Source organism: Coleofasciculus sp., assembly GCF_046565525.1.
Classification (GTDB): domain Bacteria; phylum Cyanobacteriota; class Cyanobacteriia; order Cyanobacteriales; family Coleofasciculaceae; genus Coleofasciculus.
The window spans coordinates 1-44,216 of the sequence record NZ_JBKHUP010000070.1 but is presented as its reverse complement, the minus strand read 5'-3'; the positions used below and the strand labels follow the sequence as shown (position 1 = coordinate 44,216).

The following is a 44,216-nucleotide window of genomic DNA, read 5'->3' as shown; positions in this document are numbered from 1 at the left end:
CTCAAGATTAACCCTGAGCGAAGTCGAAGGGTTGATTGCCTTCGTTCCTCCGGCAATCCGCTATCCCTCCCCACCCTCCTGAGCCTGCGAAGGATCTGCTGAGGGTGGGGACTCCCGCGATACGTTGATATTGATTCAAGCCAATACACGCTCGGCAATACTACTGGGTTGGAAAAACAAAGCCCCTACGCCAGGAGCTTCCTCTGCTGAGTCAGGAAAGTTAAGATGGATGGATTGAAGCCTAAAAGTGGGGTTCACTAGCGTTTCCAGCAGCTAACCAATGACTTCCATTTCGTCACAAAAAGCCCAGTCGGTTCACTATCCAGAGCAAACAGTTAAACGCGCTGAACAAGCTTTGCGCTGTTTGCCCTTTCAGTTAACCTTGTACAAGGTGATGCGTTCGATCAGTGTTTCCCTACTCGCGATCGCAACCCAAAAAGGGATAGAACAGGGTTATACTAAGCGTTCCTTATCCGAGTTGGCAGCCGAACGTGATTTAATGTGGTTGATTCAAGTCGGTGTGTTGCGGCGAGAAGTTGATGGGCAAGGTATTACCGACAGTTTTCGTCTCACGCCCTTGGGTCGTCAACTGGTGGAAAAATGGGCAAGCCAAGGCGAGTCATTGCCCCCGCCATCCCTTTGGGATCGCATCACTCACGCCTGGAACCGTTGGTGGCGATTGCCGATTTAAATCTATGGTCGCACGCAGGGTTGCTTCTATTTGTCCTGATTACCCTATAACTCCCAAGCCGCTTTATGAAATCGCTGATGGTGGTGGGGACAACGTCCCACGCAGGAAAATCGTTTATTGTTACCGCCTTGTGCCGTATTCTTTCTCGGCGCGGTTGGCGTGTGTCTCCGTTTAAGGGACAAAATATGGCGCTCAATGCCTATGTCACCCCCAATGGAGGAGAAATTGGACATGCTCAAGCCGTCCAAGCCTGGGCGGCTAATGTGACGCCCTGTGTCGAAATGAACCCGATTTTACTCAAACCTCAAGGGGATATGACCTCTCAAGTTATCCTCATGGGTCAAGTGGTGGGTAAAGTCAGCGCGGCGGATTATTACGAACAATACTTTGATCGCGGTTGGCAGGCGATTGAAGAGTCCCTACGGCGTTTGAGTCATGAGTTTGATTTTCTGGTATGTGAGGGTGCAGGGAGTCCGGCGGAGATTAATCTTAAGCACCGCGATTTAACCAATATGCGGGTAGCGAAACATTTAAATGCACCAACCTTACTCGTGGTAGATATCGATCGCGGCGGCGCATTTGCTCATATTGTTGGGACTCTGGAACTGTTGGACGCAGATGAGCGAGCCTTGATTAAGGGCGTGGTAATTAATAAATTTAGAGGACAGCGCTCGCTTTTGGAATCAGGGATTACTTGGCTTGAAGAACGCACTGGAATTCCCGTGGTTGGGGTTATTCCCTGGATGGATGAGATATTTCCCGCTGAAGACTCTTTGGCGCTACTGGAGCGCGACAATCACAGAAAGCTCGATAGTGAATTAACGATCTCGGTGATTCGCTTCCCCCGGATCTCTAACTTTACCGACTTTGACGCCCTAGAAGCTGAACCGACGGTCACGGTAAAATATATAACACCGCATCAATCCCTCGGCTACCCCGACGCCCTGATTTTGCCAGGGACAAAAACTACAATTAAAGACTTACTCCTGTTGCACAAAACAGGCATGATTGAAGAAATTCAAAACTATGCCGCTGCGGGGGGTACAGTTTTAGGCATTTGTGGTGGTTTTCAAATGCTGGGTCAAAGCTTACTTGATCCGGATGGCATTGAGGATGAACCAGGACAGTATCAGGGATTAGGATTATTACCCATTAAAACAATAATTACTGCCCGAAAAGTAACTCGTCAACGCTTGGTTAGCTCCAACTATCCTCAAGTTGGTTTACCTGTAGAAGGGTATGAAATTCATCAAGGACGTTCTCGGCTGATTGACTCGGAAACCACCGATAATCAGTCTGCCTATCAACCCCTGTTTGATGACCCAGGTTTAGGATTAGTCGATGTGACTCAATCGATTTGGGGGACTTACCTCCATGGTTTATTTGATAATGGTCCTTGGCGACGGGCTTGGTTGAATCAACTGCGACATCAACGCGGACTTTCGTCTTTGCCAACGGGTATTCCGGACTACCGAGATCAGCGAGAAGTGGTTTTAAATTCCTTAGCCGATAGCGTAGAGGCTCATTTGGATTTAAGTACTATTTTACCTGCCCTGAGTTAATAACTAGAACCTGTTCATGAGTGTTACCATTCGATTCTTACCCGATAATGTCACCATTAATGCAGAAGTTGGAGAACCCCTACTGCAAGTAGCTCAACGCGCGGGTGTTTTCATTCCCACAGGATGCCTCATGGGTTCGTGTCATGCTTGTGAGGTTGAGATTAACGAGGGAGAAACGATTTGCGCCTGCATCTCTGCTGTACCACCGGGTTCCGAACAGCTTACGATTAATCTCTACAGTGATCCAACTTGGTAAAATCATAAGAGATGCCTGAACCATCTCAGTTGCTAATTTACTCCACTATGTCATCGACTCCATCCTCTACTCCGAGCCCCGCGATTCCGGTTGAGAAAATCCGTTATAACGATCACGGACTTGTCCCTGCCATTGTCCAGGATTATCTGGATGGTACAGTATTGATGATGGCGTGGATGAATCGGGAATCGTTGCAGAAAACCTTGGAAACTGGGGAAACCTGGTTCTGGAGTCGCTCGCGTCAGGAATTATGGCACAAAGGCGCGACATCAGGTCATTTGCAGCATCTGCGATCGCTGCGTTATGACTGTGATAGTGATACCCTGCTGATTGGTGTAGAACAGGTGGGGGATATTGCCTGTCATACTGGAGAACGCAGTTGTTTCCATCAGGTGGATGGGATAAAGGCTGCACCGCCAGCCGATACCCTGTCTCAGGTGTTTGAAGTGATTTGCCATCGCCGGGATAATCCCACAGCCGAATCCTATACCTGTAAGCTATTTAAGGGTGGGGATAATAAGATTCTCAAAAAGATTGGCGAAGAAGCCGCCGAGGTAGTGATGGCGTGCAAGGATGATGAGTTGGATGCGATCGCGTCTGAGGTGGCTGATTTGTTTTATCACACCCTAGTCGCATTAGCCCATCACCAGGTTGATGTGCGAGACGTTTATCGCAAGTTACAAGACAGAAGGGGTTGAGATCTTCCCCCACTTTCAGACTTCAGAAGGAGTTACTTAAGTACGCCAGGGATAACCATAGAGATAGGCGTATTGAGAAGATAACGCTTCTAAAAGTTTCAAGAGGAAAAAACGATGTTTCAAAGCGTGGGAATGATGGTGGGGTTGTACCACACACCTCCGTGGCTGGCTAAAGTTCCAGCAGCTCCAACCGTGTCTCCAGTCACTCATGCTCCAGAACCTGCGGCTTTGGTCTTTTCAGGACCGCAGTTTTTTATCGCCTTGATTGCTGGAGTACTCATGGCGTTTGCCTTCCAATTTTTGTTAACCAATTTTACCCTTGCCGCAGGCATTTCAGCCGGGGATAATCCATTAGATGCAGATGAGTCTGAAAGCTGGGGAAGCAAGATTAGCGAAGTTGAATCTAAGGTAGGGGTATGGGCTTTAGTCACCGTTAACATTGCCTTATTCATCGCCTGTTTCCTAGCGGTGAAACTGACCCTAATTACCAGCTTGACTCTGGGAGCCATTACAGGCGTTGTGATCTGGTCTGCATACTTCTTGCTGCTACTGTGGGTTAGTTCTACGGCAATGGGTTCTGTTGTGGGTTCCGTTGCCAATACAGCGGGTTCAGGCTTGCAAGGAGTCATGACTATAGCCACTACAGCTCTGGGTGGAAGGGCGGCAAACGCTCAGATTGTCAATACAGTTGAGGAATCTGTAGCTGCTGTTCGCCGCGAATTGAGTTCGGCGGTTGACCCTACCCGTGTCCAGGAGACAGTACAAGACTATGTGGCAGATCTGGCAATACCCAAGCTCAATCTCAAACAAATTCGCAATGATTTGGAAAATTTGCTCAGCGGTTCGGAGTTAAGATCTATCGCTGAGAGTGACATTCTGCAAAACGTGAACCGTCAGACGTTTGTCGATTTAGTCAGCAGTCGTACAGACTTATCCAAACAAGACATTAATGGGATTGCAGACCAACTAGAAGCCGCTTGGCAGCAAGTATTGGGTAAACAACAACAAACTGATCCACAGGCAAAACTGCTCAACTTCCTCCAGGAAGCCAGTCCAGAAGAGCTAACCTCAGGTCAGCTTGGCGATAAGCTCGGACAACTCGTGGGAGTGGGAGCGGGTAAATCCAATGGCGGTAATGGCAATGGTGGCTTCGGGGAGCAAGCCTTGCAACTGGGTGTCAGCGCTCTAATGAGTAGAGTACTGTCGCGGACGGATTTGTCTGACATAGATGTGGAAAAAATTTCGGATCAGTTGCAACAGTTCAAAGATAAAGCGACAGAGCAAGCTAAAAATCTTTCCTCTCAGGTTACCGAGCGATTACCGGGACAACCCTTTAATACGATTAAGGCAGATGTAGAAAACTACCTGCTCGATTCCAAACCTTGGCACTTGAACCGAGAGACGATTAAGCAGGAATTTAAAGACGTTATCTATGACCCAGAAGCAGCTCCCAAGGCAGTTCGGCAGCAATTAGAGCAACTGAATCGAGACGATTTCGTGAACCTGCTGGAATCACGGGATAATTTCAAATCCGAGAAAATAGCGGATATTGCCGATCAGTTGGAAGGTATCCGCCAGGAGGTTCTGGAAACCGTTCAAGGTGCTGAGTCTGAAGAACAGTCTCAAGACATCCGCACTCGGGTGGAAAATTATCTACGCAATACCAACAAAGAAGAACTGAATCCTGAAGGGATTGAGCATGATTTCCAAGCACTTCTGGATGACCCACAGGCGGGTATTGACGCACTAAGGCAACGGTTATCTCAGTTTGACCGCGATACTTTAGTGCAACTGCTCTCTCAACGGGACGACTTGAGTCAAGAGGAAGTCGAGCAACGGGTTAGTCAACTTGAGAGTACGCGCGATCGCGTCTTGTCACAAGCTCAGGAACTGCAAGACCAAGGGAAATCTAAAGCCGATGAGCTGCGCGGTAAGGTAGAAGAGTATCTACGCAATACCAACAAAGAAGAACTGAATCCCGACGCGATTGAGCAAGAGTTGCAAACTCTATTGGATGACCCACAGGCGGGACTATCCGCACTCCGACAACGGTTATCTGAATTTGACCGCGATACGCTGGTGCAATTGCTCAATCAGCGCGAAGATCTCAGCCAGGAGGAGATTAATCAGGTCATTGACCAGTTCCTCAATGTACGGGATACTATCCTAAATGCACCGCGAGAATTAGCGGGTAGTGCGAAGGAGCAGTACGAGCAAATCAAAAATAAGATTGCTGAGTATCTGCGGAACACGAATCTGGAGGAACTTGACCCTGAAGGGATTAAGCAGGATTTAGCGAAAATACTGGATGACCCGAAACAGGGAGCTTTATCTGTGCGCGAACGCCTCTCTGAGGTTGATCGAGAAACCTTGGTCAAACTCCTCAGTCAACGGGAAGACTTAAGTGAGGAGGACGTTAATCGGATTATTGACCAAGTACAAGATGGGATTCAAAGCCTGGTGAAAGCACCGCGACGCTTGGCAAGTCGTGCGAAAGGTAAGGTACAGGATGTACAATCCAATTTTGAAGAGTATCTGCGGAATACGGATAAGGAAGAACTTAATCCTGAAGCCATCAAGCGCGAGCTAAAACAGTTGTTTAACGATCCATCAGAAGGCTGGAAGAGTGTGAGCGATAGGCTCTCCCACTTCGATCGTTCAACGCTTGTGGCGCTGCTGTCCCAACGAGAGGATATTTCCTCCGAGGATGTGAACCGGATTGCGGATAATATTGATTCGGTTCGTAATCAGTTTGTCGAACAAGCACAAGCGGTTCAGCACAAACTGCAATCGACAATTGACAGCATTTTTGGTCGCATTCGGCATTACCTCAACTCCCTGGAGCTTCCCGAACTCAACTATGAGGGGATTAAGCGAGACATGCGTAAATTGTTTGATGATCCAGAAGCCGGGTTTGATGCGCTGCGCTCACGATTAGGTCAGTTTGACCGAGACACTCTGGTGGCTCTGTTGAGTTCCCGCGAGGACATCTCCCAAGCCGATGCTAATCGGCTGATCGAGCAAATTGAAGGGGTGCGCGATCGGGTACTCAGCCGCGCTGAACGCCTCCAAGAGGAAGCTCAAAAACGGGTTAAACAACTCAAACACAAGGCTAACCAACAAGTGAAAGAAACCCGAAAAGCTGCAGCAACAGCGGCTTGGTGGTTATTTGGTACGGCGCTTACTTCCGTCGGGGTTGCGGCTTTCGCTGGTGTGTTAGCTGTAGGCGGTTTAGGGATATTTGGTTAATATAGCAATCGCCATAGCGGTTAGGACGCATCTTATGGTAGAGACTCCTCCGGCGGAACGTCTCTACAACAGGAAAGGAAAGTCCTAATCGATGTGTCTACTGCTATAGTTCGACAACTTCACCTATTAACAGAGGCTCTAGGGGAGGCAAAAGGGATATCCTTTCCCCTTTTGCCTCCCATCTTCTGCCTTGTTCACTGAATCATTTTGTAAACTACCCCACCTGATTAGCTGCGCCTAAAGGCTTGCTTGCTCCAGATGGGGCTTTTGGTAGCCCTGGTTCTATCCCACAAGACAATAGTTCCGAGCCTCTAGGCTTCATCTAAAAACCGAGTTCTTACTTGACTATAAGGTCGCCCTTGTTTCTCATAACTCTCAGTTAAGGTGATTGCCTTTTCAACTACCTCATCTCCGGCTAACTTTTGGGCAAATGGATCAACAAACAAAGCATCATCCCGCTTTGATTCACAAGCCCGAACTGCTGCCATTGCCCTGGCTGTATAACTAACCGTTACTTCTTGAGAATTTGCCATTTTTAAGCTACTCTATTTATAGTGTCTTGCCTTCTTCACTGCAAGTGCTTGAAATTCATAGTTTCAGCATAGGGCATCAGGGGTGCGATCGCTCCCCCCTTTCTGACTTCCGCTAGAATACTGAGGGGTAACAGTAGCGAATGTCGATGTTAACCCAGCAATGGCAACAGGGAATACACAATTTAAATGCGTTTTAGCTTATCTCAATAAAAATTAAGTATGACCCAGCAGCAAACCCAGCGCCCCTTACGTCGGGGTCGAATATTTCCTCAACATACAATACCGCCGCAAGAACTGGCAAGACGTAAAGCGGAACGAAACGCACGGTATCAACGCTGTTTCCCGGTTTTTGAACGAGTTCGAGATGAGTTAATGAGTGATTACTATAACTGGTTTATACTGATTGAGCCAAATAGTGGAGACTATTTCATTGACGCTGATGAAGATAAGGCGGTGGAAAAGGCACGTCAAAAGCATCCGACTGGCTGGCTAATGACATTCCGAATTAATGAGACTGGAGCCTGTGGCATGATATGATTTCTGGCAGATTTGGCAGTATGGGTGAGCTTTTTTTTGAGATTGATTTGATTACAGCCGAGGGCGAAGCGTTTCAAGTTGATGCGTTGTTGGATACGGGATTTACGACAGGTTGGTTAGCCGTTAATAGTCAAGATATTGATGGATTGGGGTGGCTGGTGATTGAACGAAATCGAGCCATGCGAACAGCACAAGGACAAGATGTGTTTGATTTGTATGAGGGAACGGTGAGTATTGATGGGGTTGAGTACAGGATTCCTGTTCATGTGGGCGAAGAAATTCCTGATCATCTTCGCCTCCAGAGACGCCACCCGTTCATTCAGGGGAATCTCCTCACTACACCCCATATAAGACGCCAACGCATTAATCACCACCTCCGTCTTCGACAACCCCGTGCGTTCGATGTAGTCAGTCAGAAGTTGGTTGAGATGAGTAGGAATGCGGATACCGAGTTGGACTGAGTTCATCGGGAAAACCGGAAAAAGATATTTTAATCTAGCCAATGCCTAGCGGAATTTGACAAGGGTGTCGTATCAAATCTTAAACGTTTCACCCTAACCCCTTCCCAATCAAAGCATCCCACCCCCTTTATAGCGCTACGCGCTAGGCAATAGGCAATAGTGAAGAAAAACACTGACTCATCAAGGGATTGAGCGATTTAAATTTTTCTTTTTTTGTCCTAACCTTAGAGTATCGTGCTATATAATCTAGTCCGCGCAGGCGGACGAAAGTTTGTGTAGCTGCGACTTCCAGTCGCCATTGCATCAAAAACGGATTCGGCTTACAGGTTGACAATCACCCCCTACAATAAAAGAACGCGCAGGCGTCGCCAACTCCCCCGATAAATCACCTATTTATCTCAAATCTACGCTATGCTCCAGGTTATTGGTGTTACCAAAGCGATTACAAACTTAAACCAGGCGCATCATACCTTTCAATTGCAGCCAATAACCGACCCCACCTTCTTCCCGGAATGGCTAGAACCCTTACCAGAACTCAGCCTGAGGGGAATTGAAACGTGCGATCGCCGACGAACCCGCTGACGCCTCTCAAACAATTAAGGATAGTCAACTTTAGGAATCTTACAGCGGCGCTTGAAAGGTAAAGTAATTTTGATGGTTATCAACAGGTTTACCTTTTTGACCCTAAGTATAAACTCGATAGTGAAACACAGGATAATTTAGGCAATCAAGGAAAGCCGAAAACAGCAGATATCCAAAAAATGCATACCTATCATGACGCCATCCAAGATAGAACGGGTAATCAAGTTGTGCAATATGCGGCGATTCTTTACCCTGGTTCCTACAAGTCATATTCCGGAGGAGAAATTGAAGCGCTTCCAGCCTATCCTGGAAATGAGGCTAAACTACAGCAGCACCTGTATCCTGTGTTAGAGAACGCCCTCACGGTTGTGTAATCGCCTAAATTCATGAGTCTGGATGTAATTGTTATCGGTAGCGGGATTGGCGGATTGACGGCGGGTGCTTTACTCGCCCGTTATGGCAAGCGGGTGCTAGTTTGTGAAAGCCATGCTATTCCTGGCGGTGCGGCGCATAGTTTCCACAGACAGGGGTTTGAGTTTGATTCGGGTCCTTCATTTTATTGTGGCTTGAGTCACCAACGCCCCAGTCTTAACCCCTTACGGCAAGTTTTGGATGTGCTGGGCGAGTCGTTAGAAACGGTTCCCTATGACCCCCTAGGACATTACCATTTTCCCGAAGCGACGTTACCCGTGTACAGTGACGCCCAACGGTATCGAGAAGCCGTGGCGGAGATTACACCTCAAGGCGCGAAAGAATTAGCAGAGTTTGAAAAACGCCTGCTTTCTCTCTATGAGGGGTTGCGAGAGATTCCCACAATTGCTTTGCGATCGGATTGGCAAGTGATTCCAGTGTTAGTGGGACGTTATTTACCCTCGCTATTAAAATTACTGCCTCACCTGGGACTTGTCCAGAATTCTGTGGGCAAAATCATGGATGAAACCGTGGGTGATCCCTGGGTGCGGCGGCTGATTGATGTGGAATGCTTTCTGTTATCGGGATTAAAGGCACAGGGAACGATCGCGCCTGAGGTAGCCTTTATGTTAGGGGAACGTTCCCGTGCGGGTGTGGAGTATCCCCTGGGTGGAAGTCGGGCGATTGTGGAGGCGTTGGTGCGTGGGTTAGAACGCTGGGGGGGTGAGTTGCGCCTAAATGCCCATGTTGACCAAATTTTAGTCCAAGGGGGGAAAGTTGTTGGGGTACAGTTGCAACGGGGAGAGGTGGTAAACGCCCCGGTGGTGATTTCTAATGCCACAATTTGGGATACCTACAGTCAGTTATTGCGCCCAGAAGACTTACCGACGGCGTACCGGAAACAGTCCCTAGAAACCCCAGCCGTAGCGAGTTTCATGCACCTGCATTTAGGGATTCGGGCGGAGGGGTTAGAGGGGTTGACAGGACATCATGTTGTGGTTCACGATGCTAATCGGGATATTACCGAACCGGGTAATACTTGCATGATTTCCATTCCCTCGGTATGGGATGCTAATCTTGCCCCTATGGGTCATCATGTGATTCATGCCTATACCTTAGAACCCTACCAGGGTTGGCAGCGTGATGATAAATATAAAGAGAAGAAAAAGGCGCGATCGCAATCTTTATTCCGGGCGTTAGAACGGGTGATTCCGGATATTCGAGAACGGATTACCTTAGAACTGATTGGTACACCCTTAACTCATTCTGATTATTTACGTCGCTATCAAGGCACCTATGGTCCTGCGATCGCAGCAGGTAAAGCCATGTTTCCCAGTTGTCACACGCCGATTCCCGGATTGTATCGGGTGGGGGATAGTACAATGCCAGGAATAGGGGTTCCAGCGGTGGCGGGTTCGGGTATTCTTTGCGCCAATACCTTAGTGACACCCTCGCAAACTGCCGAGTTATTGGCATATCTGGGTAACAAAGGGTAATCGCGCGATCGTCCTCTCATCTCTCCTCCCTTTCATTCCCAGATCTGAGAAGGGAATGCCCCCCAACTGACGTGCGTTCAATAGATTAACCGTTCCGGAAATAGAATAATGTAGATCTAAGTAGAACCGGGGTTTCCAGCTCAATTTTCCCTATTTATAATCGGGGAAACTCTGGTGTTTATCTCCCTCTGGATTTGCACCAGAATGGCGACATTCAGGAGGAAGAATAACGTTACCCTTAGCCAGTTCCCGTCATCGGTATTTTAAGTTAACGGGTTCGACAGGTTGGGAGGAAATCGTAGGAGTTATTACCCGGAATTTACCCGAGTTAGACTGGCTACCGAAACCGGGTGAACCTTTATTACAATTGCAGGAAGGGCATTTAACCGGGTTATTGGACTATTTAAAGGATGACCGCGACTCTCAACTGTTGCGGATGGCGTATCAGGTGACGGTGTAATTGAGGTTGGCGAGGCTCAGAGCGTCATTCACCCACGCTCACAGCGTCATTGGCGAGGCTCAGAGTGTCATTTACCCACGCTCAAAGCGTCATTGGCGAGGCTCAGAGTGTTCTTCACCCACGCTCAAAGCGTCATTGGCGAGGCTTAGAGTGTCATTCACCCACGCTCAAAGCGTCATTGGCGAGGCTTAGAGCGTTCTTCACCCACGCTCAGAGTTTCGTTGGCGAGGCTCAGAGCGTCATTGGCGAGTCTCCGAGTCTCGCGGGTGAGATTTTGAGGCTAATCGTGTTGGGTAAAGGTGTGAATTAGCATTGTAGGGGCGCATGGCGTGCGCCCATCAAACCGTCAAATCTATGCCGCAATTTTAGCTGTGCCACGCCGCCATCGTGGATTAGGCGGGAATAAAACTATGGCACATAACCGGAAATGGAACAATCCGCCGTAACCCACCAAAGCCTTTATGAAGGATAAGTTACCCTTCGCCAACACATCTCAAAACTGGGCGCAAGCCTTGCGCCCCTACAGAATTATTAACTATGGACGAACAACGAATTCAAGGCTATTTAAATCTAATTCAAACACTGCTAAATTGTCCCAATGGCAAGGAAGTAGAGATATTACACCGTCACTCTAATTTAGTAGATGAGGGGTTAGTGAGGGTGATGGAATTGGTAGCGGAGGACATAGAATTACAGCATCGGATTTTTGCCCCAGAATCGGCAACTTTTTCCAACCGATCAACCCCTTGCCCATCCTTACTTCTGGGGCGCTTGGATCTGTCAGGGGGAGACGAAAGCGGTGAGGTTGAGAGGGTTAAATCCGTAGACTAGGGGGAAGCATGTAGAGACGCGCCATGGCGCGTCTCTATTCTTGGCGAGGAGTTGATAGGCTCGCATCACTTAGGACAAATTCCCAACTACGAACGTGAATTAAATTGCTGACAATATTTCAAAAAACGCCCAGGAATCTCTGTTTTTTCTCCCCAATGCAAATGAATATAGGATGCATGTATCTGATACATTTTCCACCCCTCAATACTCACTTTCCCCTTCGGCTCATATCCTTGGATTTCAAATAAAGGAGGCTTAGGAGTTGCGGTTAACTGGGAACGATGAAATTCATGTCCCCAAACTTTTTCACCGGTTAATACTAAGGGTGTATTTTGTAATGCTGTTGCTTGACGATATCCCAGGGTTAAACGTTTACCCATTACCGCCTTTGTGGGTAATATCCCTACCATCGACCAACATTTTTCCTCAAAATCTATAACCTCTTGGCATAAATACATCAAACCGCCGCATTCAGCATAGGTGGGCATTCCTTGAACAATAGCATTCCATACCGCCTGACGCGCCTCGATATTATCCGCCAATTCCTGAGCAAATACTTCGGGGAAGCCGCCGCCAAAATAAAGTCCCTGCACACCTTCGGGTAACGTGGTATCCCCTAGGGGACTCCAGGGAATTAATTGGGCTCCCAATTTTTGCAATAAATCCAGATTATCTTGATAGTAGAAACTAAAGGCGCGATCGCGAGCGATGGCAATTCGGGTAATGGGTTGAGAGACACCAGGGGTTAAGGGTTGATGGTTGACCGTTGAATCATGACGATCTGCCCTCAACAGCGGCAATAAATGCTCCCAATTAAAGCAAGTTTCACCAATATCAGCCAGTTGGTCAATTAACTGAAAAAGAAAAGTCAGTTCATCAGTGGGAACTAAACCCAGATGGCGATCGGGAATCGTCAGACTATCCTGACGCCGGAGTACACCGAGTATGGGTAATTGTAGAGGTTCTAGGGCATCTTGAAGTAATTCTAAATGGCGATCGCTCCCCACTCGATTCAACACCACCCCAGCCACTTGGATGCTCTGATCAAAAGAACGATACCCCTGTGCGATCGCGGCGACGGAGCGAGATAAGCGACTACAATCTAAAACCAACAGCACAGGAACATGTAACAGTCGGGCAATATGCGCTGTACTGGCAACATCATCGCGTCCTGATGCCCCATCAAACAACCCCATCACCCCTTCAATCACAGCATAGTCTACGCCGTCCAGATGACGGTTAAAACAGGCTTGAACATAAGATTCGGACGTTAACACCGGATCTAAATTGCGACAGGGGCGCCCCGTCACCCGTTGATGAAACATCGGGTCAATGTAATCCGGACCCACTTTAAAGGATTGTACTCGACGATACCGCCGCGATAAACACGAAAGTAGGGCAAGCGTCACCGTTGTTTTGCCCACCCCACTTCGTTCACCAGCAATGATTAAAGCCATAGAAATGTGGGAACATTTGGGGCATTCCCCGTGAATGTGTAGGGGCACTTTTGACTACTATCGTTTCTTCCCTGACAAGGGATGCAACTAAACCCGCCCCGATTCCCCCATTTACCCACACCCATACCTAATCCCTAACTCCCAGCTTTCAGGATCTGCCCAGCCACCGCCAGAGTTTCTTCATACAGCAAATCGCGACCCCAACGTTGCAACTGCTGACTCAACAACTGCTCCGTTTTTTGGTCAAACATCGGAGTAACCTGCTGAATACGGCACGATTGCGCCCCGCCATGTGCCTCCATCCGCATACAACCGGTGGTTTCTGAACATAACACCGTGCAGCAGTCAGCGTCCATATTCGTTGAACCCAAACGTAGACTAATCAAATCTCCCGCCACTTCTCCCACATCAACCGTGGGAATCCCGGCTAATTCAGCTTCTACAGTGCGATGTTCGGGAGTGGTGAATTTAACCCGTCGAATATCATATTCCCCACCCTCTTTCTGATAAGAAACCGGACGCCACTGGAGTCGAGACGCCAACCACCCCAGAAACATTAAAGCCTGAGCGGGATTGCCTTGCTCGTAATCGATGGTAACTTGGTCAACCTCTTTGAGGGCAGAGCGACGCTCTGGCGGATCAAATGCCTCAGCCGTCAACTCTTGCCACGAGGCTAACCGCCGCCAGTTGAGGTCAGCCATGGGTATCTCTTGGGTGATGAATTCCTGTAGTCGCGATAACCCACTTTCTGGTTTTTGGAAGGCACTCGAATCAACGATCACGCTATTGCTAACCCCAGCCAGTCGTTTGAATAACCCATAATCCGGATCGGGTGTTCCCTTCCACCAAACAAACTTAGGTAGATCATCAATCATCAGTTCACAGATCATACCCCCGAGACGCTCTAAAGCTGCCGTTGTGCCACTCAAGGTAATGTATTCGCAGCAAACCAGGGTACTTTTACTGTGCTTTTGAATGGGACAAGAGGCAGAGACTTGAACATTCACCCCTTCATCTTCACCGACAATGGGGCATAGGGCGATAATCCGACAAGGATTCGCTGCCGCGATCGCATCCGCAATTCCTGATGCTTCTATATCAGCCGAATAGGGTCGCCGTTTGGTTTCCCCATTTCCATTTGCCTGTTGCTGATGTAGTTCATTATGCTCTTCGCGCAGTTTTGTCTTGGTTTTTTCATCCGCCTTGCCAGTTCTAGGCAGTCCATAAGCTTTCTGTGCGGCTTTGAGCGCGGCAAACATGCGCGGTCCGATAATTCCGTCAATCGGACCTGAATAATATCCCAATGCGCTTAAAAGTAGTTGAGTTTCTTCGGGTTCGTAAACCACCAACGTAAAGGTGGTTGCCCGTACAGCAGTGGGAACATCGCTGTTCCCATCGGTTGTACTGTAACTTTGCCAGATATCCCGAAGTTCTTCCTCAATTTCATGTAAGGAAATCTCTTTGGGCGATTGTAGAGAAAGAATTGGAGGAGATTGTACCATCGTTATTTATCCTTCGTTATTTTTCAAACAAGAGGGAACAGAAAACGGGGAGAAGGGAATACATAACTTTAGACGGGGCGGGTTTAGTCACATCAGGGCGAAACATAATAATATGATCATTCAATCTTCCCCTGCTCCCTCTGCTCCCTCTGCTCCCCCTGCTCCCTCTGCTCCCTCTGCTCCCCCTGCTCCCCGGCTAGGGTCTACGCCAGCGGCGTCCGTCCCGATTAATCAGGTTTTCCGCCTCCGTGGGTTCCCAAGTCCCAGCTTCGTATTGGGGAATTGATTTGGGGTCAGTGGGTGCTTCCCAAGCTGATAGGGCTGGGGTAATCACCCGCCATGCTTCTTCCACTTCATCGGCACGGGTAAACAACGTTTGATCCCCCAACATACAATCGAGTAATAATCGATTGTAGGCATCGGATGTCGCCATGCCAAAGGATGAGCCATAGCTAAAATCCATATCCACTGTGCGGGTACGTAGCTGCGGACCCGGCATTTTTGCCTCAAATCGCAGGGAAATGCCTTCATTGGGTTGAATCCGCATCGTTAGCACATTGGGGCTGGTTTGTTGAGCGGCGGATTGGAAAATCAGTAAGGGGACATCGCGAAATTGAATCGCAATCTCACTAACTTTCTTCGGTAACCGCTTCCCTGTCCGCAGGTAGAAGGGAACACCTTGCCAACGCCAGTTATCGATCAGGAGTTTCATCGCCACGTAAGTGGGAGTGATGGAGTTGGGATCAACGCCTTCTTCTTCTCGATATCCTGGTACTGCCTCCCCTTTCATCCACCCTGCTTTGTACTGACCCCGAACAGCTGAATATTCTAAGTTATTAATATCGGCTAAATGTGTTGCCTGCACTACTTTTACCTTTTCAGTCCGGATACTATCTGCATCCAGGGAATTGGGGGGTTCCATTGCTGTCAAGCAAAACAGTTGCATCAGATGGTTCTGCACCATATCCCGCAGTGCACCTGAGCTTTCATAGTAACCCGCTCGATCTTCGACGCCCACGGTTTCGGCTACGGTAATCTGAACGTGATCGACAAACTGGCGATTCCACAAGGGTTCAAAGATGGCGTTGGCAAAGCGGAAGACTAAGAGATTCTGAACAGTTTCTTTGCCCAAGTAGTGGTCAATCCGATACACCTGATCCTCACGACACACTTGCTGCACCACCCGGTTGAGAATTTGGGCTGAACTCAAATCTCGACCAAAGGGTTTTTCGATCACCAGGCGATGCTTCATCGGATCTGCCAGCATTCCGGCTGTCCCCAGTTGGCGGATGGCTTCGGGGAAAAACTTAGGCGCAACGGCTAGATAAAATACCCGATTTCCCCGCGTCCCCCGTTTGCCATCCAGTTCTGCCAAAAATGCTTTTAATTTCTGATAGCTTTCCGGCTTATCCATATTACCGGGACAGTAAAATAGCCCTTCAGCAAAATCGTTCCATAGTTGTTCGGAGTGAATTCCATCAGAAAACTCCTCGATCCCTTCCCGCATCTGTTCCCGAAAATAGTCATGACTCCATTCTCGACGGGCTACACCAACAATTGTAATTTCGGCGGGAAGCCGTCGTTCGCGTTTGAGCTGATACAGGGCGGGTACTAGCTTGCGTTGGGTCAAGTCTCCCGATGCACCAAAAATCACTAAAATTAGTGGTTCTGGACTCCGTTCTTGTTGTAAACCAACGCGCAGGGGATTTTCTGTAAATGTCACCATTTTGAGTTTTGATTGTTGAATTTTTTGTAGGGGCGGGTTTGACTATTATCGTTTTTGACCTCACCCAGATTTGACTCGCGCCCGCCCCGACACCGTGACAGAGGTGGGTTCCAACCCTAGGTTCAAAGGGCGCAAGGATGGTGCCCCTACAGTAGGGTGTACCTCACCCGCAAGGGAACCGTTATACCTTTGCCAAGTCTTTGACTTTACTATCCAGAGAGGACATTAAGGACTCAAAGGGCTTGACAAATTTGTCAATACCTTCATCAAGTAGTTCATCCATCACTTGATCCAGATCGATCGCGATATCGGGATCTTTGAGGTTGTCAATTAACTGATGCGCCTGTTCCACATCGGTCTCAATCCGATTGTCTGGAGAACAGTGATCGGCACAAGCTTCGATTGTATTCGGTGGTAGGGTATTGACAGTATTTGGACCGATCAACTCATCGACGTACATGACATCGCTGTAGTCAGGATTTTTGGTGCTGGTGCTTGCCCACAAGAGACGTTGCACGTTGGCACCTTTGGCGGACAGGGCTTTCCAGCGATCGGTTTGGATAATTTCTTTGAATTTCTGATAAGCGATTTTGGCATTCGCGATCGCGACTTTGCCTTTCACCTGTTTCAGTTTTGCCTCTTTCTCGATCCGGTCAACCCCAACTTTGAGTTTTTCGTCGATGCGATCGTCAATATTACTATCAATCCGGCTGAGGAAGAAACTGGCAACTGAGGCTAGCTTGCTAATATCTTCTCCTTTCTCTGCCCGCTTTTCTAAGCCTCGGACATAGGCCCAAGCGGTTTCAATGTAACTTTGGACTGAGAAAAGTAAGGTAACATTGACGTTAATCCCTTCACTAATCACTTGCTCAAAGGCGGGCAAGCCTTCGGGGGTTCCGGGGATTTTAATCATTACGTTTTCCCGACCAATGGCTTGATAATACCGACGGGCTTCATTAATCGTGCTTTCGGTATCTTTGGCGATTGTGGGGGGAACTTCAATGCTGACGTAACCGTCAAGACCACCAGTTTTCTCATAAATCGGTTTGAGAATATCACAAGCGTTGCGAATATCGTCAAAGACGAGGGATTCATAAATCTCCTGCACCGATTTTTTGGCTTTAATCCCAGCTTCGATGTCGGCGTCGTAAACTGCATTACCGACGATCGCTTTTTCAAAAATCGCTGGATTGGAGGTAATCCCGTGAACACCGCGATTCTCAATTAACTCTTTGAGTTCTCCGGATTCGATCAGAGTACGGCTGAGATTATCCATCCAGATACTCTGACCGTAATTGTTTTCGATTTCAAAGATCGGATTATTGGCTGTTGCTGTCATGCTTAAACTCCTAAATTAGGTTATGGGTTATTGTGTTGGATGCAAAGCTCATGTCTCTTCCCGAAGGAACCATCAATCATCCGTCACGGTTGACTTCTGGCTAAGAACCAGCCGCGATCGCGTCTTTTGATTCTCGTGTTCGTTCTTGAATAAAGGACTCCACTAACGCCACATCCTCTTTACTCCCGATAATCAACGGTGTGCGCGTATGGAGTTTTTCTGGCACCACATCCATCAGGTTTTGGGTGCCGGTACTGGCTCGACCCCCAGCTTGTTCTATTAAAAAGGCTAAGGGCGCTGTTTCATACAGTAGACGCAACTTCCCTTCCGGTTTCTTCACTGTACCCGGATAAATGAATACGCCCCCTTGACATAAAATCCGATGGAAGTCTCCCACTAATGCTCCACTATAGCGAGCCGTGTACCCTTCATGGCGATGAACGTAGCGAATATAGTCCCGAATCGATTCATCCCACTGCCAAAAGTTTCCTTCATTGACACTATAAATCGGTCCATGCTCTGGCACTTTCATGTTTTCCTGGGACAGAATAAACTCACCCAAGCTCGGATCTAGGGTAAACCCATGCACCCCAGTGCCAATGGAGTAAACCAGCATTGTACTCGGTCCATAGATCACGTAGCCTGCGGCGATTTGTTGGTGTCCATCCTGCAACAGATCCTTCGCTTCGCCGTCGATGTCGTCGCCTTGTTGCCGACGAATGGCAAAAATTGAGCCGATATTTAAGTTAATATCAACATTCGAGGAGCCGTCAATCGGATCGTAGATTAGGGAATAACGACCAATCGGGCAGTTTTCGGGAATGTAGTAGGGTTTTTCCATTTCCTCGGATGCCAAGCGGCAAACGAGTCCACTTTGTTTAAAGACAGAGATAAACACATCGTTAGCATAAATATCCATCTTTTTGACGGATTCTCCCTGTACATTCACATTCCCGGTAAATCCCAATGCACCTTCGACCAAATCAGCGCGACTCAACCGCCGGGAAATAATTTTTGCGGCTAAGGCAATACGATTCATTAAGGCACTGAGATCTTGTGCGTCGGCACTGAAACTCTTAAGCTGTTGCAGAACATGCCGGGATAGCGTTGTGCAATCCCGATCCAGAGAATGCTCTTCGACTAAAGACCTCTCCACATCTGCCATATTTTGTCCTCCTTATCGTCGCGCTGTTGGTAAGCCAGGGTCTGTCTTGGGTTAAGAAGCCTCGCTCACCAATCTGGCATAGTAGTCTTTTCCACTTTACTCCCTATCTTATAGAGGCATTGACCAACCAGCGTCCCACCTTAGAGGAATTTTGACATCTTTTGACGTTGGCGGCGGCAGTGCCGTTGCTCAGATCGCATAGAAATGATGTCAAATCCGGCTGATTCGGGATCAGGAGTGCGATCGCGGCGTGGCACACCTAAGCAAGATGGATTAGCCTCATACCCAGAAACTGTAGGGACGCACGCCCCGTCATTGGTGTCAACTTAAGCCCTAAAAGCAGGGGGAGATGGGGGAGCAGGGGGAGCAGGGGGAGCAGGGGGAGCAGGGGAAGCAGGGGGAGCACTACAGTACCCACCTCAGTTAATGAGTAATCAACTAAAATTTAGGAGTTGAAGTCATGAGAAAACTCTTCCCTGTTCCCGGTTAAAAGTTCCCTCCCCTCACCTCAATACCTATTCAGCAAGCCCTCGTTAGGAGACATTTAAAATGTCATTTAAAAAATTTCTCATAATTGGCACAACCCTAGTTGCTGTAGGAGGTGGCGCCGCTTATCTTTACGCCCAAGGATTTTGGGGTGTCGTAGATACCCCAGCCGCCAGTGCTAAAGTTATCCCCGATGAAGCCGTGATGGTTGGCTTTATTTCCACTGACCCTCAAGCCTGGATGCAGTTGCAGAAGTTTGGCACGCCAGAACTACAAACTTTAGTGAATCAGAGTCTGGACGATTTACAAGCAGAAACTTTTAAGGATTCCCAAATTAGTTACGAGAAAGACTTAGAACCTTGGCTGGGGAATGTCACGGTTGCCGTTTTACCGTCTACTTCTCCTGAAGCTGTAGACGACTCCCAGATTTTAACCGTTGTCACCATCAAAAATAAATTCAATCTCTTAAAGTTTGCCAGCCAATTAAAACGCGAAGAGAAACTGGGAAAAACTCAGGAGATTGACTATAACGGGTTGACTATTTTGGAGACAACCGACGCGGAAAAAACTTTCTATTCAGCCGTCTTGAGACAACATTTGGTCATATCCGAAGATGTGAAACCTGTACAATTAGCCATTGATAGTTTTAAGGGAGAACCGTCCCTGGCTAGCCAAGGGGATGTTGCTAAGCTATTCTCCCAAGATATCGATATTCTCAACCCAATCGTCAAGTTTTATATCCCTGACTATACTGCCTTTGTGCAAGAGATGGTTGCCAATAATCCAGAGGTTGCACCCTTACCCCCCGCCACCTTAGAACAGTTGCAAGGGTTTAAGTCAGTCAAAATGGGAATGGGGATTGATGACGTGGGAATCCGCCTGAAAACCATCGCCAATGTTGAACCCTCGGCAATTCAAGTCGAATTTAAACCCAATCCGGGTCAAATTATCAGTCAATTTCCCGCTTCAACGATGATGCTGTTAACCGGAAATGGGATTAGCCAAGGATGGGATGCGATCGCAGAATCCGCCCAAACCGATCCCCAATTGCAACAAGGACTCAACAGCCTCAGAAGTGCCGCCAATAGCATCAATTTAGACGTGGATAACGGTATCTTTGGCTGGATGGATGGGGAATTTGCCCTCGGCGTGATTCCCTCCACAGAAGGGATACTCGCCCCCGTTGGCTTTGGTGGGGTGATTGTCTTTCAAACCAGCGATCGCGCCACCGCACAAGCCACGTTAACTCAACTCGATACCCTCGCCCAACAGAATACTATTCAAGTTTTACCGAGAACCGTTCAAGGACAATCAGTTACTGAGTGGACAATTCCTGGACAAGGAACCTGGTTAGGATATGGTTGGCTGGATCAAAACACACTATTTATCGCGATTGGTGAACCGATGGTAGAAAAAATGCTGGCGAAGACTGAACCGTCTCTTGATCAGAGTGAATCGTTTACGGCGGTAACAGAAAATTTACCTCAATCTAATAATGGTTACTTTTATCTGGATATGGATAAAACGATGACTGTGGTTAATGGTTTTCTAGAAAATACCATCCCAGAAACACCTGACTCTTCCTCCGATACCCAAACTGCTTTAGCTATTTTAAATTCCGTGCAAGGAATCGGCGGAACTGCGACTCAAGCAAACCCCTCGACTCATATTTTTGAAATGATTGTTAGGCTTGAACCTAAAACTATTAACCGATAAAATACTTGTATTGACCGACGCTAGGACTTGCACTACGTCCGCGATCGCGCTTGGGTTATTTTTAATCTGAAGTTCCCCCTTTCAGATGTACTGCAACCGGGCTAAAGCCTTATACCGTAGTTTAATTTACCCCGGCGATCGGGTGGCAGGTATCCCTGGCTGTGGGCTGGTAAATTACAACTACCTTACTCAAAACTATTACGCTATCCTTATCGTTAACATGATCGTCGGTACGACAGAAGCCGCTGAAATTTTAAATATCTCTACCGCTCGACTGAGAGTCCTGCTGATTTCCGGTAGAGTGGAAGGCGCTTACAAGACCGGGAAAATGTGGTTAATGCCTCTATTTAACGGCAAACCGCTGATTAAGCCCGGTCAAAGAGGCCCGGCTCCCCGTTGGCGCAATCCCAGAAAGCCAGCGAAAACAATCATTCACGTTAACTCACAGAGAATTCGACAGAATCAAAAACACAACTCACACCAGCCGGTGATTACAGTCAAAAAGTGGTGCGACCCAACGCCGGTGATTGGGACAAAGGCACAGGCTCCCCAAACCGGCAAGACTAATGTGTATGGACATGAGGTAGAAATACCGGGAGGATGCCGGGTTGTTTATCGTCCAGATAGTCCCAGATGTGGTGCTAAGGTTTGGATCGAAACGTTTTACAACGTTAGGGTGATTTCTTGGCAGGAGGACGGCTCGTCTTAATTGAGAAGTTGAATTGAGTTATCCTCAAAATAAAGACCTTAACAAACAACTCAGCAAAACCGGGCTAAACCGATGAGATTCATCAGTCCAAAAACTGACTTTGCGTTCAAGAAAATCTTTGGCTCAAACGAGAGTAAGGACATTCTAATTTCCTTCCTCAATGCTATGATATACTCCGGTAATTCCATCATCCAGGACTTAGAAATTATCGAACCCTATAATCCTGGCAATGTGGTCAATTTAAAAGATAGTTATCTGGATGTTAAGGCAGTATTAGCCGATAAAACAAATGTAATTATTGAAATGCAACTTTGGAATGTTGAAGCGTTTCAAAAACGAGTCATTTATAACTTGTGTAAAACCTACACCAATCAGCTCAAGTCGGGACAGGGATATTCTTATCTCAATCCGGTCATTGCTTTAACCATCACTGACTTTAAATTATTCTCATCAACGGAAAAAGTAATTAACTGTTTTTACTTTCAAGAAGCCGTCGAACACCTTCCCTATCAGGAGCATGAGCTAAAGCTAGTGTTTGTGGAACTGCCAAAATTTACGAAGAAGCTGGAAGAGTTGGAGACAGTAATCGATAAGTGGATCTACTTTATCAAAGAAACGTCCAACTTAGAAATCATTCCTGAAAACCTGAGAGAAGTCCCACAAATTGAAAAAGCCTTAACTATAGCGAATCAAGCTAGTTTGAGTGTTGAAGAGTTGGAAGAAATCCAAAAAGAAGAAATATTATTGGAGGACAGGCGAGGGGAATTGAGTTTAGCCAAAAGGGAAGGAATAGAAGAGGGAATAACAAAAGGCGAAAGAGCTTTACTATTGCGACAGATTGAGCGTCGTTTTGGAGAAATACCTGCTGACGCGATCGCATCAATTGAAGCCTTGACAGTCCAAGATTTAGAACGTTTAGGAGAAGCACTGTGGGATTTTAATACCCGTGAGGATTTACTCAACTGGCTGTCTTGATGTACCGTTGCCCAAGAACTGATTGAACAAATCGGTCAACTGGATATCTTACTCGTCTGTTGTGGTGGCGGTGGTTTACTTTCTGGCTGTGCGATTACCGCCAAAACCTTATTTCCCAATAGAAGCATGGATTAAGCTCAAAGGCTAGGGTTTTGTCCTTAACGTTGTTGAAATTCGACAACATCTTCTCGAATCACTACATCATAGTGACTATAGAAGTCTTGACCCAATAATCCCACGTCTAAATCTGCACCCCCAATCGCGACTTGGATATTCTGTTGAATCGCTTCTCCCACAGCGATAGATTCCACTTGACCAATCGCAAACTTAACCCCCTTAGCACTGGCTGTATCGGCGGTAATTTCACCCTCTGGAACTACACCCAGACGCTGCGCCATGGCTTGAGTAATCACTGTACCACTTGCCCCTGTATCAACAACCATGTTAAAGGTCTGTTCACCATTAAAGGTTACTTCAATTACAGGTGTTCGACCAATTCGCTCCTTGATTGGCGCTTTAACGATTTTTGGGGTTTCTCTATTTTCCTGTAACGGTTTCTCGGATGTCGCCGGATTTTCAGCATCTGCGTCTGAGGAATTGGGGATTTTAGTAACCGTTTGGGTGGCGACGGTTAGGGGTTCAGGATCAGGGATAGGAGGACGAGTGGCTTGTTGTTGGGCAATGTTAAGATTGCGTTTATATTCTGCGATTTTCGACTGGGCGATCGCATAGGTGGGACTAGACGATGACACGGATTCTAAAAGCGCGATCGCCTCTTGCCAACGGCTGCTCACTAACTGCCAATCATCAGCCGATTGGGCAGATTGACTAATCGTCGCGGCGCTATAGGCAGTATCCAGTGCTTGTTGATAAATTTCTGTGGCGGTTTGGGGGGATGGCTGTGTGGTGGTTTCTACTGATTCCGGAGGTGTCGATGGTTGAGTGGAAACACTTGGCGCACTCGAGGTAACAATCGGTTGAGAGTCCTCCTCCAGACGCTCTGAGGAATCCAGACGACTACAAGCACCCATGCTTAATGTTAAGGTGCTAGAAAGAAAGACAATGACGGCGCGATCGCAAAATGACATAGTATAGGCTCAAACAGCTCATGAGCTATTTCTTTTTATTATGACGAATGATCTTGCCTTTCTCGACTATCTTATGAGGGCAAAAAAATCAAGATCAGTTTTGCCGATCTAGACAGAGATACAACTGATCTTGCTCAGACAGTGGGCAATCCAGGATTATAAAAGTCACACTCGAATAACCTCCATTCATTCATTACTGTACTGTTTGATGTAGGTGACATTACGGTGAAGGCGGTCACCATTTCAACCATCAAGGTGAAATCGACGCCCCAGTAATGCTTGTTTCCCTTCAAATTTCCTCATAGCTTCCTTCCCCCAGGCTGATCCAGTCGGGGGATTTTCACGATCGCTGCCAACAATCCTCGCCAGTTTTTCCATTGCTATGAGATAATATCGCCTCAGTTGAGCGTTCAAGTTATCGTACTCTTAGAAATAACAATCAACCAACCATCAACAAAAAAACTGCTTATGCCTATTTCAGCGGCTACACCAGCGCTTCTGGTGCTGGCGGATGGAACATCCTACCCCGGTTGGTCTTTCGGCGCTTCAGGTACGGCAATTGGAGAAGTCGTATTTAACACCGCCATGACGGGGTATCAAGAAGTGGCAACAGATCCCAGCTACTGTGGTCAGATTGTCACCTTTACCTATCCCGAACTGGGAAACACAGGGGTTAACCCAGAGGACGAAGAATCAGCCCATCCTCAGATCCGGGGCGCGATCGCCCGGAACATTTGTTGGCGTCCCAGTAATTGGCGTTCAACCCAGTCTTTACCCGACTACCTCAAGCAACACCATATCCCCGGAATTTACGGGATTGATACGAGGGCGCTGACTCGCAAACTGCGTTCAACCGGGGCGATGAATGGCGGTATTTCCACAGAAATTCTTGATCCCGGCGAATTGCTGCAGCAAGTGCAAGCCGCGCCGAGTATGGCGGGGTTAAATCTCGTGCAGGAAGTTACCACCAAAGCCGTTTACGAGTGGTCCCAAGCCACAGATAATCATTGGGAGTTTAGTCCCACGGCTGAATCGACGGCGGGTGAACCCCTAACCGTGGTGGCGATCGATTTTGGCATCAAACGCAACATTCTGCGGCGTTTAGCCAGCTATGGTTGTCGCGTGATCGTGGTACCGGCGAATACGTCCCCCGAAGAAATTCTCAAGTACAACCCCGATGGAATTTTCCTCTCCAATGGACCTGGCGATCCGGCGGCGGTTAAGGAAGGTATTGAAACGACCAAAGCCTTGTTAAAACACCGAAAACCCCTCTTTGGCATCTGCATGGGACACCAGATATTGGGGCTTTCGATGGAAGCTGAAACCTTTAAGCTAAAATTCGGGCATCGCGGGTTGAATCACCCGGCTGGGTTACAGCAACGGGTAGAAATTACTAGCCAAAACCATGGATTTGCGATCAAGTCTGAGTCATTAGGGGCAGATGTGGAAATTACTCATCTAAACCTGAATGACCGTACTGTGGCAGGATTGCGTCACAAGACGCTACCATTCTTCTCGGTGCAATACCATCCAGAAGCGAGTCCGGGTCCTCATGATGCCGACTACTTGTTTAATCAGTTTGTCGAATCCATGCGATCGCACAAAGCCCGTAAATAAGTTCGCTAGTCATATTCCAGATGTAATCGGCTACCTCTGGAAGCGAGGGGAAAATTTTGATCGGTGGGTTATTTCCACGCCCGCCGAACTCGATGTGGATGATCACTAAACTTCTCGCTATACTATCGAATGAGCTTAATCGCTGGTAAACCACCAACCCATGTTGAATTAGTTTAGTGTAAGTACAGCTAGGAGGGTGTTATTCCTGAGCAACTCAACCTGACAGTCAGCTTAAGAGGGACTCGTGAGGTCAAAAGCAATTATCAACTTTTCCGCCTGACTGGATTGTTAGATGCCTTCTCAGAACCAACCTTTGGGAAGGTTATTGGTAAATGTGTTGATGAGGGACCAAAAAATATTATTTTGGATCTCTCTAAGATCGATTTCGTGGATAGTTCGGGCTTAGGCGCTTTAGTGCGTATAGCGAAAAAGGCTCAAACGGCTGAGGGAAAATTGCAAATTGTCACCAATCCCCGTGTGACTCAAACGGTGAAGTTAGTGCGTCTAGAACAATTTCTCTCACTTCAACCATCGGTTGACGTAGCCTTAGAAAACATCAAAAAAGCCTAGTTGACCAACAAAAGTGTGAAACCCATCCCCTGACATTGCGGCGGGGGATTTCCCGTTATTCGTCAAGAAACATGTTCCAGACGTAGCATTCTACGTCTAGGAGCCGGCTAAAATAGGGACGGGCATTGAAATAGCCCTTCATCTTGTCCGAGTTTTATGGAGCAGCAGGAAGAGACTTCAAACAGCACAGACAATAACTCAGCCCTTTCTGGAACAGAAGCCCGATTTCGGCAACTGAATGCTGCAGCCGATCCCCAATGCCAAATCCAACAGATCTCACCAGCGGCGTTGGCTTATCTGGGAGATGCTGTGTATGAACTCTATATTCGCAGTCGTTATTTACTCCCACCTAAACGTCTATGTGATTATCATGATCAAGTCGTGGCTCAAGTCCGCGCCGAAAGTCAAGCGAATACGCTGCGATCGCTCGAACCTTACCTAACTGAACCCGAATTAGCACTATTGCGACGTGGACGAAATGCGGCGACTGGAACGTCACGACGCCTCAATCGCAAAATCTATCAACAAGCCACCAGCTTAGAAACATTACTTGGATATCTGTATCTGAGTGATCCCCAACGTTTGACTGAGTTATTGGCGTATTTAGAACTCGATACCCCCTAAATCATTCGTATACTATAATACTATGGCTAATCAAGATCGCCGCTCTCACACCTCTGGCAAGCCGAAGCTAGGGAAGTTCCAACATGACCATCGCCGTCCCTCCTCTAAAGGTAAATTCTTCAGGGATCAACGCTCCCCTGATAAGCCTATTCTCAAACGTCACCCAGATTCCCAACCATCGCCGTCCCAAACACCGGAGTCTGAGTCCACTTTGTCAGAAGATGTTGACTTACTCTACGGACGCCATCCGGTTTTAGCCGCCCTCGAAAATCAACGCCAGCTCAATCGGGTGTGGATTTTGCCCCAGTTACGCTATGATCACCGCTTTCACTCGTTACTACTGCAAGCTAAAGCCAACGGTACGGTTATCGATGAAGTTGATCCGCGACGCCTCAGCCAAATTACTCAAGGCGCCAATCATCAAGGTGTCGCGGCTCAAGTTGCGCCTTACTCCTACAAGGAGTTAGGGGATTTGATTCAAACTGCCAAATCCACCAGCAAATACCCCGTGATCATCGTTTGTGACGGGATTAGTGATCCCCACAATTTAGGTGCTATTATTCGTACTGCAGAAGCCTTGGGCGCTCAAGGTTTGGTTATTCCCCAACGACGAGCCGTAGGCGTTACCTCCACCGTGATGAAAGTAGCAGCCGGCGCGTTAGAAACCTTGCAGATTGCCAGAGTGGTCAATCTGAGTCGGGCTTTAGAGGAGCTGAAAACCGCTGGTTTTTGGATTTATGGGACTTGTGCTGACGGTGGTAAGCTACTACACACTGTTGACTTAAGCGGTTCGATAGTATTAGTTATTGGTTCAGAAGGTAGTGGTCTAAGTATGTTGACTCAACGCTGCTGTGATGTGTTGGTTTCGGTTCCCCTGTATGGCAAGACTCCTAGCCTCAACGCTTCTGTAGCTGCAGCCATGACGTTGTATGAAACCTATCGCCAGCGTTGGGTTAACCCACTGCATCTTGACGATCTCAGCAAAAATTCTTGGAAAAAAGAAACGTAAAGTAGTATAACAAAATGTAAACAGCAGGGAATTAACAAGACCACATAGCATCCCATCGACTAGGTAAATAGTATGAAAGAACTTTTGATCAACACTCTCCAATTTTTAGGCTTAGCGTTTTGGGTAGAAATCATCACAGACGATCCCCAATGCACCTACTATTTCGGTCCATTCTCCAGTAAACAGGAAGCCGAATCCGCTCAAGGTGGATATATTGAAGATCTAGAAAATGAAGGCGCTCAAGGGATTTCCGTGACGATTATGCGCGGCAAACCGATTCATCTAACAATTTTTGACGAAACCTTGGAAGAGTCAACGGTTAGTGTGAGAGTCCCAACCTTGAGTGGACAACTTTCCTAGAACGTCTTGTCGGGTGTGGGGAACAATTGAACAAAAGTTGAGCGCAGTCCCTACCTAGAATCAACATTCTAGGTAGGGTATAGGAAACACGGAAGCTTTTGTTAAATCTACTCATGACAGGGAAAAAAATTTTCCCCACACCCTATAGCCAGTCCCTTTTTTAGGTTTCTTTTTGTCCCTTGAGATCAACAACTTGAGAGTGACGTTCAATCCAATTATCAATATCACTGAGTACCTGATTGGAAATTTCCCAAGGAAACAGGTGAGCTGTATGAGGATAGCAACGCCACTGAGATTCTCGTAGGTGTTGAGCCGTTTCTTGACTCGATGTAGCGGTGATATGGCGATCGGCTTCTCCCGCTAATACTAGACAGGGACATTGAATTTGTTCTAGGTCAGCCAGTCTATTGTATCCAGCTTTTAATGCTTGATTGAGGGCACCAGTTGCCACCTTAGAGGTTTGGAGATAAGCGGATAAGGCTTCCTGTGCCAAATACTGGTAAGCTGTTGCACTATGGTTTTGGATGAGATAGCGATAGAGCGATCGCACCCCAAAGGTTTCAATGTTCCACCGCCATCCTGGAGAGACGCGATTTAACACAGAGGCGATCCCTGTATAGAGATTATCCTGCCACGCGATCGCAGGATGGTTTCCTCTAGGTCGTGCGGCTGTGGCGACTAAAATTAAACCACTAACTCTCTCAGGTAGCCTTAGCGCTAATTCCATGGCGAGAATCCCACCCAGAGACCAGCCGATTACCAAACAACGATGGATATCGAAGCGGTTAAGCAAATCCTCCAAATCTATCAGGTGGTCACTCATCTGAAACGCTTCTAAGGTACGACTGCGACCATATCCTCGCAAGTCAGGAGACAGGGTTTGGAATCGTTGAGATAGATGGTCGGTAAAAACCGACATACAACGACCCGATCCCGGATGACCATGGAGGCAGAGAATCGGAAAGCCTTTACCTTGGCAGTAAACATTAAGTTGAACAGGTTGGGAGATTCTACCTATCAACACCTCTGTAAAGTCCTCCACAAAAGTTTTTGGAAAAATGGCGGATAACAATTCAATTTTTGCGGAAGGAACGAACCGCCAGAATAACCAATGTTATTAGAGTCAACGGCATGACAAACAGGAGCATGATTGCGCTAAATTCTGCCAATGCATCATGTTCAGTTGCGTTAAGAAACAAATACAGCGTATAAGCGACGTAGTATGCCAGAAACAGAATCCCCTCCCACCGATCAATCCGATAACCCGTAAAGAAAATTGGCAGACAAGCAACGGCTACAGCAATCATGACAGGAATGTCAAAAGTTAAAGCAGGTATTGATACCGCTATACCATCAGGCGTAAGGATACCACACACTCCCAACACTAACAGGAGATTAAAAATATTACTGCCAACTGCATTACCAACCGCAATATCCCGTTCACCTCGAATCGCGGCAACAACTGACGTGGCAATTTCTGGTAGCGAAGTGCCAACGGCAACAATGGTTAAGCCAATAATCAATTGACTTACCCCAAGCGTCTGGGCAACATTTACAGATCCTTTGATTAGGTAGTTTGATCCGAGCACCAAAAGCCCTACACCGCCAATAATTAGTCCTAGGTTGAGTAAAATCTGATAGATCCCTCGGCGAGAGCCGCGATTACTGTTTTCCTCAGATAATTCCTGGGACTGACTTTCTTGACGTCCTTGGTATAGGGTAAATAGGGTATAAGCGATCGCTCCCATCACCAGGAAAATCCCATCCCCTCGACCGAGTTTACCGTCCCACCCCATTAACCATACCATTAACGATATTCCAGTCATTAGGGGCGCATCCAGTCGCACCAACTGTCGCGAGACAATCAACGGAGCAGCGGCGGCGCAAGCACCCAGAATTAACAAAATATTGGCAATATTACTACCCACGACATTACCAATGGCAATATCGGCTTGTCCCGCATAGCTCGACTGTACAGATACAGCTAATTCCGGAGCGCTGGTGCCATAAGCCACAACCGTTAATCCGACGACTAGGGGTGAAAGTCCAGCCGCTACAGCTAATTTGGATGCTCCCCGTACCAGAATTTCTGCTCCGACAATCAATAAAACAAATCCACTAATTAAAAATAGTACAGTGATGGCATCCATCAGGGTTTATCCGGTGTGGGAACAGATTACAGGGTATGGGTTAATCGAAAATCAGGGTTGGTAAGGGGGCGAATGGAAACCCCTGTCATTTATGTATGGGGAGGAATTTCCCCCTTATATTTCCTGGATAACTTCTGTGCTGTCCGCAGAATTTGACCCGCCAGAATTGCCGCACCAAAACCGTTATCAATATTCACCACTCCCACTCCTGGCGCACAAGAATTGAGCATGGTTAAAAGAGGAGCGAGTCCACCAAAACTAGCACCATAGCCGATGCTGGTGGGAACGGCAATGACTGGAGAATCAGCTAAACCCGCAACAACACTAGGTAATGCTCCTTCCATTCCAGCTACGACAATTAGCACATTCGCCTCAGCAATCACCTGTTGATGACTCAGCAAGCGGTGGAGTCCCGCTACACCCACATCCCACAGACGCAGGACTTGAAATCCACACAGTTGAGCCGTAACTGCTGCTTCTTCAGCAACCCATAAATCTGAGGTTCCAGCGCATATAATACTAATCGTTCCTGGAGAATTGGATGGAACAGTTTCGGGCGCGATCGCACAAATCCGGGCAGTCGGATAATAGTGGATATCGGGGACTGTGGCTTGGAGTTGGGCAAACACATCAGGGAAGATGCGCGTTGCCATCACAACTGAATTGCGTTTTCGCATGGCTGCCATAATTTGTGCAATTTGATCAGGTGTTTTACCTAAACCCCAAATCACCTCTGGAAAACCTGTTCTTAATGTGCGGTGATGGTCAATCTTCGCAAAGTCACTAACTGACTCAAAGGTAAAATGTTTGAGTTTATCTAAGGCAACCGCAGGACTAATTTCGCCAGCCGCCACTGATTCCAGCAAAGATTTTATAGCTTGAGGTTGAGTCATAAGTTATTTAAATCCTTTAATTAGCTTAATTTTTATTTATAATTTAAATTTTCTTAATTAATCAGAAAATTTATACATTATTATCGCTTATTTCAACCTGTTAATTCTAGTCACATTGCTCTGAGTGCCCCGATAATTACAAACCTACCGTAAAGTTTAGTTCGGTTTCCATAGACTTCTATATTAATCAAACTTCTATCTTTCCGCTGCCCTTTAAATCGACAGGAAAGGTTTTTGTTTTGGCCCTGAATGCAACTAGAAATTTGTTGTTCAATAAACTTACGATTATCCAGACATACGAGATCGAGAACCGATTCTAAGGAGATCAGTTCCCCAAAAGTATAGCCAAAAATTTCAGCTAATCTGGGATTGACATACAGAAAATTCCCTTCGCCAAACAGGATATATATGCCAATTCGGGAAAATTCTTTCTCGCGGAAGGATTGAGGTACACTTTGGCGAGATTGATCGGTTGCTTGCTTTTGAGTCTGCTGTAACTCCAAGTCCATTTCTTGCTGCTGACGTTCATGATAGAGTCGAGCATTGTCAAGCACCAGTGCCATAGATTCTGCTGTGATTTGCATTAGATGAGCAGATTCCGGGCTAAAATGTCCAGGTTGTGAGTGGGTTAACGTGAGAATTCCTAATACTTCCTTACCCATAAGAATGGGGATGCCAAGGGCGGAGCGAACGGAATAAGGTTGATTAGGTAAGGTCAACCAGCGCTCGTCCTGGATCGTATCAGTAATCAGTCCCAGTTGGCGGTTACGATAAACCCAACCCGCTAAACCTTTATCCAATACTTGACCAATCAGCCGTTGCTTTTGTCCCCGTAGCGTCGCACCACGAGCCAGAATACTTTCGGTGACAACGCCATGGGTATCGAGTAAGAACAAACTACTAGATTCAGCACGAGTTAGCTTGGTAGCAATCGTCACAATTTGTTGCAACATGGCTCTGATCATCAGTGTCCCCCTCGCCGCTTGCAAAGTTGTGGCAAAGGTTCTCATGAGCTGATGTTGGGCATCAAACGCCATTTTAGTCATTTTCAGTTTAATCACTTGGCGGCGTAGGGATGCCACTTCCGCCAGGAGTTGTTCGTAGGACTTGTTGCGATCGCTCATTTGTACCTCTATCCATTCAATGCACCTGCACTCCAATCACTGTAAGATTTCCCCCTGTGCTACGGAGAAAGCCATAAATCCAATCCCTGTCATGACAATACTTTGGCTTTGTGGTCATCGAAGCCCACACCAAATCAAAGATTCTGGTGTGGGATAATGTCACAGACGCAGTTCGTGCGCCGCCTCAGATTTCCCCTGTGAGACACAAATCAGCTGGGCTTGACGTCCACCTTCGCTTAAATAGATTAAATTCAGATGCAGATAAGATTCTGGTAAATAGGGTAATCGATCCGCCCACTCGATCGCGACGATTCCCAAAGGCATTTCCACGCCTTCCCAATAGCTTTCTGGATATAACCCAGCTACGGCTTCCGATTCTAGGCGGTACAAATCTAGATGATAGAGTGGAATGCGTCCTTCTAGATATTCGTTAATTAGAGTAAACGTGGGACTGACGATCGCGTCCGTGATTCCCAAGCCTGCACCAATTCCCTGCACCAGTGTGGTTTTACCCGCACCTAAATCTCCCTCTAGTAAAATCACGCTACCCGCTCTTAAAGATTCCCCCAGACGAACACCTAGCGATCGCGTGGCTTGTGCATCCTTTAGACGCAATTGAGTCATTCCTTCCCTTTTACCCGATCAACTCTAAATTACAACAGATGAGCGCGACTGTACCAGCGTAGCAATACCCGGGCTAACTTTTCGGGATTATGTCGCACTAGATTAGTGTTCTCATCTTCATCCATCACATTGGCTAAAACAATGCGTCGTCCTAAAGTCTCGGTTTCTTCTCGATCTAGAAAAACGGGATGGGAATTCACTTGGGAATATTTAATCAATGCTTGGGCGGAAGGAACCTTTCGATGCACTAAAACCGCATCAAATAGGGGTTGACTACAAGCATTGTCTAGGGCGCGAACATGATCGGCGACCGTATATCCGTCAGTTTCACCCGGTTGAGTCATGATATTACACACATAGATCCGGGGAACGGTACTTGCCGCGATCGCATCGGTAATTTCTGGGACTAACAGATTCGGCACGATGCTGGTATACAGACTACCCGGACCAATAATAATGTAATCGGCTTCGTGAATTGCTTTGAGCACGGCGGGAAGAGCCGGGGGATTTTCTGGCGTGCAACCCATTTTCACGATTTTACCATTGGCAGCCGTAATATTCGATTCACCTTCAATCCGACGCCCATCTTCTAATTCTGCCCACAGACAAACATCGCTCAACGTAGCTGGGAGAACTCGTCCCCGCACCGCTAAGACTTGAGAACTGGCAGAAATTGCCCGTTCTAAGTCCCCCGTAATCTCGCTCATTGCCGTCAAGAATAAATTACCAAAACTGTGACCCACTAGACCATTGCCCGCCGAGAAGCGGTACTGAAACAGCTCAGTTAATAATTTTTCTTGGTCGGCTAAAGCTGCCAAACAGTTGCGAATATCTCCTGGAGGCAGAACCCCAAATTCTTGGCGCAGCCGCCCAGAGGAACCGCCATCATCGGCTACGGTAACAATAGCAGTAATATGGGCGCTGTAAATTTTCAGTCCTCGGAGTAAGGTAGACAACCCCGTACCGCCTCCCACAACCACAATTTTTGGGCCACGATACAGGCGACGATGGGCAATCAGCACGTCTATCAGTTCTTCATCGCCTCCGGGTTTTAAAGCTTCAGTAATCGAACCCACCGTCCGGGTTTGTCCCCAGAAGATGAAAATCAGACCACAAATAATCGCGATCGGTCCGGATACATAGTTGGGGATAACCGTGGTGATTGTTTCCAGAATGGTGGACGTGAGTTGGATTAAGTAAAAAATGGGGGTTAGCTTTGCCCAAATCGCCACCCCCAGACTCGTCAGTAGTACACCTATGGCACTCAGAAGCAACCAGCGTTTGACGAAAAGTCCGGGCGCTAACCACTTAAACCACCGATTGACTTGTCGAGGCGTCCTACCTCTTGACTCATTGTGCAGGGTACGTAGAGCGCGTTTGAAGAGACTAATTGAGGACATCGCTGATACCAGAAACAGAGAACAAAACTGGATAGACTTTAGCTAAGAGCAGTGTAATTGCTCAAGTCCTTGACGTGAGTAGAGAGTTGTCGATTGTCAACTGTGCCATATTCTTTATTAGCTCTTTTGGATATGTCTGTCAGGATACATTCTGGGAATTATACTGGGATGGCGATTAATCTCATGGGGAAGTAGATCATCAAAACGACTAGACTGGTGTTCTAGGATACGGCAAGGTAGATGGGAAAGCGAATTTTAGGACTAGACCCAGGACTAGCGATTTTAGGTTTTGGGGCAATTATCTGCCAAGCTGAAGTCAAACAGATGACCAAGGTTCAGGGACAATCAACCTCTGAATTGGTGCAGTTATTGGATTTTGGTGTAATTCAGACGCCAGCACGGACAGAGATGGGGCAGCGACTCTGTACAATTTATGAAGATTTGCATACCTTACTCGAACAGTGGCAGCCAGATCTAGTTGCCGTAGAGAAGCTGTTTTTTTATCGGATGAGTACGACAATTACCGTAGCTCAGGCACGGGGGGTTGTCACGTTGGTGTCAGCCCAGCATCAGGTGCCAATGGTGGAGTTTACACCCGGGCAGGTGAAGCAAGCGTTGACGGGTTATGGTAACGCGGACAAGTACGAGGTACAGCAAGCGGTGACACGAGAGTTAAATTTAGAGACTATACCCAAGCCAGATGATGCAGCAGATGCTTTGGCTGTGGCACTAACGGCATGGTTTCATCAGTCGTAGGGGTGAAGCATTTTTGCCAAAAACTTACTCCGAAGCATCATAACTGGCTGCAAAAATGCTTCACCCAACTCTGGAGTCATTTGATTGAATGGGATAAGATCAAACCTTAAACAGGGTAGGGATTGTGTCAAATGGGAGTCATTACTCGGATCACGGATTGGTTAGAAACCCATTGGGTCACTCCTGCTTATGCTGGATGGATATTAGCAGGTATTGCGATTTGTTTCTTTGGTGCGGCGACCAATACCATGTCAGGATGGCTGTATGTCATCAGTGGTATAATCTTTGCCCTATTGGGGTTAGCGGCTATCTTGCCGCCCTTGTCGCTACGTCATCTGAAAGTCCACCGACATCCCATCTTTCCGGTGAGTGTGGGCGAGGAACTCACCATTGAAATCGATATTGAAAATCCCACGGCTCGTGCCAAAACCCTTTTACAAGTTCAGGACATGCTCCAATCGGAACTGGGAAAACCCCTGCAAACCGCGATTGAAACCATTGCGCCGAGCCGTGTCTATCACTGGGTTTATTTCCATTCCACCAAAAAGCGGGGCGTCTACCATTGGCATGAGATCCAACTGAGAACCGGAAACCCCGTAGGATTATTTTGGTGTCGTCGTAGCCGCCATGCGCCAGCCACAGCGGTTGTTTATCCCACGGTATTACCCCTGACCAGTTGCCCCATCGTAGACGAAATCGGCACAGATGATAGTTTACAACTGTTAAGCGATCGCCGTTCTCAATCAGCCACAGAAGACCTGACGCGATCGCTACGACCTTACCGTGTGGGTGATGCAACTCGTCTGATTCATTGGCGCACCAGCGCCCGTTATGGGGAATTGATGGTACGGGAGTTAGAAGTCTTTACCGGATCTCAAGAAATTATCATTTGCCTTGATAGTTCGGTAAGTTGGCAATCTGAGGATTTTGAATCAGCCGTTATTGCCGCCGCCTCCCTCTACTTCTATGCCTGTTCTCGTCAGCTTGACGCTAGACTCTGGACAGCTAGAACAGGGTTATTACACGGCAATCAAGTCGTCTTAGAAGCCCTGGCTGCGACCCAACCTGGAGAAGATACAGAAACTGGCGATCCTCCTTATCTTCCCTTAATCTGGCTCACACAAGAATCCTCCAGTCTCAATTCCCTCCCTCCTGGCAGTCGTTGGTTATTTTGGTCTCCATCAACATTAGCCGAACCTGACCGACAGGCTTCAGGACTTACCAATTGCGCGGGTAGAATCATTGATCCTGAAGAACCCTTACAACGTCAGTTACAACAATCCCTTACCCGAACTTAACAACTCTTCATGACCTTCGGGGAACCTGGTTTGCGTTAAAATGCAAACAAAAGTTGAACGACCACGCCAAGGAATAGGGTATCTAGCGAATTTTACTTATGAGTACATCAGAAACCACCAATCTTTCCAATGAGAAAACACTGGCGGCGATGAAGAATTTCGCCGAAACTTATGCAAAACGAACGGGTACTTACTTTTGTGTTGACCCGTCGGTAACGGCTGTCGTCATTGAAGGATTGGCTAAGCACAAAGATGATTTAGGTTCACCCCTATGTCCTTGCCGTCATTATGAAGACAAAGAAGCCGAGGTGAAAGCCACCTATTGGAATTGTCCTTGCATCCCCATGCGTGAGCGCAAAGAATGCCACTGTATGTTGTTTTTGACGCCAGACAACGAATTTTCTGGAGAACAGCAGGACATTGCCATGGAGGAGATTCAATCCGTTCGAGATAGCATGGCTTAATTGTCTTTATTGTCATTGGTCATTGGTCATTTTTAACCTTAAATGACCAATGACTCATACATTAGAATTAATCACCCATGACTGAGCAATTTTGGCAAGGTGTTGAGCAATTTAATCAACAGGAATTTTATGCCTGTCACGACACCTTAGAGGCGTTGTGGATGGAGGCTGTCGAGCCAAAAAAACAGTTTTATCAAGGCATATTACAGATTTCGGTCGCTTGCTACCACCTCAATAATCTTAACTGGCGTGGCGCTGTCATCTTGCTTGGGGAGGGAATTAGACGCTTAGGTGACTACCAACCTATTTATGAAGAAATTCAGGTAACCGATTTAATTAGCCACAGTTATCAGCTTTTGCAAACCCTGCAAAAAACTGGAGCAGAGGGTATTTCTGATTTAGTCAATTCGCTAACGGCAAATCAAGCTAGTGAGGAGAGTAATCAAGAAATTTGTAGTATGCCTAGAATTATTCGAGTTAATCCCCACCCAAATCCAAGACTCAGGTGGGAATATTGATCAAGTTAACTCTGAGTTGAGTCTTTGCCGAGCAATTGTCCTTTAAGAGCATCAAACTCTTGAGCCAATTCTTTGCGACTTTCGGCTTTCCAAAGATAACGGGCAATAAACCAGATAGTGTAACCAATCCCGACAAGTTCAAAAATTGGGGCTAATAAGGGAATGTCGTTAATGGCATCCAGTACAGCTAGGGTGACATACACGGTAATAAAGCCGGCTATCACTAGCCCAATCAAAATGATGGCTTGTTGGTACTCATAATAAAATGAGCTGATTATCGCCGGAAGTTTGGACAAAAAGTCAAACACAGGCTGTACCCACTCCTGCCAAGCTTGATCCGTGGTTTGACCAGCGGGAGGCAGCATGGGTTGGTTGTTACCAGGGAGTTGGGCTACTGTCCCCGGTTGGTCAACATTGACATCTACTGTAGACTCTGGGATTTTTTTCGCGTCCGCTGGAGTAGTTTTGACCTCTGGGGAAGTACCCTCAGTATATTCAGATTTTTGTGGATTCGTTTCCATAGTTCCTCTACTGTGACCTCAAGTAGGACATTTTATCGTTTGTGTGAGCTAGATGGGTATAATAGGCAGAATAATGAAGCTTTCGCCCATATTACCAAAAGTTTTCTTATGACTTCGGTGGAAGCAAAAGACTGATACTCAAACTCTGCCATACCTGGCTCATTTACCTCAATCGGCGAGAATGATCCCGCTATAATCTTTGATTTAGCGGTGGGGGGATGTCAATGTTTCCCTCTTCTATTCACTCGTTACGTGAGTGGGAAAGAAGCATCCGGAAGCCAAACAGCACCCAGAACCCCGACTTTTTAGCACCTAGAACCCCGACGTCTCTAAGAAGCCGGGGATCTAGACTCTCAACGACTATGGAAGGCAGGGGCAGGGGTTTGATCGCTGCTCAATAGACCAACATCATCATAGACGTAGATTCTACCCTATTGTGTTAATCGGTCTAAACTAAGGTTAGAACAGGGGATGCGATCGCGTCCGGTTCTACCGATGATGCTTCACCTGTACAATAGACTTCACAGGAGTTATTGGGACTTTCAATGAGTTTAACTTTATGCAGTTTCGCTCCTAATTTTTGGATCGGTGACTGGAGTAATTGCCGAATATAGAGGGCAATATTTTCCGCCGTCGGTACAACCTGGGCAAAGTATGGGATGTCTTTGTTCAGGAAGGTATGGTCAAAGGGTTCTACGACATAATCATCGATTACCTTCTGCAGCGCTCCCAAATCGACAATCATCCCGGTGCGCGGGTCGATTTCCCCTTTTACAGTAACCTCTAAATGATAATTGTGTCCGTGACCGTTCGGACGAGCGCATTTGCCGTAGATTTCACAGTTGTCCTCATAACTGAGTTGGGGATGAGCTAGCCGATGAGCGGCGCTAAAGTGGGTCGATAGGGTGAGATATGCTTCCATTCCGTTTCCTAAATAATCAGCCCAAAGTTCTGGATGTTCAAATAGTTGTATCTTGACAAGTGGCAAATAAGGTGCTAACTTCTGCCAAATAACACGAGCAATGTTTTCGGTCGTGGGTAGGGTTTCCTGGAAGTCTAGCCAAGCATCGTTCAGATATGCATAGTCTAATTGGCTGGTGACCTCTTGCTTGATCAACTTTTTGACCTGCGATAGGTTTTGCACCATACCGTATTCGTCTAGGTCACCCTCAAGGGAAACAAATAGGACATAATTATGTCCATGACCGGGAAACTGGGCACCTCGACCGAATTTCTGCTTGTTTTGAGCTTCACTCAGTTCGGGTAACCAATAGCGGTGACTGGCAGAAAACTGGGCGCGGCGGTTAATGATGCATTTCATGCGTTTTTGAGGCAAGTCAGAATCTGTAAATTTCTGTAAATTAGCACTAATTCTAGGATAAACGAATATTGGTTATTGGTCATTGGTTATTGGTCATTGGTCATTCGTTTTTTGTTTTTTGTTAACGATTAATTATAAAATTTATAATTAATAGTTTATATGCTTAATGGCATCTTGAGCGTCGTGGCGTAAGCTGGTGGCGATTCGGAAGAGTTCTTGACCGATATGCAGGTAATGTTCGTCGTAGTTGAAGGTAAAGCGTTCTAACTCATCAATACCATCCCCCAACTGATTGAGACAGTAATACAAGGAAGCCGCAACACCAGCAACAGGAGAGGGATTGGGTTGGGAACGAAAGGTAATCTGAGCCTGATTGAGATCATGACGACAGTTTTCTAGATACGTCTGAAAATCTGCTATGAGTTCGTCGTCAAAGGGATCAGCCGCTAGTTGATTGATTTGCGTATTCAGGGATTTGAGAATGGGAATAATTAATCGGTTCACTGGTTTATAGACTTGCTGCAACCAATCCTCTAGGTGAGTATCAGCATTGTACGATCGCCTCCGTTGACGTTGATACTGTTTTTGCGCCGCTTCGTTGCGCTGTTGGCGAGTGCGGAGTTTAGATGAAAACTGTAGATTGAAAAGCTGTTGGTCATAAAAACGGCGACGCTGAGGATCACTGAGAATTTCATACGCCCCATTAATCTCGATGATTTTTTCTACATTAGACGTTTCAGTTTGACTATCGGGATGAAAACGCTTAGCTAAACGCCGATAGGCTTGCTTGATTTCTTGGGCTGTTGCTTGCGGGTGAATATCTAGTGTTTGGTAATGATTAAAGGATGACATCTGATTTGTCCTTTGTCCTTTGTCAGGGAACAGGGAACAGGGAATAGGGAATAGGGACGTCCTAATTTAGATGTAATACATAATGTTTAACTGTCGTCGATTATTCAGTTTCTCCCATAAATCTTGCAGAGTATAATCTTGCAAAATTTCATTGGTGCGATCGCGGACTTCCTCCCATGTTTCTTGGACGATAGCACTGGCTTCAGTTATCGCCCTTGTTTTGCTACCAGAGGCTATTGCGGTTGCACCATCTAGGCAGTTGATAACATCCAACAGAGTAATTGTCCAGGGTTCCCGCGCCAGAAGGTAGCCCCCTTTAGCCCCCCGTTGGCTACGAACTATATTTCCACGTTTCAGGGTTGCCAGAAGCTGCTCTAAATAGCGATCGGGAATATTTTGTTGCTTGGCAATCTGTCGGATTTGTAAGGGTTCTCCCTCATTGTAATGACCCGTGAGTTCTAAGAGGGCAAGCAGGGTATATTCCGTCTTACAGGAGAGTTCCACAGATTCCACTTGATTCATTTCAGGGCAACCATTCCCAGTATACCCCGGTTTTCCGGTGGGATTTGCTGTTGACACTCCTCAGCCTAAAGGCGTGAGGATTCTTCTTTCATCGAGCACTCTTACTATGAAATAGTCGCCTATTTCATACCAGAGGAGCATCTCTCCAGAAGCGTTTTGCTCCATTACAGAAGCTAGTTTCGATATGCCCTATCGTACTATTGAAAACAAGAAAGAATGTGTTTTGGGCGTGCTTGTTGCTTAGACTTTTTACCTGTACAAGCCTTTCTGTACAGAACCCGAATAGCCTAGTTTTCAAGGTGCGATGCCTCTCGGCTCTGGGTTTTTATAGAGGTTTAATACCCTTTCCTCTAAGTGAACTTTAACACAAAGTCGTCCTTTAAGGACGAGGCTTTAGACCCAATTTTTCGGTAAAGGTTGGGCAAGCTGAAAAAACCCCGCTCACTGGCGGGGTCAGAAAATTGATTAATTTTCAGGCTAATTTTGCCAAAGGCAAAATTGGCTTAGAACGTAAACGTAGTTCTGAGTGTACCAATGACTGCGTCGTCACCACCTTGGTTAGGATTAAGTAGCCAGATTACACCTGGAGTCAGTGAGATATTGTCTGTAACCTGGTACTTGTAGAAGGCTTCAACATGCCAGGGTAAATCGTCGGAGCCTCCCCGCTTGAAATCCTGACCTGGAGTACTCGTACTTCCCAGATAGGGTTGTACACCACCGAAGATTCCTAACAGGTTACCTTCTTTACCAAAATCACTCAACGCTACCCCAGCGCCGTAAGTCCAAATTTCAGCGCCGCCTTGACCGATGAGGATGGCGTCTGTAAACGTACCAAAACCGCTGATGGAAATATTTTCACTCAGACGCAAAGCCAGTTCTATACCGTAGGAATTGGTGACCGTCGGAGTTACATCTAACCCTGGATTCAGGATTGCTGCTACCTCACTAGGGTTATTAGCCAAATACGTACCTACAACTGCACCCTCGCCAGTAGCACGCCCAGCACCCAAGTCAAAAATATCACCGCCGGCACCGTGATAAGCATGGACATAGGTTGCACCAATGCCAATCCGGTCACCGATGTTGAAATTGAGCTGGGCTAGAGCCGCATATTCCCCAGTTAATAAACCCTCGTCTTCTCCTGGATTTGCAGCATCGGAAGCTAAGTAGCCAACCGTCAGGGTACTCGGACCTAAAACCCTCTCTAAAGGACCAACACCCAAGCTAAGTGCTGCACCTGCACCACCACCGATACGATAGATGGGGTTTTCAGAAGCAAACGTGGACAGTGCGCCGTTCCCGCCGTCATAGTCTTCAAAGAAAGGATTTAGCGTGGGAGCGTAGTCGCTATGAATTCCTCCCGCACCTGCTATGTAGACTTTTGAGCTGCCGAAGGGGAAGTAATAAGCCAACCAGTCTACGAAAACATCATTATTGTTTCCAGGTCCAATATTGAAGGTTTGGAACGCCTCGCCTGTATTAAAAAACAACTCCTCTCCCGTGCCATTGTCTAAGATAGTAGGGCTGTTAGGACGAAAAGCGTCTAAGTTGTTAGCCGCCAAGCGAGTGACTAATCGATCTTGACCAGTAAAGCTAGTGTTAAATTCTAAACGAACCCTGCCGCCAAGGACAGTGTTCGTGTCATCCTCTTCCACAATATTGATACCGTCATCGAAGCCAAAATCGAAACCACCAAACGAATCAGTGAGGGCAAAAATCACTTCACCCCTTAACTTGGTCGTCGTGGAAAACTGATTATCTTCCAAGAACGCTACACGACCTTCCAGATTATCAACTCGCGCCCCTAGGGTCGCCAGTTCTGCTTCAAATTCCTGAATTAACCGCCGCAGGGTTACTAGCTCAGTATCATCAAAACCACCCGTACCAATCAAACGCTCAATTTGGTTCAAACAAGAATTCAAACCAGCGGCAAATTCGTAACGAGTCAGCGCCCGATTTCCACGAAATGTACCATCTGGATACCCTGCAATACAGCCGTAGCGTTCAACTAGGCTACGTAGCGCTTCATACGCCCAGTCTCCCGGAGAAACATCACGTAACTGACCTACACTGGTCACTTGTCCGCTGGAGTTTCCACCTTCGCTGCTGTAGTCATTGATTTGATTTAAAATCTCAGCATCATTATTGGGTGTAGCCGGTACAGCTTGAGCTAGGCTGGGTTGTGCCTCTGGCTTCACCCCTAGACTTGCTGGAGTTAACTGTTCCGGATTGACCGCAATTTCCTCTGAGACCTTAATATCAGCCACACCATCAAACTGAACTTCTGGCGTCGCTGTTTGAGTGTCAGCAATAGGCAAATTGGCGCTATCTGCTGCACGGACTCCCACCGTAGATGCAACTAAGGTTACACCTAATACCGCTGGGCTAATAAGTAGAGACTTCCACAGTAATTTCGACATCTTCTGTCCTCACACCTTTACAGAAAGAATTAGATTGCCCTTCTCGCACTATGGTACATCGTCTATATGGTAGATGGTATATTTTATTTTATTTTCAGGTTCGTCTGGGAACTCTTCTCCATCTGCCAATCGCTCAATCGCTAAGCTTTTGGCTAATACTGCCAATTATATAACTAAATAGACAGCTTGTACTACACAAGCCGTCCTAGATGTCAAGCTTTATAAACTGGTACTTAAGCCCTTGCCTTATCAGCCTTTTACAGCTATGCACTTAACTTGGACAGCGTTTGAGCCATCTCAAAATCGTTAGCTGTCAAACCCCCAGCATCATGGGTGGTTAGGCTAATCGTCACTTTGTTATACGAAATCGCTAAATTGGGATGATGTCCAGCCGCTTCTGCTGGTTCAACAATCTTATTGACAAACGCCACCAATAGCATCAGAAAGCTGAACGCGCACTCGCGTCCTATAGGATAAACTACTCAGACCTGCTATCGCGGAGGTCTGGGTTTTCAGTAGCCTGAAGTCATCGAGTGGGGACTTTCGCGAAACCGTTGAATTTCTGCGTCACTGAGTAACTCAGCCATACTCTTTCTCGGGCGATCAACTTCAGTTAAAAAATTCCCAAAAACTATCCGCTCTCACGAGAAGTACGTAGATAAAATCCTCAGATAAAATCTATAGTACTTAGTGTGAGAGCGGTCTAGCGGGTCTTCTGATTGAAACCAGACTGCCGGAAGGAACTCCTTAACCAGCCCAGTTGCTCAATAAATGAGTTCTCCGAAGAGAACTGAGCTAGCTGTTAGAGAACAGCTCCGACGCACAGCCGGCTAACTCCAATCAGATGACCCATGCATTTACTACTATCGCTCATGGGCATCACCTCCTTAATCCCTGTACGGTTTTTTTAAATCCGTCAGTCATCAGGTGTTTCTTCACCTTTAATCAGAATAACACACCCTTTTGATTTTGCAAGGGGGAGGCGGGAAAGTTTTTCCGAATGTAGGGGTGGGTTTCACGACTATCGTTTCTTTTTGACCCAGATGCAACTCAACCCGCCTCAACCATGAACCATGAACAGAAAAAAATTCCCCTACCCGAAGGTAGGGGAGAAAAGCTGATAGCTAAGTCCAACTCATTAGAGAGCGTTACCGCGAGGTAGAACTTCCTCAGGGAATACAAACTTCTGGTGTGGTTGGTCTTGAGGCGCCAGCCAAGCCCGGACTCCTTCATTCAGGAGAAT

41 protein-coding genes and 4 pseudogenes are annotated in these 44,216 nt (G+C 47.0%); 24 read left to right on the top strand and 21 right to left on the bottom strand.

The window, feature by feature from the left end; translation table 11 throughout:
* The first annotated feature begins 280 nt into the window (after positions 1–280).
* The 5 genes from ACLGGO_RS23290 to ACLGGO_RS23270 all read left to right on the top strand — a co-directional run bounded on the left by ACLGGO_RS23290 (position 281) and on the right by ACLGGO_RS23270 (position 6,456).
* Positions 281–691 carry an Npun_F0494 family protein gene (locus ACLGGO_RS23290; protein WP_446421086.1) on the top strand — a complete coding sequence of 137 codons (411 nt, stop codon included), beginning with the start codon at positions 281–283 and terminating at the stop codon, positions 689–691.
* 65 nt (positions 692–756) lie between these two features.
* The gene (cobQ, locus tag ACLGGO_RS23285; protein ID WP_446421085.1) at positions 757–2,253 is read left to right on the top strand and encodes a cobyric acid synthase CobQ; all 1,497 of its coding nucleotides are present in this window, start codon (positions 757–759) and stop codon (positions 2,251–2,253) included.
* Positions 2,254–2,269: 16 nt separating this feature from the next.
* Positions 2,270–2,509: a 2Fe-2S iron-sulfur cluster-binding protein gene (locus ACLGGO_RS23280; protein WP_446421084.1), complete on the top strand. Its 240-nt coding sequence runs from the start codon at positions 2,270–2,272 to the stop codon at positions 2,507–2,509.
* A 47-nt stretch (positions 2,510–2,556) separates the two neighbouring features.
* Positions 2,557–3,207 (top strand): bifunctional phosphoribosyl-AMP cyclohydrolase/phosphoribosyl-ATP diphosphatase HisIE, encoded by a 651-nt coding sequence (gene hisIE, locus ACLGGO_RS23275; protein ID WP_446421088.1) that lies wholly within the window; start codon positions 2,557–2,559, stop codon positions 3,205–3,207.
* A 114-nt stretch (positions 3,208–3,321) separates the two neighbouring features.
* On the top strand, positions 3,322–6,456 hold the full coding sequence (locus ACLGGO_RS23270; protein WP_446421083.1) for an MFS transporter: 3,135 nt from the start codon (positions 3,322–3,324) through the stop codon (positions 6,454–6,456).
* A gap of 311 nt (positions 6,457–6,767) precedes the next feature.
* On the opposite strand, the gene ACLGGO_RS23265 is transcribed toward ACLGGO_RS23270, so the two are convergent.
* Positions 6,768–6,989 carry a class I SAM-dependent methyltransferase gene (locus tag ACLGGO_RS23265; RefSeq protein WP_446421082.1) on the bottom strand — a complete coding sequence of 74 codons (222 nt, stop codon included), beginning with the start codon at positions 6,987–6,989 and terminating at the stop codon, positions 6,768–6,770.
* A gap of 219 nt (positions 6,990–7,208) precedes the next feature.
* On the opposite strand from ACLGGO_RS23265, the gene ACLGGO_RS23260 reads away from it, so the two are divergent.
* The 6 genes and pseudogenes from ACLGGO_RS23260 to ACLGGO_RS23235 all read left to right on the top strand — a co-directional run bounded on the left by ACLGGO_RS23260 (position 7,209) and on the right by ACLGGO_RS23235 (position 11,767).
* Positions 7,209–7,526, top strand: a complete 318-nt coding sequence (locus ACLGGO_RS23260; RefSeq protein ID WP_446336435.1) for a hypothetical protein — start codon at positions 7,209–7,211, stop codon at positions 7,524–7,526.
* Positions 7,523–7,987 (top strand): hypothetical protein, encoded by a 465-nt coding sequence (locus ACLGGO_RS23255; protein WP_446421081.1) that lies wholly within the window; start codon positions 7,523–7,525, stop codon positions 7,985–7,987. Before ACLGGO_RS23260 ends, ACLGGO_RS23255 begins: the two co-directional genes overlap by 4 nt.
* A 411-nt stretch (positions 7,988–8,398) precedes the next feature.
* Positions 8,399–8,569: a hypothetical protein gene (locus tag ACLGGO_RS23250; RefSeq protein WP_446336437.1), complete on the top strand. Its 171-nt coding sequence runs from the start codon at positions 8,399–8,401 to the stop codon at positions 8,567–8,569.
* Positions 8,570–8,658: 89 nt separating this feature from the next.
* Positions 8,659–8,943 (top strand): annotated as a pseudogene (locus ACLGGO_RS23245) (nuclease domain-containing protein); the annotation flags it as partial.
* A 12-nt stretch (positions 8,944–8,955) separates the two neighbouring features.
* Positions 8,956–10,476 carry a phytoene desaturase family protein gene (locus tag ACLGGO_RS23240; RefSeq protein WP_446421080.1) on the top strand — a complete coding sequence of 507 codons (1,521 nt, stop codon included), beginning with the start codon at positions 8,956–8,958 and terminating at the stop codon, positions 10,474–10,476.
* A 997-nt stretch (positions 10,477–11,473) separates the two neighbouring features.
* Positions 11,474–11,767, top strand: coding sequence for a hypothetical protein (locus tag ACLGGO_RS23235; protein ID WP_446421079.1), 294 nt, complete (start codon positions 11,474–11,476; stop codon positions 11,765–11,767).
* An 86-nt stretch (positions 11,768–11,853) separates the two neighbouring features.
* Here ACLGGO_RS23235 and ACLGGO_RS23230 read toward each other — a convergent pair whose 3' ends face one another.
* The 5 genes from ACLGGO_RS23230 to fbp all read right to left on the bottom strand — a co-directional run bounded on the left by ACLGGO_RS23230 (position 11,854) and on the right by fbp (position 18,956).
* Positions 11,854–13,224 (bottom strand): cobyrinate a,c-diamide synthase, encoded by a 1,371-nt coding sequence (locus tag ACLGGO_RS23230; protein ID WP_446421078.1) that lies wholly within the window; start codon positions 13,222–13,224, stop codon positions 11,854–11,856.
* Between the two features lie 134 nt (positions 13,225–13,358).
* Positions 13,359–14,726, bottom strand: a complete 1,368-nt coding sequence (opcA, locus tag ACLGGO_RS23225) for a glucose-6-phosphate dehydrogenase assembly protein OpcA (protein WP_446421077.1) — start codon at positions 14,724–14,726, stop codon at positions 13,359–13,361.
* Positions 14,727–14,922: 196 nt separating this feature from the next.
* The gene (gene zwf, locus ACLGGO_RS23220; protein WP_446336443.1) at positions 14,923–16,452 is read right to left on the bottom strand and encodes a glucose-6-phosphate dehydrogenase; all 1,530 of its coding nucleotides are present in this window, start codon (positions 16,450–16,452) and stop codon (positions 14,923–14,925) included.
* 181 nt (positions 16,453–16,633) lie between these two features.
* A complete protein-coding gene (gene tal, locus ACLGGO_RS23215; protein WP_446421076.1) occupies positions 16,634–17,791 on the bottom strand; it encodes a transaldolase in 1,158 nt (385 codons plus the stop codon).
* A 100-nt stretch (positions 17,792–17,891) separates the two neighbouring features.
* A complete protein-coding gene (gene fbp / locus ACLGGO_RS23210) occupies positions 17,892–18,956 on the bottom strand; it encodes a class 1 fructose-bisphosphatase (protein ID WP_446336445.1) in 1,065 nt (354 codons plus the stop codon).
* A gap of 549 nt (positions 18,957–19,505) precedes the next feature.
* Here fbp and ACLGGO_RS23205 point away from each other — a divergent pair.
* The 4 genes and pseudogenes from ACLGGO_RS23205 to ACLGGO_RS23190 all read left to right on the top strand — a co-directional run.
* Entirely contained in the window at positions 19,506–21,158 is a 1,653-nt protein-coding gene (locus ACLGGO_RS23205; RefSeq protein WP_446421075.1) for a DUF3352 domain-containing protein, read from the top strand.
* A gap of 85 nt (positions 21,159–21,243) precedes the next feature.
* Positions 21,244–21,867, top strand: a complete 624-nt coding sequence (locus tag ACLGGO_RS23200; RefSeq protein WP_446421074.1) for a DNA-binding protein — start codon at positions 21,244–21,246, stop codon at positions 21,865–21,867.
* Positions 21,868–21,939: 72 nt separating this feature from the next.
* Complete coding sequence (locus ACLGGO_RS23195; protein ID WP_446421073.1) at positions 21,940–22,842, top strand: Rpn family recombination-promoting nuclease/putative transposase; 903 nt, start codon at positions 21,940–21,942, stop codon at positions 22,840–22,842.
* 3 nt (positions 22,843–22,845) lie between these two features.
* Positions 22,846–22,962: pseudogene (locus ACLGGO_RS23190) on the top strand (pyridoxal-5'-phosphate-dependent protein); the annotation flags it as partial.
* Positions 22,963–23,000: 38 nt separating this feature from the next.
* Here ACLGGO_RS23190 and ACLGGO_RS23185 read toward each other — a convergent pair.
* A complete protein-coding gene (locus ACLGGO_RS23185) occupies positions 23,001–23,930 on the bottom strand; it encodes a retroviral-like aspartic protease family protein (protein WP_446421072.1) in 930 nt (309 codons plus the stop codon).
* 243 nt (positions 23,931–24,173) lie between these two features.
* The gene (locus ACLGGO_RS23180; RefSeq protein WP_446421071.1) at positions 24,174–24,308 is read right to left on the bottom strand and encodes a hypothetical protein; all 135 of its coding nucleotides are present in this window, start codon (positions 24,306–24,308) and stop codon (positions 24,174–24,176) included.
* A 90-nt stretch (positions 24,309–24,398) separates the two neighbouring features.
* On the opposite strand from ACLGGO_RS23180, the gene carA reads away from it, so the two are divergent.
* The 5 genes from carA (at position 24,399) to ACLGGO_RS23155 (ending at position 28,110) form a co-directional block, all read left to right on the top strand.
* Positions 24,399–25,547, top strand: coding sequence for a glutamine-hydrolyzing carbamoyl-phosphate synthase small subunit (carA, locus tag ACLGGO_RS23175; protein ID WP_446338254.1), 1,149 nt, complete (start codon positions 24,399–24,401; stop codon positions 25,545–25,547).
* 201 nt (positions 25,548–25,748) lie between these two features.
* Positions 25,749–26,117 (top strand): STAS domain-containing protein, encoded by a 369-nt coding sequence (locus ACLGGO_RS23170; RefSeq protein ID WP_446338257.1) that lies wholly within the window; start codon positions 25,749–25,751, stop codon positions 26,115–26,117.
* 156 nt (positions 26,118–26,273) lie between these two features.
* The gene (locus tag ACLGGO_RS23165; protein WP_446338253.1) at positions 26,274–26,741 is read left to right on the top strand and encodes a Mini-ribonuclease 3; all 468 of its coding nucleotides are present in this window, start codon (positions 26,274–26,276) and stop codon (positions 26,739–26,741) included.
* A gap of 22 nt (positions 26,742–26,763) precedes the next feature.
* On the top strand, positions 26,764–27,750 hold the full coding sequence (gene rlmB / locus ACLGGO_RS23160; protein WP_446421070.1) for a 23S rRNA (guanosine(2251)-2'-O)-methyltransferase RlmB: 987 nt from the start codon (positions 26,764–26,766) through the stop codon (positions 27,748–27,750).
* 72 nt (positions 27,751–27,822) lie between these two features.
* Positions 27,823–28,110, top strand: coding sequence for a DUF1816 domain-containing protein (locus ACLGGO_RS23155; RefSeq protein WP_446338251.1), 288 nt, complete (start codon positions 27,823–27,825; stop codon positions 28,108–28,110).
* 160 nt (positions 28,111–28,270) lie between these two features.
* Here ACLGGO_RS23155 and ACLGGO_RS23150 read toward each other — a convergent pair whose 3' ends face one another.
* From ACLGGO_RS23150 to ACLGGO_RS23125, 6 genes are all read right to left on the bottom strand, one after another.
* On the bottom strand, positions 28,271–29,134 hold the full coding sequence (locus tag ACLGGO_RS23150; protein WP_446421069.1) for an alpha/beta fold hydrolase: 864 nt from the start codon (positions 29,132–29,134) through the stop codon (positions 28,271–28,273).
* Between the two features lie 49 nt (positions 29,135–29,183).
* Positions 29,184–30,260 carry a calcium/sodium antiporter gene (locus ACLGGO_RS23145; RefSeq protein WP_446421068.1) on the bottom strand — a complete coding sequence of 359 codons (1,077 nt, stop codon included), beginning with the start codon at positions 30,258–30,260 and terminating at the stop codon, positions 29,184–29,186.
* A gap of 89 nt (positions 30,261–30,349) precedes the next feature.
* Positions 30,350–31,153, bottom strand: coding sequence for a nickel pincer cofactor biosynthesis protein LarB (gene larB / locus ACLGGO_RS23140; RefSeq protein WP_446338248.1), 804 nt, complete (start codon positions 31,151–31,153; stop codon positions 30,350–30,352).
* A 110-nt stretch (positions 31,154–31,263) separates the two neighbouring features.
* On the bottom strand, positions 31,264–32,277 hold the full coding sequence (locus ACLGGO_RS23135; RefSeq protein ID WP_446338247.1) for a GAF domain-containing protein: 1,014 nt from the start codon (positions 32,275–32,277) through the stop codon (positions 31,264–31,266).
* Positions 32,278–32,436: 159 nt separating this feature from the next.
* Positions 32,437–32,901 (bottom strand): tRNA (adenosine(37)-N6)-threonylcarbamoyltransferase complex ATPase subunit type 1 TsaE, encoded by a 465-nt coding sequence (gene tsaE, locus ACLGGO_RS23130; RefSeq protein WP_446421067.1) that lies wholly within the window; start codon positions 32,899–32,901, stop codon positions 32,437–32,439.
* 29 nt (positions 32,902–32,930) lie between these two features.
* Positions 32,931–34,301: a gluconeogenesis factor YvcK family protein gene (locus ACLGGO_RS23125; RefSeq protein WP_446421066.1), complete on the bottom strand. Its 1,371-nt coding sequence runs from the start codon at positions 34,299–34,301 to the stop codon at positions 32,931–32,933.
* Positions 34,302–34,541: 240 nt separating this feature from the next.
* Between ACLGGO_RS23125 and ruvC the strand changes: the two genes are divergently transcribed.
* The 4 genes from ruvC to ACLGGO_RS23105 all read left to right on the top strand — a co-directional run bounded on the left by ruvC (position 34,542) and on the right by ACLGGO_RS23105 (position 37,337).
* A complete protein-coding gene (gene ruvC, locus ACLGGO_RS23120) occupies positions 34,542–35,057 on the top strand; it encodes a crossover junction endodeoxyribonuclease RuvC (RefSeq protein ID WP_446338244.1) in 516 nt (171 codons plus the stop codon).
* A 131-nt stretch (positions 35,058–35,188) separates the two neighbouring features.
* A complete protein-coding gene (locus ACLGGO_RS23115; protein ID WP_446421065.1) occupies positions 35,189–36,355 on the top strand; it encodes a DUF58 domain-containing protein in 1,167 nt (388 codons plus the stop codon).
* A 98-nt stretch (positions 36,356–36,453) separates the two neighbouring features.
* Complete coding sequence (locus ACLGGO_RS23110; protein ID WP_446338242.1) at positions 36,454–36,819, top strand: ferredoxin-thioredoxin reductase catalytic domain-containing protein; 366 nt, start codon at positions 36,454–36,456, stop codon at positions 36,817–36,819.
* 77 nt (positions 36,820–36,896) lie between these two features.
* A complete protein-coding gene (locus ACLGGO_RS23105; protein ID WP_446421064.1) occupies positions 36,897–37,337 on the top strand; it encodes a DUF309 domain-containing protein in 441 nt (146 codons plus the stop codon).
* Positions 37,338–37,342: 5 nt separating this feature from the next.
* On the opposite strand, the gene ACLGGO_RS23100 is transcribed toward ACLGGO_RS23105, so the two are convergent.
* From ACLGGO_RS23100 to ACLGGO_RS23070, 7 genes and pseudogenes are all read right to left on the bottom strand, one after another.
* Complete coding sequence (locus ACLGGO_RS23100) at positions 37,343–37,858, bottom strand: CAAD domain-containing protein (RefSeq protein ID WP_446338240.1); 516 nt, start codon at positions 37,856–37,858, stop codon at positions 37,343–37,345.
* 448 nt (positions 37,859–38,306) lie between these two features.
* Positions 38,307–39,179: a 6-carboxytetrahydropterin synthase gene (locus ACLGGO_RS23095; RefSeq protein ID WP_446421063.1), complete on the bottom strand. Its 873-nt coding sequence runs from the start codon at positions 39,177–39,179 to the stop codon at positions 38,307–38,309.
* Between the two features lie 147 nt (positions 39,180–39,326).
* On the bottom strand, positions 39,327–40,031 hold the full coding sequence (locus ACLGGO_RS23090) for a DnaJ domain-containing protein (RefSeq protein ID WP_446421062.1): 705 nt from the start codon (positions 40,029–40,031) through the stop codon (positions 39,327–39,329).
* Between the two features lie 66 nt (positions 40,032–40,097).
* Positions 40,098–40,535, bottom strand: coding sequence for an RrF2 family transcriptional regulator (locus ACLGGO_RS23085; RefSeq protein ID WP_446421087.1), 438 nt, complete (start codon positions 40,533–40,535; stop codon positions 40,098–40,100).
* Between the two features lie 521 nt (positions 40,536–41,056).
* Positions 41,057–42,973: an iron uptake porin gene (locus ACLGGO_RS23080; RefSeq protein ID WP_446421061.1), complete on the bottom strand. Its 1,917-nt coding sequence runs from the start codon at positions 42,971–42,973 to the stop codon at positions 41,057–41,059.
* Positions 42,974–43,236: 263 nt separating this feature from the next.
* Positions 43,237–43,443 (bottom strand): annotated as a pseudogene (locus ACLGGO_RS23075) (4a-hydroxytetrahydrobiopterin dehydratase); the annotation flags it as partial.
* 668 nt (positions 43,444–44,111) lie between these two features.
* Positions 44,112–44,216 (bottom strand): annotated as a pseudogene (locus ACLGGO_RS23070) (photosystem II protein D2); the annotation flags it as partial.

Bases quoted from the DNA above. Each gene is read 5' to 3' on its own strand.
- fbp (WP_446336445.1), bottom strand. From the start codon at position 18,956: ATGGCAGATGTGGAGAGGTCTTTAGTCGAAGAGCATTCTCTGGATCGG.
- ACLGGO_RS23110 (WP_446338242.1), top strand. From the start codon at position 36,454: ATGAGTACATCAGAAACCACCAATCTTTCCAATGAGAAAACACTGGCG.
- ACLGGO_RS23100 (WP_446338240.1), bottom strand. From the start codon at position 37,858: ATGGAAACGAATCCACAAAAATCTGAATATACTGAGGGTACTTCCCCA.
- ACLGGO_RS23250 (WP_446336437.1), top strand. From the start codon at position 8,399: ATGCTCCAGGTTATTGGTGTTACCAAAGCGATTACAAACTTAAACCAG.
- ACLGGO_RS23280 (WP_446421084.1), top strand. From the start codon at position 2,270: ATGAGTGTTACCATTCGATTCTTACCCGATAATGTCACCATTAATGCA.
- larB (WP_446338248.1), bottom strand. From the start codon at position 31,153: ATGACTCAACCTCAAGCTATAAAATCTTTGCTGGAATCAGTGGCGGCT.
- ACLGGO_RS23235 (WP_446421079.1), top strand. From the start codon at position 11,474: ATGGACGAACAACGAATTCAAGGCTATTTAAATCTAATTCAAACACTG.
- ACLGGO_RS23195 (WP_446421073.1), top strand. From the start codon at position 21,940: ATGAGATTCATCAGTCCAAAAACTGACTTTGCGTTCAAGAAAATCTTT.
- ACLGGO_RS23145 (WP_446421068.1), bottom strand. From the start codon at position 30,260: ATGGATGCCATCACTGTACTATTTTTAATTAGTGGATTTGTTTTATTG.
- ruvC (WP_446338244.1), top strand. From the start codon at position 34,542: ATGGGAAAGCGAATTTTAGGACTAGACCCAGGACTAGCGATTTTAGGT.
- ACLGGO_RS23155 (WP_446338251.1), top strand. From the start codon at position 27,823: ATGAAAGAACTTTTGATCAACACTCTCCAATTTTTAGGCTTAGCGTTT.
- tsaE (WP_446421067.1), bottom strand. From the start codon at position 32,901: ATGACTCAATTGCGTCTAAAGGATGCACAAGCCACGCGATCGCTAGGT.
- ACLGGO_RS23180 (WP_446421071.1), bottom strand. From the start codon at position 24,308: ATGGAAAAACTGGCGAGGATTGTTGGCAGCGATCGTGAAAATCCCCCG.
- rlmB (WP_446421070.1), top strand. From the start codon at position 26,764: ATGGCTAATCAAGATCGCCGCTCTCACACCTCTGGCAAGCCGAAGCTA.
- tal (WP_446421076.1), bottom strand. From the start codon at position 17,791: ATGACAGCAACAGCCAATAATCCGATCTTTGAAATCGAAAACAATTAC.
- ACLGGO_RS23240 (WP_446421080.1), top strand. From the start codon at position 8,956: ATGAGTCTGGATGTAATTGTTATCGGTAGCGGGATTGGCGGATTGACG.
- ACLGGO_RS23125 (WP_446421066.1), bottom strand. From the start codon at position 34,301: ATGTCCTCAATTAGTCTCTTCAAACGCGCTCTACGTACCCTGCACAAT.
- ACLGGO_RS23185 (WP_446421072.1), bottom strand. From the start codon at position 23,930: ATGTCATTTTGCGATCGCGCCGTCATTGTCTTTCTTTCTAGCACCTTA.
- ACLGGO_RS23205 (WP_446421075.1), top strand. From the start codon at position 19,506: ATGTCATTTAAAAAATTTCTCATAATTGGCACAACCCTAGTTGCTGTA.
- zwf (WP_446336443.1), bottom strand. From the start codon at position 16,452: ATGGTGACATTTACAGAAAATCCCCTGCGCGTTGGTTTACAACAAGAA.
- ACLGGO_RS23265 (WP_446421082.1), bottom strand. From the start codon at position 6,989: ATGGCAAATTCTCAAGAAGTAACGGTTAGTTATACAGCCAGGGCAATG.
- ACLGGO_RS23270 (WP_446421083.1), top strand. From the start codon at position 3,322: ATGTTTCAAAGCGTGGGAATGATGGTGGGGTTGTACCACACACCTCCG.
- ACLGGO_RS23105 (WP_446421064.1), top strand. From the start codon at position 36,897: ATGACTGAGCAATTTTGGCAAGGTGTTGAGCAATTTAATCAACAGGAA.
- ACLGGO_RS23080 (WP_446421061.1), bottom strand. From the start codon at position 42,973: ATGTCGAAATTACTGTGGAAGTCTCTACTTATTAGCCCAGCGGTATTA.
- cobQ (WP_446421085.1), top strand. From the start codon at position 757: ATGAAATCGCTGATGGTGGTGGGGACAACGTCCCACGCAGGAAAATCG.
- carA (WP_446338254.1), top strand. From the start codon at position 24,399: ATGCCTATTTCAGCGGCTACACCAGCGCTTCTGGTGCTGGCGGATGGA.
- ACLGGO_RS23165 (WP_446338253.1), top strand. From the start codon at position 26,274: ATGGAGCAGCAGGAAGAGACTTCAAACAGCACAGACAATAACTCAGCC.
- ACLGGO_RS23200 (WP_446421074.1), top strand. From the start codon at position 21,244: ATGTACTGCAACCGGGCTAAAGCCTTATACCGTAGTTTAATTTACCCC.
- ACLGGO_RS23260 (WP_446336435.1), top strand. From the start codon at position 7,209: ATGACCCAGCAGCAAACCCAGCGCCCCTTACGTCGGGGTCGAATATTT.
- ACLGGO_RS23095 (WP_446421063.1), bottom strand. From the start codon at position 39,179: ATGAAATGCATCATTAACCGCCGCGCCCAGTTTTCTGCCAGTCACCGC.
- ACLGGO_RS23115 (WP_446421065.1), top strand. From the start codon at position 35,189: ATGGGAGTCATTACTCGGATCACGGATTGGTTAGAAACCCATTGGGTC.
- ACLGGO_RS23290 (WP_446421086.1), top strand. From the start codon at position 281: ATGACTTCCATTTCGTCACAAAAAGCCCAGTCGGTTCACTATCCAGAG.
- hisIE (WP_446421088.1), top strand. From the start codon at position 2,557: ATGTCATCGACTCCATCCTCTACTCCGAGCCCCGCGATTCCGGTTGAG.
- ACLGGO_RS23255 (WP_446421081.1), top strand. From the start codon at position 7,523: ATGATTTCTGGCAGATTTGGCAGTATGGGTGAGCTTTTTTTTGAGATT.
- ACLGGO_RS23090 (WP_446421062.1), bottom strand. From the start codon at position 40,031: ATGTCATCCTTTAATCATTACCAAACACTAGATATTCACCCGCAAGCA.
- opcA (WP_446421077.1), bottom strand. From the start codon at position 14,726: ATGGTACAATCTCCTCCAATTCTTTCTCTACAATCGCCCAAAGAGATT.
- ACLGGO_RS23230 (WP_446421078.1), bottom strand. From the start codon at position 13,224: ATGGCTTTAATCATTGCTGGTGAACGAAGTGGGGTGGGCAAAACAACG.
- ACLGGO_RS23135 (WP_446338247.1), bottom strand. From the start codon at position 32,277: ATGAGCGATCGCAACAAGTCCTACGAACAACTCCTGGCGGAAGTGGCA.